This is a genomic window from Sphingomonas sp. S2M10 (assembly GCF_012650175.1).
GTDB lineage: Bacteria > Pseudomonadota > Alphaproteobacteria > Sphingomonadales > Sphingomonadaceae > Sphingomonas.
In genome coordinates, this window is the sequence record NZ_JAAILI010000032.1 from 1 (window position 1) to 47,083 (window position 47,083).

General features: G+C 67.7%; 38 protein-coding genes, 1 tRNA gene and 1 pseudogene. 12 read left to right on the plus strand and 28 right to left on the minus strand.

The genetic code is table 11. The features are described 5' to 3' along the window. Positions 1 to 125 precede the first annotated feature (125 nt). The 3 genes and pseudogenes from S2M10_RS08230 to S2M10_RS08240 form a co-directional block, all read right to left on the minus strand. Positions 126 to 905: pseudogene (locus tag S2M10_RS08230) on the minus strand (CocE/NonD family hydrolase); the annotation flags it as partial. Positions 906 to 1,026: 121 nt separating this feature from the next. After that, the gene (locus tag S2M10_RS08235; RefSeq protein ID WP_168845686.1) at positions 1,027 to 2,154 is read right to left on the minus strand and encodes a hypothetical protein; all 1,128 of its coding nucleotides are present in this window, start codon (positions 2,152 to 2,154) and stop codon (positions 1,027 to 1,029) included. 378 nt (positions 2,155 to 2,532) lie between these two features. After that, entirely contained in the window at positions 2,533 to 4,812 is a 2,280-nt protein-coding gene (locus tag S2M10_RS08240) for a TonB-dependent receptor (protein WP_247650703.1), read from the minus strand. Positions 4,813 to 5,188: 376 nt separating this feature from the next. Here S2M10_RS08240 and rpoB point away from each other — a divergent pair, with 376 nt between their 5' ends. Together rpoB and rpoC are read left to right on the plus strand one after the other, a co-directional pair. After that, positions 5,189 to 9,361 (plus strand): DNA-directed RNA polymerase subunit beta, encoded by a 4,173-nt coding sequence (rpoB, locus tag S2M10_RS08245; protein WP_168845687.1) that lies wholly within the window; start codon positions 5,189 to 5,191, stop codon positions 9,359 to 9,361. A gap of 162 nt (positions 9,362 to 9,523) precedes the next feature. Beyond that, positions 9,524 to 13,807, plus strand: a complete 4,284-nt coding sequence (gene rpoC, locus S2M10_RS08250; protein ID WP_168845688.1) for a DNA-directed RNA polymerase subunit beta' — start codon at positions 9,524 to 9,526, stop codon at positions 13,805 to 13,807. Positions 13,808 to 13,945: 138 nt separating this feature from the next. Here the strand turns inward: rpoC and S2M10_RS08255 are convergent, their stop codons facing one another. After that, a complete protein-coding gene (locus S2M10_RS08255; protein WP_247650704.1) occupies positions 13,946 to 15,016 on the minus strand; it encodes a carbohydrate porin in 1,071 nt (356 codons plus the stop codon). A 214-nt stretch (positions 15,017 to 15,230) separates the two neighbouring features. Here S2M10_RS08255 and S2M10_RS08260 point away from each other — a divergent pair, with 214 nt between their 5' ends. Further along, entirely contained in the window at positions 15,231 to 17,030 is a 1,800-nt protein-coding gene (locus S2M10_RS08260; RefSeq protein ID WP_348770552.1) for a methyl-accepting chemotaxis protein, read from the plus strand. On the opposite strand, the gene S2M10_RS08265 is transcribed toward S2M10_RS08260, so the two are convergent. The 8 genes from S2M10_RS08265 to S2M10_RS08300 all read right to left on the minus strand — a co-directional run bounded on the left by S2M10_RS08265 (position 17,027) and on the right by S2M10_RS08300 (position 24,783). Further along, a complete protein-coding gene (locus S2M10_RS08265) occupies positions 17,027 to 17,641 on the minus strand; it encodes an ATP-binding cassette domain-containing protein (protein ID WP_168845689.1) in 615 nt (204 codons plus the stop codon). The two genes, S2M10_RS08260 and S2M10_RS08265, sit on opposite strands and share 4 nt — an antisense overlap. Then, positions 17,631 to 18,320: a molybdate ABC transporter permease subunit gene (gene modB, locus S2M10_RS08270; protein WP_168845690.1), complete on the minus strand. Its 690-nt coding sequence runs from the start codon at positions 18,318 to 18,320 to the stop codon at positions 17,631 to 17,633. Before modB ends, S2M10_RS08265 begins: the two co-directional genes overlap by 11 nt. Positions 18,321 to 18,330: 10 nt before the next feature. After that, a complete protein-coding gene (modA, locus tag S2M10_RS08275) occupies positions 18,331 to 19,107 on the minus strand; it encodes a molybdate ABC transporter substrate-binding protein (protein WP_168845691.1) in 777 nt (258 codons plus the stop codon). Between the two features lie 82 nt (positions 19,108 to 19,189). Continuing rightward, complete coding sequence (locus S2M10_RS08280; RefSeq protein WP_168845692.1) at positions 19,190 to 20,233, minus strand: glycosyltransferase; 1,044 nt, start codon at positions 20,231 to 20,233, stop codon at positions 19,190 to 19,192. Then, entirely contained in the window at positions 20,230 to 22,746 is a 2,517-nt protein-coding gene (locus tag S2M10_RS08285) for a DegT/DnrJ/EryC1/StrS family aminotransferase (RefSeq protein ID WP_348770554.1), read from the minus strand. The genes S2M10_RS08280 and S2M10_RS08285 overlap by 4 nt, the downstream gene beginning before the upstream one ends. A gap of 100 nt (positions 22,747 to 22,846) precedes the next feature. After that, on the minus strand, positions 22,847 to 23,599 hold the full coding sequence (locus tag S2M10_RS08290; protein WP_168845693.1) for a murein L,D-transpeptidase: 753 nt from the start codon (positions 23,597 to 23,599) through the stop codon (positions 22,847 to 22,849). 104 nt (positions 23,600 to 23,703) lie between these two features. Continuing rightward, complete coding sequence (locus S2M10_RS08295) at positions 23,704 to 24,021, minus strand: hypothetical protein (protein WP_247650705.1); 318 nt, start codon at positions 24,019 to 24,021, stop codon at positions 23,704 to 23,706. A 150-nt stretch (positions 24,022 to 24,171) separates the two neighbouring features. Beyond that, on the minus strand, positions 24,172 to 24,783 hold the full coding sequence (locus S2M10_RS08300; RefSeq protein WP_211090942.1) for a hypothetical protein: 612 nt from the start codon (positions 24,781 to 24,783) through the stop codon (positions 24,172 to 24,174). Between the two features lie 117 nt (positions 24,784 to 24,900). Between S2M10_RS08300 and S2M10_RS08305 the strand changes: the two genes are divergently transcribed. Then, complete coding sequence (locus S2M10_RS08305; protein WP_168845695.1) at positions 24,901 to 25,101, plus strand: hypothetical protein; 201 nt, start codon at positions 24,901 to 24,903, stop codon at positions 25,099 to 25,101. A gap of 52 nt (positions 25,102 to 25,153) precedes the next feature. Here the strand turns inward: S2M10_RS08305 and lepA are convergent, their stop codons facing one another. Continuing rightward, on the minus strand, positions 25,154 to 26,962 hold the full coding sequence (gene lepA, locus S2M10_RS08310) for a translation elongation factor 4 (protein ID WP_168845696.1): 1,809 nt from the start codon (positions 26,960 to 26,962) through the stop codon (positions 25,154 to 25,156). A gap of 154 nt (positions 26,963 to 27,116) precedes the next feature. Between lepA and S2M10_RS08315 the strand changes: the two genes are divergently transcribed. Beyond that, positions 27,117 to 28,079 carry a CsgG/HfaB family protein gene (locus tag S2M10_RS08315; RefSeq protein WP_168845697.1) on the plus strand — a complete coding sequence of 321 codons (963 nt, stop codon included), beginning with the start codon at positions 27,117 to 27,119 and terminating at the stop codon, positions 28,077 to 28,079. A 106-nt stretch (positions 28,080 to 28,185) separates the two neighbouring features. On the opposite strand, the gene S2M10_RS08320 is transcribed toward S2M10_RS08315, so the two are convergent. The 3 genes from S2M10_RS08320 to pnuC form a co-directional block, all read right to left on the minus strand. Continuing rightward, the gene (locus S2M10_RS08320) at positions 28,186 to 30,477 is read right to left on the minus strand and encodes a TonB-dependent receptor (protein ID WP_168845698.1); all 2,292 of its coding nucleotides are present in this window, start codon (positions 30,475 to 30,477) and stop codon (positions 28,186 to 28,188) included. A gap of 177 nt (positions 30,478 to 30,654) precedes the next feature. Beyond that, complete coding sequence (locus tag S2M10_RS08325; protein ID WP_168845699.1) at positions 30,655 to 31,179, minus strand: ATP-binding protein; 525 nt, start codon at positions 31,177 to 31,179, stop codon at positions 30,655 to 30,657. Continuing rightward, entirely contained in the window at positions 31,176 to 31,730 is a 555-nt protein-coding gene (gene pnuC, locus S2M10_RS08330; protein ID WP_168845700.1) for a nicotinamide riboside transporter PnuC, read from the minus strand. The genes S2M10_RS08325 and pnuC overlap by 4 nt, the downstream gene beginning before the upstream one ends. Before the next feature lie 187 nt (positions 31,731 to 31,917). On the opposite strand from pnuC, the gene S2M10_RS08335 reads away from it, so the two are divergent. Beyond that, positions 31,918 to 31,994, plus strand: a tRNA-Pro gene (locus S2M10_RS08335). 103 nt (positions 31,995 to 32,097) lie between these two features. On the opposite strand, the gene S2M10_RS08340 is transcribed toward S2M10_RS08335, so the two are convergent. The 4 genes from S2M10_RS08340 to S2M10_RS08355 form a co-directional block, all read right to left on the minus strand. Next, entirely contained in the window at positions 32,098 to 33,468 is a 1,371-nt protein-coding gene (locus S2M10_RS08340; protein ID WP_168845701.1) for a tetratricopeptide repeat protein, read from the minus strand. Between the two features lie 174 nt (positions 33,469 to 33,642). Continuing rightward, the gene (locus S2M10_RS08345; RefSeq protein WP_168845702.1) at positions 33,643 to 34,932 is read right to left on the minus strand and encodes an outer membrane protein transport protein; all 1,290 of its coding nucleotides are present in this window, start codon (positions 34,930 to 34,932) and stop codon (positions 33,643 to 33,645) included. Positions 34,933 to 34,980: 48 nt separating this feature from the next. Next, positions 34,981 to 35,382: a DUF2147 domain-containing protein gene (locus S2M10_RS08350; protein WP_168845703.1), complete on the minus strand. Its 402-nt coding sequence runs from the start codon at positions 35,380 to 35,382 to the stop codon at positions 34,981 to 34,983. Positions 35,383 to 35,534: 152 nt separating this feature from the next. Continuing rightward, positions 35,535 to 36,257, minus strand: a complete 723-nt coding sequence (locus S2M10_RS08355) for a S8 family serine peptidase (protein WP_168845704.1) — start codon at positions 36,255 to 36,257, stop codon at positions 35,535 to 35,537. A 131-nt stretch (positions 36,258 to 36,388) separates the two neighbouring features. Here S2M10_RS08355 and ybaK point away from each other — a divergent pair, with 131 nt between their 5' ends. Further along, positions 36,389 to 36,862, plus strand: a complete 474-nt coding sequence (ybaK, locus tag S2M10_RS08360) for a Cys-tRNA(Pro) deacylase (RefSeq protein ID WP_168845705.1) — start codon at positions 36,389 to 36,391, stop codon at positions 36,860 to 36,862. Positions 36,863 to 36,865: 3 nt separating this feature from the next. Here ybaK and S2M10_RS08365 read toward each other — a convergent pair whose 3' ends face one another. From S2M10_RS08365 to S2M10_RS08380, 4 genes are all read right to left on the minus strand, one after another. Beyond that, positions 36,866 to 37,453 (minus strand): hypothetical protein, encoded by a 588-nt coding sequence (locus S2M10_RS08365; protein ID WP_168845706.1) that lies wholly within the window; start codon positions 37,451 to 37,453, stop codon positions 36,866 to 36,868. Between the two features lie 68 nt (positions 37,454 to 37,521). Next, entirely contained in the window at positions 37,522 to 38,406 is an 885-nt protein-coding gene (locus S2M10_RS08370; protein ID WP_168845707.1) for a type II secretion system protein GspK, read from the minus strand. Beyond that, complete coding sequence (locus S2M10_RS08375; protein ID WP_168845708.1) at positions 38,403 to 38,957, minus strand: type II secretion system protein GspJ; 555 nt, start codon at positions 38,955 to 38,957, stop codon at positions 38,403 to 38,405. Before S2M10_RS08375 ends, S2M10_RS08370 begins: the two co-directional genes overlap by 4 nt. After that, on the minus strand, positions 38,954 to 39,988 hold the full coding sequence (locus tag S2M10_RS08380) for a penicillin-binding protein activator (RefSeq protein WP_168845709.1): 1,035 nt from the start codon (positions 39,986 to 39,988) through the stop codon (positions 38,954 to 38,956). Before S2M10_RS08380 ends, S2M10_RS08375 begins: the two co-directional genes overlap by 4 nt. A gap of 83 nt (positions 39,989 to 40,071) precedes the next feature. Between S2M10_RS08380 and gspN the strand changes: the two genes are divergently transcribed. Beyond that, a complete protein-coding gene (gene gspN / locus S2M10_RS08385; protein WP_168845710.1) occupies positions 40,072 to 40,704 on the plus strand; it encodes a type II secretion system protein N in 633 nt (210 codons plus the stop codon). Between the two features lie 35 nt (positions 40,705 to 40,739). Here the strand turns inward: gspN and S2M10_RS08390 are convergent, their stop codons facing one another. The 4 genes from S2M10_RS08390 to gspL all read right to left on the minus strand — a co-directional run bounded on the left by S2M10_RS08390 (position 40,740) and on the right by gspL (position 45,191). After that, positions 40,740 to 41,966 (minus strand): type II secretion system F family protein, encoded by a 1,227-nt coding sequence (locus S2M10_RS08390; protein ID WP_168845711.1) that lies wholly within the window; start codon positions 41,964 to 41,966, stop codon positions 40,740 to 40,742. Between the two features lie 149 nt (positions 41,967 to 42,115). After that, the gene (gene gspE, locus S2M10_RS08395; protein WP_168845712.1) at positions 42,116 to 43,582 is read right to left on the minus strand and encodes a type II secretion system ATPase GspE; all 1,467 of its coding nucleotides are present in this window, start codon (positions 43,580 to 43,582) and stop codon (positions 42,116 to 42,118) included. Next, positions 43,579 to 44,079: a type II secretion system protein M gene (locus S2M10_RS08400; RefSeq protein ID WP_168845713.1), complete on the minus strand. Its 501-nt coding sequence runs from the start codon at positions 44,077 to 44,079 to the stop codon at positions 43,579 to 43,581. Before S2M10_RS08400 ends, gspE begins: the two co-directional genes overlap by 4 nt. Next, positions 44,076 to 45,191: a type II secretion system protein GspL gene (gspL, locus tag S2M10_RS08405; RefSeq protein WP_168845714.1), complete on the minus strand. Its 1,116-nt coding sequence runs from the start codon at positions 45,189 to 45,191 to the stop codon at positions 44,076 to 44,078. The genes S2M10_RS08400 and gspL overlap by 4 nt, the downstream gene beginning before the upstream one ends. Positions 45,192 to 45,236: 45 nt before the next feature. Between gspL and gspG the strand changes: the two genes are divergently transcribed. From gspG to S2M10_RS08425, 4 genes are all read left to right on the plus strand, one after another. Next, positions 45,237 to 45,707, plus strand: coding sequence for a type II secretion system major pseudopilin GspG (gene gspG, locus S2M10_RS08410; RefSeq protein WP_247650706.1), 471 nt, complete (start codon positions 45,237 to 45,239; stop codon positions 45,705 to 45,707). Positions 45,708 to 45,775: 68 nt separating this feature from the next. Continuing rightward, positions 45,776 to 46,234, plus strand: a complete 459-nt coding sequence (locus tag S2M10_RS08415; RefSeq protein ID WP_348770555.1) for a prepilin-type N-terminal cleavage/methylation domain-containing protein — start codon at positions 45,776 to 45,778, stop codon at positions 46,232 to 46,234. Next, positions 46,231 to 46,581: a type II secretion system minor pseudopilin GspI gene (gene gspI / locus S2M10_RS08420; RefSeq protein WP_168845717.1), complete on the plus strand. Its 351-nt coding sequence runs from the start codon at positions 46,231 to 46,233 to the stop codon at positions 46,579 to 46,581. Before S2M10_RS08415 ends, gspI begins: the two co-directional genes overlap by 4 nt. Continuing rightward, the coding region (locus S2M10_RS08425) for a type II secretion system protein N (protein WP_282098035.1) at positions 46,578 to 47,083 on the plus strand (506 nt) is incomplete at its 3' end. The genes gspI and S2M10_RS08425, both read left to right, overlap by 4 nt.

A 47,083-nucleotide genomic window follows, 5' to 3' on the forward strand; every position in this document is an offset into this window, starting at 1 on the left:
TGAGAGCGTGATCAATCGTCGTCGATCAGGCGCCCGCGGCACACCCGCCAAGGTCAATGCGACCGCTGGTCTCGCGGCCAGCGAAGGACTAAACTCGGTCAGCATCTCGGATGGCAGTCATGAGAGCCGTACTGCTTGGCCCAGTCGCCGGCCGAGCCGACCTTGCGGAACGTGTCGTAATCATCCCAGCCGCCATTGGGCGGCGTGGGCCCGCCAGCCTTGTAGCCGGTGATGCCGGAGATCCAGCCGATATTGGGCAGGCGAAAGGCGCCATGGTGGAACCAGTCGTCGCCCATCCAGCCATCGATCATCGGGCTTTCCGGCGCGGCCACCTTGAGTGCCGGATGCGGGTTCAGCAGCGCCATCACCACCGTCCAGCCTTCGTAGGACGAGCCGAGCATGCCGACCTTGCCGTTCGATTCCGGCAGGTTCTTCACCAGCCAGTCGATCGTGTCGTAGGCGTCGGTGGTGTCGTCGATCTTGGTGGGATTGAGCGGCCCGACCGGCGGACGGGTAACGACGAAGTCGCCCTCGGAGCGATACTTGCCGCGGATGTCCTGAAACACGCGGATATAGCCCGCCTGGGTGAACACCTCGTCGCCCTGCGCGAGCACCGAGAGCATCTTGTTGCTGTCGGTACGGCGGACGCGATTATACGCGTCATAAGGCGTGCGGGTGAGCAGGATCGGCGCATTCTTCGCGCCCTTGGGGATCACGATGGTCGTGAACAGCTTGGTGCCGTCGCGCATCGGCACCATCACCTCGCGGCGGATATAGTCTTTGGATCCCTCCGGGAGGACGAACTTGGCGGGAATGTCGTTGAAGGGCTGGGCCTGCTGTGCGGTCGCGGCCGGGATCAGCGCGGTGGTCGCCAGCGCAGTGAACAGGAAGGTACGAAACTGCATAATGTCTCCCCAGAGAACCGAAGTCCGGGGTGATACTGTTACATTTGCAGTATTGGAAGAAGCTAGCGCGAAAAGGCCCGCGCTCCCATGAGGAACGCGGGCCTGTGAAAGCGGACGTGGATCAGGCGTGCGCGGGCGTGCCGAGCAATTCCGCCTCCAGATCGTCTACCAGGTGCGGACGGGTGGCCCCGATCGGCCCCACGCCTTCCGCCAAGGGCGCGGCGCGGCCGATGCGGAAAGCGGCACTGGTGCGGCCTTCACGACCATCCGGCAGGCGATAGCGCGCCTCCGCGACCACGACGGGGTTGAACGTGCGTCCCAGTTCGCCCTTGGGCATCGCGAGACGCGCGTCGACACGGGTGCCGTCCCCGGCATCGATCGTCACCGGCGGCACATCGGCGGCGGGACCATGGCGCGTCAGCAACTGCTCCATCTCGCTCGTCTCGGCATCGGCGAGCAGGAAAGTCGAGATGCGGACATCACGGGCAGCGGTATCGCCGGCATTACCGACGGTCAGCTCGATGTCGACCAGCGCCTCCTCCTCGCTCGTGCCGGCACGCACCGGGCGCAGACCCAGTTCCAGCCACGGCCGGTTTGCCACCGGAGCGGACGCGTCGACGACATGGTCGAGGACGGCCGCATCAGCCTCCGCCAGCCTCGCCTCGGCATGCGCCTGGGCAGCGGGTTCGACGCTCGGCCGCGCGGCGGCGGGGGCAGCCATCACCGGCGTCGCGGCAGCGGCGGCGCGGCCGATGTCGTGGCGCGGCGCCAGCGGCTGTGCCGCGGGCTGGTGCAAGACCGGCTCGCTGGTGACCGCGGTTTCGTGCACCAGCAGGTCGTCGTTGCTGCGACGACGGCGCAGCAGGACCATCGCCGCCGCCGCCGCGAGAAGCAAGACGAGGCCGCCTAGGATCCACGGGAGCAGCGGGGCCGAACGTGTTTCTTCGGCCGCGGTTTGTGTTGTCTGGGCAACCCGATCGGCGGGCGCCGCCGCCTGTGCAGCGGGTTCGGCCGGTTGCGATGCGGGGACTGCCGGATTTTGCTGCGCGGGCGCAGCGGCAGGCTGCGACGCGGGCGCAGGCGTGCGCGGCTGGGTGACAGCCGCGGCCGCAGCACGCGACGCGCTACGCTCGGCGCGCACCGTTCGGGCAGGTGCCGCATCAGAGGCCGAGGGCGCCTGATTGGCGCTGCCGGCCATCTGCTGCTCTACCGGCGGCACCGACTGCACGACGGGCGCAGCAGGAGCCATACGGACCTCCGGCGCGGGCGCGGCGGCCTGGGGCGCAGGCGCCTCCACCGCTGGCGGCGGTGTCACGGTCTGCTGGGGGGCGGCCTCCTGCGCGAAAGCAGGCGTGGCAAGGAACGCGGCACTGATTAACAGTGCGGCGCGGGGGCGAAGCGGGGTCTGACACTGTTTCATGACAGACACTCAACGGCCGACCGGCGAAATTCGACCGACGTGGCGCGGTCAGGCGTGACCCGCGCTCGACGAACCGAGCGGTTCACCCCATATTCAGGCACGGCTCTTGCGTCTTACACGCTGGAAATTCGGCAGCAACGCATTGAAAAGAAAGGGGCTTGCCGCGTAGTCGGCGGCAAGCCCCTTTTCATTGCTATTGCGTACCGATCAGAAGCGGCCGGTCAATTGCACCCCATAGAAGCGCGGCTCCGCCGGGATGTAGGTCGGGTTGCCGAAGCCGCCCCCGGTGTTGCCCGCGTCGAGCAGATAACGCTCGTTGGTCGCGTTGCGGACATAACCGGCGATCTCATAGCGGCCTTCGGCGAAGCTCATGCCCGCCTTCACATTAACCAGCGTTACCTTGTCCTGGGAGATCGCCTCCCGATTGGGGATCTCGAAGAAGATCTTGCTGCGATAGGTCACGCTCGGCGTGGCAAACACGCGCATCCCGTTCCCCACCGGCGCATCCACGGTGAAACCCGCAGCCCATTGCAGACGCGGCTGCAGGCGGAAGCGGTTGTTGGCGTAGATGCCGTTCGACCGCTTGTCGTCGATTCCACCGTCGATGAAGCCGGCGTTGCCGAACACCGTCAGCCAGCTGACGGGGCGCAACTGCCCTTCCGCCTCGAAGCCGAGGTTGCTGGCGCTGCCGGCGCTCTCGGTGATGCTCGAGCCGACCGGGCGGCCCGACGGATCGTTGGCGTCGGTGATCGTGCGGCTGATCTGGAAGTTGTCGTACTTCTGATAGTAGACGCCCAGCGAGCCGGAAAACATGCCCTGGGACAGCTTCACGCCGCCCTCATAGTTCCACACCGTTTCCTCGGGGATGACCGAGGTGGAGGTAGCCGCCTGGTTCACCGTCGGCGAGCGGCGGCCCTTCGAGATCGTCGCATACAGGTTGATGGCGTCGCTCACCCGATAGAGCGCGTTGAAGCGCGGCAGGAAGGCCTGGAAGCTGTCCTGGCTCCACAGCGTGCCGTTGGTCGTGGTCTGGCCCGGGATCAGCGGTGCGCCGCTGAGGCGCGACCTCGGCGCGACGGAGACATAGCCGGACTTGCGCTGCTCGATCAGTGCACGGATGCCGGCGGTCAGCTCCAGCGCATGGATCGGCGTCCAGGTCACTTCGCCGAACATCGAATATTGGTCGTTGATGCCCTTGTTGGTGAAGATCGAGCTGTAGGGAATCTGCGTGAACGCGCCCTTGGTGAGCGACGCCGTCGTCTGCGAGGCGACGACGACACCAGTCGACGAGACGCAGGGCAAACCGGTCGCGCACGCGATATAGATGCCCTCCTCGGTCGAGAACGGCACTTCCTGGCGATTATTCTCATGGAAGACGTTCCAGCCGAAGCTCGTCCGGACATGATCGCCGACATAAGCGAAGCGCGATTCATGGCTGAGCTGCGATCCATAGGCGCCCTCGGCGAATTCGAGCCACCAGGCTGCCGACCCGTCTGCATCGAAGATCTCGAGCGAGTCGAACGAGCGGTAGCCGTTGACCGTGGTGAAGCTCCAGCCATCGCCGAGGTCGTAATGCGCGGTGAGGTTCACGTCGTAGACGTCGCGGGTCAGGCCCAGCTTGTCGGCGCCGAGCACCTGCTTTGAGAAGGGCGAGCCGGAAAGGTTCGCCGCGCCGAACGGATCGGCCGGGCCCCGGGACGTCGCAAAGCGCCTCGAGATGAACGGCGTGCCGCTGTTGCGCTGGCGATCATAGGTGCCGATCAGGTCGACGGTCAGCGCCGCGGTGGGCGTGTAGCGCACCGAGGCGCGCAGGCCTAGCTGGTTCTGCGCGTACAGATCGTCCTGGGTCGGCGACAGATTCTCGACATAGCCGTCGCGCTTCTTGAACTCGCCGGCGACGCGCGCCGCGATCACGTCGTTGCCGATATTGAGGTGGCCGCCCACCAGATAGGCGTTGTAATTGCCATAGCCCGCGGTGAGTTCGCCCGACACGCCCGGCTTGGGCCGCGCCGAGACGATGCTGACCGCGCCGATCGTCGAGGCGGTGCCGAACAGCGTCGCCTGCGGGCCCTTCACCACCTCGATCCGATCGACGTCGTAGATTGCCTGATAGGCACCGCGCGAGCGCGAGATGTCGACGCCGTTATAGTAAAGCGTGACGCGCGCCGCCTGCTGCGCCGAGCCGCTGTCCGAGGTGATGCCGCGGATCACGATGCCGGGGTTGTTGGCGCTCTGCTCCTGGATGTTGAGGCCGGGCACGTAGTTGGAGAGCTCGTCGAGATCGTTGACGCCGATCCGCTTCATCTGCTCCTGCGTGACGGCGGTGATCGTGATCGGCACGTCGCGCAGCTTCTGCTCGAACTTCTGCGACGTGACGATGATGTCGCCGCCCATTACCTCGTCCTGCGCCGTTTCCTGCGCCTGCACCGCCGTCGCCGACACCGTGGCAAGCAGCGCGGCGATCAGACCCATTTTATTGTAATGCATTCTTTGCCTCCCTTGGTCGGAAGGGCGGTTGGCAACCGTTTGTTAAGGCTTCACGGCGCCAGTGCGTCAGAATTGTTGCGACTGCGTAAACCCCGCATGTCCGATGGTGCAGCGCGGAACCATTTCGCCGTCCCGCTGTACGCACCCTTTGACATCCCCTCCCCTGCGCCCTATATCCCCGCTCTGGCCCTCCGATCGGGAAATGACTCGCCGTCGCGCAGCGTGTCGTAGGAATGGATCGGAACGGCTTGTCAGACGCCCCTGAAGCTGCCGAATCCCGAGCATCGGGGGTCGCGCGGCCTTTCGGCGTCACTTTGCACGTCCTGGCTCCCGGACAGGGGCACCGAGTTTACGGCTGACGAGGCAACACACACCTATGGCTACCAAGGCAATCGAGGATGGCGCGCAGGCGCGCGCAGGCTCGGGCGGCACGCTGAAGCGCCGCATCCGCAAGGTGTTCGGCGACATCCACGAAGTGGTGCAGATGCCGAACCTGATCGAGGTTCAGCGCGAATCCTACGAACAGTTCCTGCGGTCGGACCCCTCGATCGGCTATGTCTCCGGCCTCGAGAAGACGCTCCGCAGCGTGTTCCCGATCCGCGACTTCGCCGGCACCGCCGAGCTCGACTTCGTGACCTACGAGCTCGAGGATCCGAAGTTCGACGTGGACGAGTGCCGCCAGCGCGGCATCACCTATGCGGCGCCGATGCGCGTGACGCTGCGCCTGATCGTGTTCGAGGTCGATCCCGATACGGAAGCCCGGTCGGTGCTCGATATCAAGGAGCAGGACGTGTACATGGGCGACATGCCGCTCATGACCGAGAACGGCACGTTCTTCATCAACGGCACCGAGCGCGTCATCGTCAGCCAGATGCACCGTTCGCCGGGCGTGCTGTTCGACCATGACCGCGGCAAGACCCATGCTTCGGGCAAGTATCTCTTCGCCGCGCGCGTGATCCCGTATCGCGGTTCGTGGCTGGACTTCGAGTTCGACGCCAAGGACATCGTCAACGTCCGTATCGACCGCAAGCGCAAGCTGCCGGTCACCAGCCTGCTCTACGCGCTGGGGCTGAGCTCGGAAGAGATCCTCAACTATTTCTACAACCGCGTCACCTTCCTGCGCGGTCCGAACGGCTGGCAGATCCCCTTCCAGGTGGAGAACTGGCGCGGTTCGAAGCCGATGTTCGACATCGTCGACGCCAAGTCGGGCGAGGTCGTGTTCCCGGCCGGCCAGAAGATCAGCCCCCGCGCAGCCAACAAGGCGGCCAAGGACGGTCTCGAGACGCTGCTGATCCCGACCGAGGAAATCTTCGGCCGCTACAGCGCCTATGACCTGATCAACGAGGCGACCGGCGAGATCTACATCGAAGCCGGCGACGAAGTCTCGGCCGAGAATCTCGAGAAGCTCGACAAGGCCGGCATCGACCGGATCGAGCTGCTCGACATCGATCACATCGCCACCGGCCCGTGGATCCGCAACACGCTCAAGGTCGACAAGGCCGAAGAGCGCCAGCAGGCGCTGTCAGACATCTACCGCGTCATGCGCCCCGGTGAGCCGCCGACGCTCGAGACCGCGGAATCGCTGTTCGCCGGCCTGTTCTTCGATCCGGAGCGCTACGACCTCTCGGCCGTGGGCCGCGTCAAGCTCAACATGCGCCTGGGCCTCGACACGCCCGACACGGTGACCACGCTGCGCACCGAGGACATTCTCGAGGTCGTCAAGACGCTCGTGAACCTCAAGGACGGCAAGGGCGAAGTCGACGACATCGACAATCTCGGCAACCGCCGCGTCCGTTCGGTGGGCGAGCTGCTCGAGAACCAGTACCGCGTCGGCCTGCTCCGCATGGAGCGCGCCGTGAAGGAGCGCATGTCGTCGGTCGACGTGTCGACGGTGATGCCGAACGACCTGATTAACGCCAAACCCGCGGTCGCCGCGGTGCGCGAGTTCTTCGGTTCGTCGCAGCTGTCGCAGTTTATGGACCAGACCAACCCGCTCTCCGAAGTGACGCACAAGCGTCGCGTCTCGGCGCTCGGGCCGGGCGGTCTCACCCGTGAGCGCGCAGGCTTCGAAGTCCGCGACGTTCACCCGACCCATTATGGCCGTATCTGCCCGATCGAAACGCCGGAAGGCCCGAACATCGGTCTGATCAACAGCCTCGCGACCTTCAGCCGCGTCAACAAGTACGGCTTCATCGAGACGCCGTACCGCAAGATCATCGACGGCAAGGTGACCAACGAGGTCGTCTATCTGTCGGCGATGGAAGAGCAGAAGCACACGATCGCGCAGGCATCGGCCGAGCTCGACGAAACCGGCGCGTTCGTCGACGAGCTCGTCTCTGCCCGCCAGGCCGGCGAATTCCTGATGGCGCTGCGCGATCAGGTCACGCTGATGGACGTGTCGCCGAAGCAGCTCGTCTCGGTCGCCGCCTCGCTGATCCCCTTCCTCGAGAAGGACGACGCGAACCGCGCGCTGATGGGCTCGAACATGCAGCGTCAGGCCGTGCCGCTGGTGAAGGCGGAAGCGCCCTTCGTCGGCACCGGCATGGAATCGACCGTGGCCCGGGATTCCGGCGCCGCGATCGCCGCCAAGCGTTCGGGCGTGGTCGACCAGGTCGACGCGACCCGCATCGTGGTCCGCGCAACGGGTGACGTCGATGCCAGCGAGAGCGGCGTCGACATCTACACGCTGATGAAGTTCCAGCGCTCGAACCAGTCGACCTGCATCAACCAGCGTCCGCTGGTGAAGGTGGGCGACATCGTGCAGGCCGGCGACGTGATCGCCGACGGCCCGTCGACCGAGTTCGGCGAGCTGGCGCTGGGCCGCAACGTGCTCGTCGCGTTCATGCCGTGGAACGGCTACAACTACGAGGACTCGATCCTGATCAACGAGCGCATCGTGAAGGACGACGTGTTCACGTCGATCCACATCGATGAGTTCGAAGTGATGGCGCGCGACACCAAGCTCGGGCCGGAAGACATCACCCGCGACATCCCGAACGTCGGCGAGGAAGCGCTCCGCAACCTCGACGAAGCGGGCATCGTGTATGTCGGCGCCGAAGTGGAGCCGGGCGACATCCTGGTCGGCAAGATCACCCCGAAGGGCGAAAGCCCGATGACGCCGGAAGAAAAGCTCCTCCGCGCCATCTTTGGTGAAAAGGCCAGCGACGTGCGCGACACCTCGCTGCGTCTGCCCCCGGGCGTGGCCGGCACGATCGTCGACGTGCGCGTGTTCAACCGTCACGGCATCGACAAGGACGAGCGTGCCCTGGCGATCGAGCGCGAGGAAATCGAGCGCCTGCGCAAGGACGCCGATGACGAACGCAACATCCTCAACCGCGCGACCTGGTCGCGTCTGCGCGAGATGCTGCTGGGTCAGGTCGCGACCGCTGCGCCGAAGGGCCTGAAGAAGGGCGTCACGATCGACGAGGACCTGCTCGACAGCGTCGACCGCCACGAGTGGTGGAAGTTCGCGGTGCAGGACGACGCGATGCAGGGCAACCTGGAAGCGGTGAAGGGCCAGTATGACGAGGCCGTGAAGCGCATCAAGGACAAGTTCGAGGACCGCCGCGAGAAGCTGGAGCGGGGCGACGAGCTGCCGCCGGGCGTGCTGAAGATGGTCAAGGTGTTCGTCGCGGTGAAGCGCAAGCTGCAGCCGGGCGACAAGATGGCCGGCCGCCACGGCAACAAGGGCATCATCAGCCGCATCCTGCCGCAGGAAGACATGCCGTTCCTCGAGGACGGTACCCCGGTCGACTTCGTGCTCAACCCGCTGGGCGTGCCTTCGCGCATGAACGTCGGGCAGATCTTCGAGACCCATCTGGGCTGGGCCGCGCGCGGCCTGGGCCGGAAGATCGGCGACGCGCTCGATGCCTGGCGTGCAGCCAACCCGAACCCGCAGGCCGGCGAAGCACCGGAAGCGGTGAAGGAGCTGCTCGGCACCGTCTATGGCGACACCTACAAGGCCGAGCTGGATCGCCGCTCGCCCGAGCAGCTGGTCGACCTGGCGCAGAACGTCCGCTCGGGCGTGCCGATGGCCACCCCGGTGTTCGACGGCGCGGTGGAAGCCGACGTCTCGGCGATGCTGCGGATGGCGGGCCTGGACGAATCCGGCCAGGTGACGCTGTTCGACGGCCGCACGGGCGAGGCGTTCGATCGCAAGGTGACGGTGGGGTACAAGTATGTGCTCAAGCTGCACCACCTGGTCGACGACAAGATCCACGCGCGTTCGATCGGGCCGTACAGCCTCGTCACCCAGCAGCCGCTGGGCGGTAAGGCGCAGTTCGGTGGCCAGCGCTTCGGTGAAATGGAAGTGTGGGCGCTCCAGGCGTACGGCGCGGCGTATACGCTCCAGGAAATGCTGACGGTGAAGTCGGACGACGTGGTCGGCCGCACCAAGGTCTACGAAGCGATCGTCAAGGGCGACGACACCTTCGAGGCCGGCATTCCGGAGAGCTTCAACGTGCTCGTCAAGGAAATGCGCTCGCTGGGCCTCAACGTCGAGCTGAAGAGCCAGGAAGAAGACGACGGTCTGGCCGAGGCGGCTGAATAAGAGAATGCACTCCCCCTCCCGCATGCGGGAGGGGGCCGGGGGGTGGGCTCCCGGCCTGTAGCGGAGTGATCGGTTGAAACCGGGTGCCCACCCCTTCCCAGGCCTGCGGCCTGGGCCCCTTCCCCTCCCGCGCGCGGGAGGGGAGTTGAAGGACCAGATACGATGAACGAACTTACGAACTTCGCGAACCCGCTCGCCAAGCCGGAAACCTTCGACCAGATCCAGATCGGGATCGCGTCGCCGGACCGTATCCGCAGCTGGTCGTTCGGCGAGATCAAGAAGCCCGAGACGATCAACTACCGCACGTTCAAGCCCGAGCGTGACGGCCTGTTCTGCGCGCGCATCTTCGGTCCGATCAAGGACTATGAATGCCTGTGCGGCAAGTACAAGCGCATGAAGTACAAGGGCATCGTCTGCGAAAAGTGCGGCGTGGAAGTGACCGTCTCGAAGGTCCGCCGCGAGCGCATGGGCCATATCGAACTGGCTGCCCCGGTCGCGCACATCTGGTTCCTGAAGTCGCTGCCGAGCCGCATCGGCCTGTTGCTCGACATGCAGCTCAAGCAGCTCGAGCGCGTGCTCTACTTCGAGAGCTACATCGTCACCGAGCCCGGCCTCACCCCGCTCGAAAAGTTCCAGCTCCTCACCGAGGACGAACTGCTCGACGCACAGGATGAGTATGGCGAAGATGCCTTCTCCGCCGGCATCGGCGCCGAAGCGGTCAAGATCATGCTCATGGATCTCGACCTCGAAGGCGAGCGCAAGGAACTTCTGGAAGAGCTGGCGACGACCAAGTCGGAGCTGAAGCCCAAGAAGATCATCAAGCGCCTCAAGGTGGTCGAGAGCTTCATCGAATCCGGCAACCGCCCGGAATGGATGATCCTCGACGTCGTGCCGGTGATCCCGCCCGAGCTGCGCCCGCTGGTGCCGCTCGACGGTGGCCGCTTCGCGACCTCGGATCTCAACGATCTGTACCGCCGCGTGATCAACCGTAACAACCGCCTCAAGCGCCTGATGGAGCTGCGCGCGCCGGACATCATCGTCCGCAACGAAAAGCGCATGCTGCAGGAAGCTGTCGACGCGCTGTTCGACAATGGCCGCCGCGGCCGCACCATCACCGGTGCGAACAAGCGTCCGCTCAAGTCGCTGTCCGACATGCTCAAGGGCAAGCAGGGCCGCTTCCGTCAGAACCTGCTCGGCAAGCGCGTCGACTATTCGGGCCGTTCGGTCATTGTGACCGGTCCGGAGCTCAAGCTGCACCAGTGCGGCCTGCCGAAGAAGATGGCGCTCGAGCTGTTCAAGCCGTTCATCTACGCCCGTCTCGATGCCAAGGGTCTGTCCATGACCCTGAAGCAGGCGAAGAAGTGGGTCGAGAAGGAGCGCAAGGAAGTCTGGGACATCCTGGACGAAGTGATCCGCGAGCACCCGGTGCTGCTGAACCGCGCGCCGACGCTGCACCGTCTGGGCATCCAGGCGTTCGAGCCGGTGCTGATCGAAGGCAAGGCGATCCAGCTCCACCCGCTGGTCTGCTCGGCGTTCAACGCCGACTTCGACGGTGACCAGATGGCCGTCCACGTTCCGCTGAGCCTCGAGGCCCAGCTGGAAGCGCGCGTCCTGATGATGTCGACCAACAACATCCTGTCCCCGGCCAACGGCAAGCCGATCATCGTGCCGTCGCAGGACATGGTGCTGGGTCTCTATTACATCACCATGGAGAAGGAAGGCGAGCCGGGCGAAGGCATGCTGCTGGCCGACATGGCGGAGGTCCACCAGGCCCTCAACGCCGGCGCGGTCACGCTGCACTCCAAGATCACCAGCCGCGTTCCGCAGACGGACGAGGACGGCAAGTCGTACCTCAAGCGCTACCAGACCACCCCGGGCCGCATGCTGCTCGGCGAGTGCCTGCCGAAGAGCCACAAGGTGCCGTTCGACGTCGTCAATCGCCTGCTCACCAAGAAGGACGTGGGCGACGTGATCGACGAGGTCTATCGTCACACCGGCCAGAAGGAGACCGTGCTGTTCGCCGACGCGATCATGAGCCTCGGCTTCCGCAACGCGTTCAAGGCGGGCATCTCGTTCGGCAAGGACGACATGATCATCCCGGAAGCCAAGGAAGCACTGGTCGAAGAGACCAAGGCCTTGGTGAAGGATTTCGAGCAGCAGTATCAGGACGGCCTGATCACGCAGCAGGAGAAGTACAACAAGGTGATCGACGCCTGGAGCCGTTGCGGTGACCAGGTGGCCGCGGCGATGATGGACGAGATCAAGGCGGTCAAGAAGGACCCCGAGACCGGCCGCCAGAAGCCCGACAACGCCATCTACATCATGGCGCACTCCGGTGCCCGTGGTTCGGCGGCGCAGATCAAGCAGCTGGCCGGCATGCGCGGCCTGATGGCCAAGCCGTCGGGCGAGATCATCGAAACGCCGATCATCTCGAACTTCAAGGAAGGTCTGACCGTCCTTGAATACTTCAACTCGACCCACGGCGCCCGTAAGGGCCTCGCGGACACCGCGTTGAAGACGGCGAACTCGGGTTACCTCACCCGTCGTCTGGTCGACGTGTCGCAGGACTGCGTCGTCCTCGAGGACGATTGCGGCACCGAGCGCGCGCTGGAGATGAAGGCGATCGTGCAGGGTGGTTCGGTGATCGCCTCGCTCGGCGAGCGCATCCTGGGCCGCACCACGGCCGAGGACATCGTCGATCCGAAGACCAGTCAGGTGGTGATCCCGATCGGCACCCTGCTGGACGAGCCGATGATCGCGCAGATCGAGGCACTCAGCACCCCGGCGGTGAAGATCCGTTCGCCGCTGGTCTGCGAAGCCAAGCTCGGCGTGTGCGCCAAGTGCTACGGGCGTGACCTTGCCCGCGGTACCCCGGTGAACATCGGCGAAGCGGTGGGCGTCATCGCGGCGCAGTCGATCGGCGAGCCGGGTACGCAGCTGACCATGCGTACCTTCCACATCGGCGGTGCGGCACAGCTCAACGAGCAGTCGAACCTCGAAGCCCCCGTGGACGGCAAGGCCGAGTTCCGCGACCTGCGCCTGATCGAGGATCAGCGCGGCCGTCGCGTGGTGCTCAGCCGCTCGGGCGAGATCGCGATCATGGACATGGATGGCCGCGAGCTGGCCGTGCACAAGATCCCGTACGGCGCCTATGTGATGTTCGACGACGGCCATCTGGTCAGCGCCGGCGATCGCATGGCCGAGTGGGATCCGTTCACCATGCCGGTGATCACGGAAACCGGCGGTACCGTGAAGTACCAGGACATCATCGAAGGCAAGACCATGACGGAACAGGTCGACGAAGCGACGGGCATCGCCCAGCGCGTCGTCACCGAGTTCCGCGGTGCGGGCAAGAAGGAGGACCTGCGTCCTCGCATGACCCTCACCGGCGAGAATGCCGCCGAAGCCGCCCGCTACATGCTGGCGCCGGGCGCGGTGATCTCGGTCGAGGATGGTGCCACGGTGCAGGGCGGTGACGTTCTCGCCCGTGTGGCGCGCGAGTCCGCCAAGACCCGCGACATCACCGGCGGTCTGCCGCGCGTCGCCGAGCTGTTCGAAGCGCGCAAGCCCAAGGAAAATGCCATCATCGCGAAGGTCTCTGGCCGCGTGGTGTTCGGCAAGGACTACAAGGCCAAGCGCAAGATCGGCATCCAGCCGGAGGACGGCGGCGAGGTCGTGGAGTATCTGGTCCCGAAGTCGAAGGTGATCGACGTTCAGGAAGGCGATTACGTCAAGCGTGGCGACAACCTGATCGGCGGTTCGCCGGATCCGCACGACATCCTGGAAGTGCTCGGCATCGAGCCGCTGGCCGAATATCTGGTCAGCGAAATTCAGGAAGTCTATCGACTGCAGGGCGTGAAGATCAACGACAAGCACATCGAGGTGATCGTTCGCCAGATGCTGCAGAAGGTCGAGATCACCGATGGCGGCGACACCACGCTGCTGGCGGGCGAACAGGTCGATCGCGACGAGATGGACGAGCATAACGAGAAGCTCCAGCCGGGCCAGCAGCCCGCGTTCGGCAAGCCGATCCTGCTCGGCATCACCAAGGCGTCGCTGCAGACCCGCAGCTTCATCTCGGCCGCGTCGTTCCAGGAGACCACCCGCGTGCTCACCGAAGCCGCGGTGCAGGGCAAGAAGGACACGCTGCTTGGCCTGAAGGAAAACGTGATCGTCGGCCGCCTGATCCCCGCCGGTACCGGTGCGGGCATGGGTCGCCTGCGGGTCGCTGCCACCTCGCGCGATGCGGCGCTGCGCGTCGCCCAGCGCAAGATGCAGGATGCCTCGCTCATCGCGCCGGCAAGCGCGGCGGAAGAGCATGCGGCCGAACTGGCCCGCAGCGCGCGCGACGCAGCCGGCACCGGGGACGATCCCCTGGCATCGGTCGCCCCCTCGGGCCACGGCACGGACGCGGATGCCGGCGAGTATCTGAACGAGGCGGAGTGATCCGCCCCGTTCGGGGGCTCCCAGCCTGACCGAGCGTGACACGAAAAGAGCCGCCGTCCGGGATACCGGCCGGCGGCTTTTTTCCGCGACCGTCAATGCTTGACGAGTAGCTCGGCCCGGAACGCCGCCTGCGCGGGGTCAGAATGCAATCGTCAACCGGAGCGTGCCGACCACCACGCCCCGCGCTTTTTCGACACCGCCGCGGTCGGTGACGAACTGCACGTCGGGCTGCACGGTCAGCCATTTCGTGAGCTGGTCCGAATAGGTCAGCTCGAACGTCGTCTCGGCACGGGACGGGCGGGCCCCCGCTTCCAGCACCATCGTCCGATAGCCCCGCGTCGTCACCCCCCGGCTCATGCCGAACGAGACCTGGGAATCGGGTCGCCCCGACACTGCCCGCTCCACCAGGAAGCCCGCCTGCCAGCCGCCCTGGAACGGCGTGGTCGAGCCGCCGGACATGCCGATGCGCCCGAACGCGGTCAGCGATCGCTTGTCCTCCCCGCCCAGCATCTGCCATTCGGCAAGCGCATATCCGCCTTCGTCGATCCGGCGAAGCGGCACTCCCTCGGCATCCACGGCGGTATAGTCGGGGTGCCGCTTGCTGTAGCGCCAATAGCCGGCAGCAAGCTTGAGGCCCGGGCGCTCCACCCCCGCCTCGCCGATCGCCAGAATGCCGTCGCGAAAGCTGAAATCGAGACCGGCCGGTTCACCGAGGCAGCCGGCGGCGGCATTGAGGATCGCCGCACGCGCAAAGCCCATCTCGCCGAACCGATGCTCCACCCGCACGGACAGCGCGGTGGAGGGGAAGATGGAGGGCCCGTTCGGGCCGGTGGCCGCCAGTTCCGATCCCGGGCCGAACGAGGGCGAGATCAGCAGCCCCGCCGCGTCGTTGACGTAGAATTCGCTGTTGAGGTCGTAGATGCCGGCACGCACCGTGGTCCGGGCATCGAGGCGTTGCTCCACCCAGGCTTCGAACAGGCGAACATGATGGCTGGCGACTTCGATGTTGTTGATGCCCTGAAGCGTGCCCGCCGCATTGTTGGGCCGTCCGCCCATCGTGCTGAGGACATGTACATGTGCGCGCGCGCCGCGCCACCCCGCGAGACGATCGAGATCGGCGTCGGCGGTGAGGTCGGTATCATCGAGCACATAGGTGCGATTGCGATCGCCGCCACGCGCGACGCTGGCGACGTCAATCGTTTCGACCAAGTGAATATCGACGACACTCTGGGAATATACGTAGCTTGGCGCCATACATCCCAGAATAAGGGCCAGCAAAAATCGCTTCATTACCGATCATCCCGTCGTCCCTCGATAATAGTTTTAGGATGACTCAACCCAAATCTGCAGAGTCTCATCTATAATTTTCGGGGGGAGAGAATGAGTCCCATCATGTATGGGTCGCGAGCGTGGAGCCAAGTTCGTGCAGTCTATCGCGCATTCAACCCGAAAGCTCACCACCGCCATCATCATGCTTTTCCTGTTGTGCGGCGGCACCGGCATCATCTCGTCCTGGCTGCTCAGCGCCGCGCTGGAGCGGCAGGCCCGCGCGTCCGCGCTGCTCCGCAACCACATGGAAGCGGACATGATGCATGATGCGATCCGCAGCGACGTGCTCGCCGCGCTCGCGTCGAGCGAACCCGGGATCGGCATCAAGCTTGGGGATGCACGCAAGGATCTGGAGGAGCACCTCGCGATCCTGCGCAAGCGCATCGCCGAAGATGCCGCGTTCAAGGGCGACAGCGCCATCGAAGCCGCCGCGGCAAAGGTAGGCGGCCCGATGAACACCTATGCCGACGCGGCCCAGAAGATCGCCGACGCGGTGGCAGCCGATCCAGCTGCGGCCAAGCAGCAACTGCCGGCCTTCTTCGAACAGTTTTCGGTGCTGGAGGAATCGATGGCCGCCGCATCCGATGCAATCGAGCACTATTCGGATTCCACGGCGCGAACCGGCGCGGTGATGGGCTCGATTACGATCGCCCTCCTGATCGCGGCGCTCACCGCCGCGATCGGCGGTGCGCTGTATGCGGCGCGGATGGCCTATCGTACGCTCATCCACCCGCTGATCGCGCTCGCCGACACGGTCCATCGGCTGACGACCGATGCCGGTACGACGCTGCCCGAGACCGATCGCCAGGATGAGCTGGGCACCCTTGCGCGCGCTATCGCCGCGTTCAGCGGGCAGGTGCAGACTGCCAATGCCGAGAAGCAGGCGATGACCGAACTGATCGTCGATACCGTGGGATCGGGCCTCCGCAACCTCGCCAGCGGAGACCTCACCGCGCATATCGAGGCGGACCTGTCCGGGCCGTTCGCGCGCCTGAAGCATGATTTCAACACCGCGGCCGACAGTCTGCGCGGCCTGATCGGCACCGTGCACAGCGGCGCTGGATCGCTGCGCCGGGCATCGACCGAGATCACCGCGGCTGCCGAGGATCTCGCACGCCGCACGGAGGCCAATGCTGCCAGCCTCGAGACGACCACCGCCGAGGTCAACCAGATCGACGAACGGCTCAAGACCTCCGTCCGCGCCGCGAGCGAAACAGTGGGACGTGCCGACCAGACGATCGAGGCGGTCAGCTCCGGTCGGTCGCGCGTCAGCAACGCGGTCACTGCGATGAGCCGCGTGTCGGACAGCGCCAAGGGCATCGATGCCGTGATCGAGGGGCTGGACAAGATCGCCTTCCAGACCCGCGTTCTCGCCATGAACGCCGCCGTCGAAGCCGGCCGGGCCGGCGAGGCGGGGCGCGGTTTCGCCGTCGTCGCCGACCTCGTCTCCGCCTTGGCGATGCGCGCGGAAGAGGAAGCGGGGCGCGCGCGCGATCAGCTGACCGTTACGCAGGTGGAGATCGGCACGGCGGTGGCGGCGGTCGAGGATGTCGACGGCGCGTTCACCTCTATCTCCGAAAATGCCCAGTCGGTGCACAAGCTGCTCGGCCAGGTGGCGGCCGACAACCGGGTACAGTCGGATTCCATCTCACGGCTCAGCGAGACGATCCGGGTGATGGACAGCTCCACCCAGCAGAATGCCGCGATGGTCGAGCAGACCTCGGCCGCGGCGCGCAATCTGATGGCGGAGATCAACCAGCTGGCCGACCAGGCCGGGCGTTTCCGCATCGACCAGGGCGGGACTGCTACCGCTGCGGCCGCGCCGACGCCGCGCAAATCCTATGCGCTGCCGATGCCGGAACAAGCGACCATGGACGAAGGGGAATGGGTCTAGTCGCCGAAGGGCACGATCCGATCGCCCAGCCGCTCCGCCTCGGCACGGTCGTGGGTGACGAGCAGGATCGGCAGGCCGATGCCGTCACGCAGCCGCTCGAGCAGCGCCAAAATCTCCTCGCGCCGGGCGCGATCGAGCGAGGCGAGCGGCTCGTCGAGCAGCAGAAAGGCCGGGTCCGCGAGCAAGGCGCGGCCGATCGCCACCCGCTTCGCCTCGCCGCCGGAAAGCGTGCGGGGCCAGCGATCCAGCAGGGGGGCGATGCCGAGCAGGCCGATCACCCCCTCCGCGTCCACCGCCGCGCCCTTGCGCCGGCCATAGCGCAGATTGGCGCGCACCCGCAGGTGCGGGAATAGCCGCGGCTCCTGGAACACATAGCCGGCCCGCCGCGCCTCCGGCTTGAGGTCGATGCCCGCATCGGCATCGAACAGCGTCCGCCCGCCCACCCGGATATGCCCGATATCGGGCCGCAACAGCCCGGCGACCATGTTGAGCACGCTCGACTTGCCCGCGCCCGAGGGGCCGGACAGCACGGTCACGCCCGCGCCAGGTTCGATGCAGCAGGCGATGGTCGTGTCGCCCAGCCGGCGGCGCACGTCGATGTCAAAGGACATGGGTGCCCCTGCCCGTCCGCCGCGCGACCAGTTCCGACGCCAGCAGCGCGGCGAAGGCGATCGCGATCGACACCCCCGCCAGCCGCAGCACGGTCCCCTCGCCTCCCGGCACCTGCAGCGCCGAATAGATGGCGAGCGGCAGCGTCTGGGTTTCGCCGGGCACGTTCGAGACGAACGAAATCGTGGCACCGAACTCCCCCAGCGCACGGGCGAAGCCGAGGACCAGACCGGCAAGCACGCCGGGCAAGGCGAGCGGCAGCGTGATGGTAACGAAGGTGCGCACCGGGCCGGCGCCCAGACTGCGCGCCGCCTGCTCCAGCCGCTGATCCACGGCTTCGAGGGAAAGCCGGATCGCGCGGACCATCAGCGGCAGCGCCATCACGCCGGCGGCGATCGCGGCGCCGGTCCAGCGGAACAGGACGGTGGTGCCGAATGTACGCTCAAGCAGGCCGCCGATCGGCCCGGCGGGCGCGAAGGCCAGAAGCAGCATCCAGCCGGTCACCACCGGCGGCACCACCAGCGGCAGGTGGACCAACGCGTCGAGCAGCAGCTTGCCGGGAAAGCGCGCGCGGGCGAGCAGCCAGGCCAGCGCGAACGCCACCGGCAGCACGGCCAGCACCGCCACTCCGCCCACCTTCAGCGAGAGCAGGACGATGCCCCATTCTTCGGCGCTCAGCACCAGGGCGTGCTCACAGCGGAGTGAAGCCGTAGCGGGCGAAGATCGCCTTGCCGCGCGCGCTGATCAGAAAGCGGCGAAACGGCTCCGCGTCGGGGCTGACGGCGGTCTTCAGCCGCGCCACCGGGTAGCGGATCGGCGGATGGCTAGCGGCCGGGAACATGCCGGCGATCCGCACCCGGGTGGAGGCGCGCGCGTCGGTCGCATAGACGATGCCGAACGGTGCCGCGCCGCGCTCGACCAGTGCCAGCGCGGCGCGGACATTCTCGGCGCGCACTACCTTGGGGGCCAGCCGGTCCCAGGCGCCAATCTTCTGGAGCGCGGCCTTGCCGTAGAGGCCGGCGGGCACCGCGTTCGGATCGGCCATCGCCAGCCGCCCCTGCCCGATCGCGGCGAGCAGCGGCCCGGCGCGATCCAGCGGCACGGTGCGCCGGTCGTTTGCCCTGGCTGCCAGCACCAGGCGGTTGCCGAGAAATGCGGTGCGCGTACCGGGTGCGAGTGCCCCCGCTTTCTGCACCGCATCCATCCACGGCTCGTCGGCGGAGACGAACAGATCGGCCGGCGCGCCCGACCGGATCTGGCGCGCCAAGGCGGAGGAGGCGGCGAAGGAAAGGACCGGCCGTTCATGCCCCAGCCCCGCCCAGGCGTCGGCGGCGGCGTTCATCGATTCCTGCAGACTGGCGGCGGCGAGCACCAGCGGCGGGCGGGCGGCGGCATGGACGGGCAGGGCAAATGCGGAGACAATTGCAGCAAGCAGCCACCGGCGGGTCGGGATCGGCGAAACGGGCATGGGCGCAGAACCTTCGGCGAAGCGATGCGATCCGGTTCGCGGCTCCCCAGCCGCCTGTCAAGCCGAGCCTTCGACCGGGTCGCTAGCGGCGCAACGCCCGGACCGCGCCGATCATCCCGCTCGCCAACAAGTCGGCCGGGTGCGCATCCGCCAGTGCCGCCGCGTCAGGCCTTGCGGCGATAGCATCGCGCAGCTTCAGCCGCCCCGAGCGTATCCCGGCACGGCACAGCCGCCACCACAGCCGCGAAATCTCACGATCCACTGCTGCCCGCGTCTCGGCATCGCAAGCGCCTTCCCCAAACCGTGCGCGCAGCACCGCAATGCCTTCGAACAGGCGGCGCAGCAGCGCGCGGTCGCCGATCGGTGCCCGGCCCATCACATAGCGCACCAACAGCCCGGCGATATCCGGTGCCCGATCCCCCAAGAGGGCGCGGTGCAGATTGCGCAGCAGGGTTTCGGCATGGGCGGTCATCGTGCCGCTGAACACCTGCGAGGCACCGCCGGCGTGCTGGCGATAGCGGGTGAGGACCGTATCAATCTGGTCGATACGCCCGAACGCACGCAGCCGGTGATACAGATCGAAATCCTCGACATAGCGGCATTCCGGCCGTTCGAACGGATCGAGCCGGCGCGCCGCGTCGGCGCGGAACAGCACCGACGACCAGACCAGCGGGTTCTGCACCAGCATCAGCCAGTCGATCAGCCCGGGGATCAGCGGGCGCGGCCATTGCCCTGGTACCACCCGGCCGTCCAGCAGGCACTCGGTGGCGGTGCTCACCAGCACGGTTCCGGGATTTGCGTCGAGCCAGGCGACCTGCCGGGCAAAGCGATCGGGCAGGCAGAGATCGTCCTGGTCCAGCCCGGCGACGTAGCGACCACGCGCGGCGGCGAAGGCGCGGTTGCGCGCCACCACCGGCCCGCCGTTTACCGCGCTTTCAATCACCCGGACGCGCGGGTCGCCCACGCCCCGCAGCACCGCCACGCTATCGTCGCGCGAGCCGTCGTCCACCGCCACCAGTTCCCAATCCGCGAAGGTCTGCGCCTGCAGGCTGGCCAGCGTCTCCGGCAGCAATGCGGCGCCGTTATACGTCGCCATGATCACCGAGACGGTGGGCGCCGCGCTCATGCCGCCACACGCGCGCGATCGGCCAGGATCTGGTCGACGATCATCCGCCCGATATCGTTCTGCCACAGCCACAGGCCGTTCGCCTTGCCGCTGAAGCTGGCCTCACCGCCCAGCGGTCCGTCGGGCACATGGCCGGAGGCGAGCCCGAGCCCATAGACGCCGGGCAGCGGCCGGCCTGCCGCGTCCAGCACCCGGCATTGCTGGTCGACCAGCCGGGGGCGGCCGGGATGGTCCGCCATCAGCGGGATGCGCGCGCCCTCCACATCGTAGAGCGGCAGCGCCCGGGGCCGGTAGCCGAGCGCGCCGATCACGACGTCGGCCTCGGTCAGCTCGGCCCGCATCGCCGCCTCGTTCGCATGGCTCAGCCGGCACAGCATCATGCGCGGGTCGGGTGCGCGGCCGCCGACGCCGAGCATCCGCAGCACCAGTTCGCGTGCCTCCAGCCGGAAGCCGGCGAGGCGATAGACGAAGCCGCTCAACGGGCAGATGTCGTCGACGCCGAAATCGGTGAAGCCATCGGCCCGTGCCTCCTCGGCCGAGCGGTAGAAGGGGCGTAGCGGCCGGCGATGATAGAGCCGCACGGCTGCAGCCCCAAGGGGCAGCGCCGGGCTGGCCTTGAGCAGCAGCACCGCCGCCGCCATGGCACTCGTCGATCCGCCGATGATGGCGATACGCGGCGCCTTGACCGACGCCAGCCGCGCGCGGAGCCGATCCAGCCCGCCAAGTCGCAGGAAGTCGTCGCCCTGCATCAGCCGCTCGCCGGCCAGGTCCCCGATCGGTGCGCCTGCGACGATCTCGGCCGCAACATGTGCCCGCTCCTGATAGCCGCCGGTCGCGATCACCAGATTGGCGGCGCGCATCACCCGCTCGTCGCCGGTCAGCAGATTGCGCACCCGCGCCGCCCAGTCGCCGTGCGGCGTGCGGCGGGCATCGACGACTTCGGACCGCGTCGCCACCACGCCGCCATGCTGCGCCACGACGGCGCCGAGCCGCGCGCCGGTCGCCTCCAGCAGCGGCGTCGAGCGCGCCAGCGGAACGCCCAGCCGTCCGGCATAGAGCGCCACTTCGCGCCCGGCATGATGCTCCGTCAGCGCGGCGATCTCGCCGTGGACATTGTCCCTCACCGCGGTGAGGAAGGTCTCGGCGGTGCTGTCGGAGGTAATAGCGTAGCTGCCGATCTGGCCGCGGCCCAGCACCGCATCGCGCTCTACGATCGCGAGCCCGCTCCGGGCCAGCGCTACCAGCTGGTCGCCCTTGGTCGCCGCCGTCAGCAGCGCGGTGCCGGCCGGCCCGCCGCCAACGATCAGCGCCGAGTGGACCGTGCGGCCGCGGCGCTCCTGCCGCAGCCCGTCCAGCCCCGCCGTGCGGCAGGCGTCGATCAGCGCGGTGCAGACCGTGTCGACGTCCGCCTCGGTCATGCCGTCGGTGACCGGCAGCGACAGAATCCGCCCGCTGATCTCGTCGGCCACCGGCAGCGCGCGATCGATCACGCAGCTGCTGCGGAACCAGGGCTGCTCGCCCAGATGCGGACTGAAATACTGGCCCGCGCCGATCCCCTGCGCAGCCAGGGTCGCGATGATCGCCGCGCGGTGGCCGGCAAAGGGCCGTGGCAGCAGCAGCGACTGGAACTGCAATGCCGGCCGCGCGCCACGCAGCGCCTGAAATTCGAAGCCGTGCGCCTCGGCGAAGCCGCCCAGCCGCGCTCGATAGGCGCAGTCCAGCGCCGCGCGGTGCGCGGCGACGCCCTCCAGCTGCTCCAGCCGGGCCATTGCGAGCGCGCCGAGCACTTCGGGCAGCTTGGCGTTAAGCCCCGGCCCCTCGGCGGAGCGCCCGCCGTCGAAGCCGAAATTGCTCATCCGCCGCAGTGCGTCGATCCGTTCGGCGTCCCCGCTATGGATCAGCCCTCCCTCCGCCGTCGCGAAGACCTTGGTGGCGTGCATCGAATAGACGATCGGGAAGGGCTCGCCCGCACCGAATGCCCGCCCCGCAGCGTCGATCGTTCCCAGCGAAGCAGCGGCATCCACCACCACGCCGATGCCCCGCGCATGATAGTCGCGGTAGCGCGCCAGATCGATCGCAGCGCCGAACGTGGCATAGGGCACCACCACCGCGATGGCATCGCCATGCCGGTCGAATGCCGCTGCCTCCGCGTCCGCACGCATCGTCCATTCTTCGGGGTCGATGTCGCACAGCACCGGCGTCAGGCCCGCCCATTGCACCGCCTGCGCCGTCGCTGCGAAGGTGAAGGCGGGAACCAGCGCCAGCGCACCGCTGCCCGCCCGCGGGCCCGCCGCATGCCGGATGGCGAGCATCAGTCCCAGAGTCGCGTTGTTGACCGCGAGGCATGCACCCTGCCCGCCGAACAGCCGCGCCGTCGCCGCGGATTCGAAGCCGCGCACGACGGGCCCGCCGTTCGAATAGGTGCCTCGCGCCTCGATGGCACGGAGCGCGTCGGTCATCATGCTCAGCCGCGGCGGCTGCGGCGCGATCAGCGGCAGGCGCTGCATGGTCATCTCTCCCACAGCTCCTTGCGGCAAGGAGCGAAGGCGGCGGACCATGGCAGAGCCGGCTTAGAAAACCGTAAAACGCACCGAAGCTCCGGTGCCCGACGAGTTACGCGCCCCGCCGGTCGGCGGTCTGTACGTGGAGCGCGGGGAACACATCCTCGATCGGCTTGCCGTCGGGGAGCACGTACACATAGCCGCCCTTGCCCTTGTACATCGGGCTGAGCGTCTTGGCGTAGAAGGTCGACGGCACGTTGATGCAGCCGAAGGTGATGCGGTTGTCGTCGGGCGTCGGCGAAGCGAGCCGCTCGCGCCGCTTTTCCTTGCGTGCCGCGGCACCGGCGGGCACCGGGTGCAGCGCCACCGACGTATAATAATCCACCCACAGCACGCGCTCCTTGCCGACCGCCAGGCCGAACCTGGCAAGGAAGCGACCGGCGGGGGTGGTCTTTTCGGCCGGGCCGATCTCGGAGAGCTGCTTGGCGCCGATCCCCGGCGTCGCATCGTCGCCGGGCGCGATTCCGATCAGCACCGGCACGGCGGCGAGTTGCTTGCCCCGCGCGTCGTAAAGGAACAGCGCGGCATTGGGCTTGTCCACGATCAGATAGGGCAGCCCGTGATTGTCCCCGGCCGCGGATACCCAGTCGTGCACGCGCAGCGTCTCCGCCGAGGGCCGGAGCTCGGGTGCCGCAGGCCTGGCGGCGGCTGCCTTGGGCTTGCCCTTGGCGGACGCGCGCTTGCCCTTTCCAGGCGCGACCTGCTTCGTCGCCGCGGCCTTGGGCTTGGCATCCTGCGACGGGTTGGCGGCGGCCGGGGAAACGATCAGCGCCAGCCCGGCCAGCGCGAATAAGCCTTGGATCATCGATGTCATCGCTCAGCAAGAAAGGCGCTCAAAGAAAAGGGTGGCCGCCCCGAAGCGCGGCCACCCGAAACCCGCGGCCCGAAGGCCGGTGCGGCAGGCGCCGCTTAGTTGCGGGCGCGCTTGCGCGGACGCGCGTTCTGCTGCTGCACCTGCTGCGAAAGCTGCTGGGTCTGCTGGTCCAGCGTGTCGACGCGGCCGTTCAGCTGATCGAGGCGCTGGCCGTTCTGCTGGGCCTGGCCGGCGGCGGCCTGGGCCTGCGACAGCGCCTGCTTGGCGGTGCCGTCGGTTTCCTGCAGGCGCGTTTCCAGCGCATCCACGCGCTGGCTGACCGGCGCGATCTGCTCGCGGACGAACGACTTGGTCGCGCAACCGCTCAGCGCAACGCCGCCAATCATCAGCGCCGCGAGGGGAGCAAACTTCATACCAGTACGCATATACACACCTTTCACTCGTTAACTAAACTAAGGCCCCGCCACCAAGCCGGAGCAACGGACCCGCAACAATCCCGATTCCGTTCGGCTGTGCCTGTTGTCCGCCGGACCGAGCCGGCGCTGGGGCAAGGCGATCCTGCATCAGCGCTTCTGCCGCCCCTTGGGACGCTCGGCGAAGGGATCACGGGGAATCCCGTCGTCACCGGCCGCAGCCTTGGCGGGGCCGTGCTGCGCATCGACACAACGCCGGAGTTCGACCACCGCCGCCCCGCTGCCGTCGAGCGGGAGCCGCGCGACCGGGGTGGTGCCGCGATCGATATGCAACGCCTTGGAGCCGGCGAAGGAGGTCGGAAACTTGGGATCGAATGCTGCGACAAAGCCCTGCTTGCCGTCCGCAACGATGCCGATCGCCTGGTGATTGGGATAGCCGCCCTGACTGAGGCGGAAGGTAAGTTTCAGCCGGTCCTGCGGCCGGATCGACCAATTCTCGTTGAGCACGGAGAAATGGTTGCTGCCGTCGCGGTCCAGCCCCAGCAGCAGCGTGGTGCCGCCGGGCTGATCGAACGCGCGGCTGATAAAGCAGCCCGACCCGTCCTTGCTGGCGGCGATCGTCCAGTCGCCCAGCTGCCGGGTAGCATAGGCCTGCCCGAAGGCCGGCGCGGCGAAGACCAGCGCCGCCGCTACTCCCGGCGCTGCCCAGCGGCGGGTTCGCGCTGGCAGGGATCGGGGGGCATGCGACACGGTGTTACTCACGCGGGAAACCATCTGATAAGGACGGCCGCATAACGTTCGTTTTCCGGAATGGTTCACATCGTCGCGCGGCCGCAACCCGGCGCGTGCTCCACAACGGGGTTCGAGCTAGAAGCAACCATGGTCGAGCCCCTTCTTACCCAGCCGCCCCGCGCCGCCCCCAGCGGCGCCCACGCAACCCTGCGCGTCGGTGACGCGATAGCGCTGGAGGCAAGGATCACGACCGGCGGCTTGCTCGCGGTGGCGGGGATCGTCTCGGCCGCACTGCTGGGGTCGGCAGTGATCGTGCGGGCCGCGCGGCGTGGCCGCGCCGTGAAGTAGGGTCTGATCGGGGAAGAAGCTCCGCGGAACGAGAGCAGCTCCCCTTCCCTGCTTATTCTTCTCCCATCCGAAGTGCGGCGATGAAGGCTTCCTGCGGGATCTGCACGCTGCCATATTCGCGCATCCGCTTCTTGCCTTCCTTCTGCTTGTCCAGCAGCTTGCGCTTGCGCGACGCGTCGCCGCCATAGCATTTCGCGGTCACGTCCTTGCGCATCGCGGCGATCGTCTCGCGCGCGATCACCTTGCCGCCGATCGCCGCCTGGATCGGGATCTTGAACAAATGCCGCGGGATCAGGTCCTTGAGCCGCTCGCACATGCCGCGGCCGCGGCTCTCGGCGGTGGAGCGGTGGACGATCATGCTCAGCGCGTCGACCGGCTCGTTGTTGACCAGGATGCCCATCTTGACGAGGTCGCCGGCGCGGTAGCCGATCTGCTCATAGTCGAAGCTGGCATAGCCGCGGCTGATCGACTTCAGGCGATCGTAGAAGTCGAACACCACTTCGTTGAGCGGCAGCTCATAGGTCAGCTGGGCACGGCCGCCGACATAGGTGAGGTTCTTCTGGATGCCGCGGCGATCCTGGCAGAGCTTGAGGATGGGCCCCAGATATTCGTCGGGCATGTAGATCACCGCCTGGATCCACGGCTCCTGGATCTCCTCGATCCGGTTGGGATCGGGCATGTCGGCGGGGTTGTGGAGCTCGATCTCCTTGCCCTCGGCCTCGCCGGCGGACTTGGTGAGCTGCATCTTGTAGACCACGCTCGGCGCGGTGGTGATGAGGTCGAGATCATACTCGCGCATCAGCCGTTCCTGGATGATCTCCAGGTGCAGCAGGCCGAGGAAGCCGCAGCGGAAGCCGAAGCCGAGCGCGGCCGAGGTTTCCATCTCGAAGCTGAACGATGCGTCGTTGAGGCGCAGCTTGGAGATGCTCTCGCGCAGCTTCTCGAAGTCCGCCGCGTCGACCGGGAACAGGCCGCAGAACACGACCGGCTGGACTTCCTTGAAGCCCGGCAGCGGCTCGGCGGCGGGCTTCTTGGCGTCGGTCAGCGTGTCGCCGACGCGGGCCTGGGCGACTTCCTTGATCTGCGCGGTGATGAAGCCGATCTCGCCGGGGCCGAGGTCGGGCAGCTGCTCGATCTTGGGGCGGAAGGCACCTACGCGGTCGACCAGGTGGGTCGTGCCGGTCTGCATGAACTTGACCTGCTGGCCCTTTCGGATCGAGCCGTCGATCACGCGGACGAGGATGACGACGCCGAGATAGGGATCATACCAGCTGTCGACCAGCATCGCCTTGAGCGGGGCGGCGGGGTCGCCCTTGGGGGAAGGGATGCGCTCGACGATCGCGTCGAGGATCTCGTCGATGCCGATGCCGCTCTTGGCGCTGGCGAGGACGGCGTTGGAGGCGTCGAGGCCGATCACGTCCTCGATCTCGGCGCGGACCTTTTCGGGCTCGGCCGAGGGCAGGTCGATCTTGTTGATCACGGGAATGATCTCGTGGTCATGCTCGATCGACTGGTAGACATTGGCGAGCGTCTGGGCTTCGACGCCTTGCGCCGCGTCGACGACGAGCAGCGCGCCCTCGCAGGCGGCGAGGCTGCGGCTCACTTCATAGGCGAAGTCGACGTGACCGGGCGTGTCCATCAGATTGAGGACATGGCCCTTCCATTCCAGGCGCACGGTCTGCGCCTTGATGGTGATCCCCCGCTCCTTCTCGATGTCCATGTTGTCAAGGACTTGCTCGGACATCTCGCGGTCGGCCAGGCCGCCGGTGCGCTGGATCAATCGATCGGCGAGCGTGGACTTGCCGTGATCGATATGCGCGATGATCGAAAAATTGCGGATCTTGGTGATGTCGGTTGCCATGATTCCGCGCGCGTTAGCAGCTTGGAGAGAAAAGCCAAAGTACCCGATTGCACGGTGTCGCTAGGCCGTGGCGATCCATTCTGTTACGGACACGGCCGGGGGGCGGTCTTTTCCCAAGTCGGACCGCCTGGTTGTACAGGGAGGTTTTAGGACGATGATGAAGCAGTTGCTCGGCGCGGCCGGGGCGATGGCATTGTGCGTGGGCGCCGTTCCCGCATTTGCCCAGAGCAAGCCGACCAAGACGCAGCGCACGCAGGAGCAGGCCGTGCAGGACGTGCCGCGCTGCGCACGCAAGCTTGGTACGCTCTCGATCGTCGACGGCGACGATCCCCGTGGCTGGACGCAATATTCGCTGGCGCCGCCGCAGAAGCTGCTGAAGGTGCTGGTGCAGCGTTCGGGCTGCTTCAACCTCGTCGATCGCGGCTCCGGCCTGCAGGCGGCGGAGCGCGAGCGCAACATCGGCGGCAATCTCGGGCTGCAGCGCGGCTCGAATGTCGGTCAGGGCCAGATCAAGGCGGCGGATTACGTCCTCGTCGCCGAGGTTCAGGCGTCGAACCGCAACGCGAGCGGCAGCGGCGTCGCCGGTGCGGCGGGCGGCATCATCGGTGGGCCGATCGGCGGGCTGCTGGGCGGCATCAAGTCGCGCAAGATGGAAGCGAACACGGTGCTGTCGCTCACCAACGTCCGTACCACCGAGACGATCGCGACGCAGGAAGGCTATGCCTCGAAGAACAGCGTCAGCTGGGGCGCGGGCGGCGGCGTCGGCTTCATCGGCGGCGGCCTGGGTGCCGTGGGCGGCGGCTATGACAACACCGATATCGGCCGGATCGTGACGCTGGCCTTCATCGACGCCTATTCGAAGATGGTCAACGAGCTCGGCCTGGTACGCCCGGGCGACGAAGGCACCGCGCAGGCGGCGCCGACCAAGACCTTCACCGCCCAGGCGCCGGTGGCGATGCGCACCACCCCCGCCGCCGCCGGCAAGGTGATCCGCACGCTGCCGGTGGGCGCCATCGTCTACCCGACCGGCAACAAGAACGGTCTGTGGTGGGAAGTCGCCGACGAGAACGACAATGTCGGTTGGGTGCTGAACACCAAGCTCGCCCCGTCGAACTGACCAGGCGCAGATCGAGAAAAAGGGCCGTCGCGGAGATCCCGCGGCGGCCCTTTTCTCTTGCCGGCCCCGGCCCCGACCCTGCGGCAGGGCGGCGCGGCCGGTCAGCTTACTTGAACTTGCCGCTCAGCGAGAGGCCGAACACCCGCGGCTCATTGAGCACGGCGGCGCGGTAATTCTCGATCACGCCCTTCAGATTCTTTTCGCCGGTGATGTTGCGGATGAACCCGGCGATTTCCCAGGCGTCGTTCTCGGCGGTGTAGCCGATCTTCAGGCCGCCTTCGAAGTTGCCGTTCGCGGTGAACTCCTTGGTCTCGTACAGCACGAAGTTGGTATAGCCCTGCACATTCCAGTCGGTCTGCAGGAACAGCTTGCCGCCGACGTCCATCGGGATGTCGTAGCGCGCATTGAGGTTGAGGTTATACTCGGGCGCGTTGGGCAGCGGATTGCCGTCGATCTTGGCGAGGAACGCCGGCGCTCCGAACAGCGTGATCTGCCGATAGGGGTCGAGCACCGTACAGGTAAGCCGGCCACCGAAGGCGCAGGTCTGCACCTCGACATTGTTGTCGTCGATCTCGCTGTGCAGCAGGCTCAGCCCGGCCTGGATCGACAGGTTGCGCACCGGCTTCCAGTCGAGATCTGCTTCCAGGCCATAGGCCTTGGCCTTGTTGGCGTTGAGCAGCACGCCATTGCCGTTGGCGTCGTTGCCGTTCAGCTGGATATCGTCGAGCGTATAGTAGAAGCCCGACAGATTGAAGCGCAGCGTACGGCCCAGCTGGGTCTTCATGCCGGCTTCCCAGGAGAGGATCTTCTCCGACTCCGCGGTGGTGAAATCCGAGTTGAAAACCGCCGAACGGCCTTGGATGGTCGGTCCGCGGAAGCCCTTGGCGACGCGCGCATAGACGCTGACGTCCGGGCTGACCTCGTAGCGCGCGCTCAGGTCCCAGCTCGGCTGCGTATCGGACAGGCGCACATGACGGCGGCCGGTGTAGGTCGTCGCGCCCGCGATCGTGTTCGCCGTCCTCAGCAGGTCGGTGGTCTTGGTATCCTCGGTGACGCGGCCGCCGGCGGTAATCGTCAGCTTCGGCGTGATCTCGTAGCTGGCCTGGCCGAACACCGCCCAGCTGGTGTTCACGTTGTGCAGCTGCACCCAGTTGTTCGGATTGTTCGCGGTGCCGGTGAGGAAATAGGCGCGCTGGTAGAATTCGGTGATGTCGCGCGCGTCGAAATACATCGCGCCGACCTGCCACTTGAGCGGGCCGGCGCCATTGCTGGCGACCCGGAATTCCTCGGTCCACTGGTCGAGACCGCGCACGCGGCCCATCGACTCGCCGAAGCCGGCATTGCCGAAATCGGCCGCCGCACCGCCATCGGTATCGCCGCGGCTATAGCCGGACAGCGTCTCGTAGCCGGTGATCGAGGTAAGCGTTACCGGGCCCAGATCCCAGTTGATGTGCACGGAGCCGCCCGCGGTCTTGTAGTTCTGCGGATTGTCGGCGCCCTCGTCCCAGCGCGCGCGGGTGAACTGCACGCCGTTGATCTGGTTGGAACCCAGGTTCAGCGCGCCGCGGCGGAACACGGTCGCGGTGCCGTCATACCAGCGGGCATGGCCGGAGGCGAGGATCGACAGGCTCTCGTTGGGCGTCGCGAGCAGCTGGAGGCGCACGTCACGCTCGTTGAAGCCGCCCGCGGCATCCTTGCGGCCCACGCGGGTACCGTCGGCGCTCGGCCCAGTATAGCTGTTGTCGATATAGTCGTCGCGGTGCTGGTACAGCCCCGAGATGCGGAAGGCGAGCTTGTCCTGGAGGATCGGACCGCCGACGCCGGCATCCACGTTGACGCTGTTATAGCTGCCATAGCTCGCGGTGGCCCGGCCTTCGAACTGCTGCGAGGGGCGGATCGAGTCGAACTTGACGATGCCGGCGGTGGTGTTGCGGCCGAACAGCGAGCCCTGGGGGCCGCGCAGCACTTCGATCTGGTTTACGTCGAACACCGGGTTCGACTTGAGCACGACATGCTCGAGAACGATGTCGTCCTGAATGATCGAGACGGGCTGCGAGGCGCCGAGATAGAAATCGGCGTTGCCCAGGCCGCGGATGTAGAAGCGCGGGAAGATGCGGCCGGTCGAGGATTCGACGTACAGGCCCGGCACCTTGCCCGAAAGCGCGAGCAGCGTGTCATCGCCACCGGCGGTATAGTCGCGTGCCTGCGCGGCAGGAAGCACGGCGACCGAGATCGGCACGTCCTGCTGGTTTTCGGGACGGCGCTCAGCGGTGACGACGATTTCGCTAAGGCCGTCATTACCCTGCGTGTCCTGTGCAAAGGCAAGATCGGCGGTGAACAGCGCGCCTAAGGCGGCGCCGATCAGCAGGCTGCGCTGGTCGCGCGCGAGTTTCAGCATTGGTTTTCCCCGAATGAATATCTTGATCTTGTGTAGGGACAGCGCACGGAGACGAAGGCCGGCATTTCGCCGACGTTTCTGTTCACTTGTTCTGGAGCATCCCCGCTGCCGTCGCGGGCGGCGCTAGGCTTGGATTGTGAACTTCCTGTGACGGAAAACCCGGCGGCTGCCGGTTCCTCAAACCTGTTGCTTGAAAGCCTCGATGGCGGTGAGCGCGGCGGCAGCGCGCGCATCCCCTTGCCCGCGGACCATCGTCCAGCGCACGCCGCGTCGCTCCAGCTCGGCGCGCGACAGGTCGAAGAAGCGCCGACGCGCCTCGGCGGTGCCGAACAGCCGCGTTCCATCGGCCACCCAGGGCAGATCGATGTCGAACAGCAGATAGACGTCCGCCATGCCCTGCCAGGCATCGAACCAGGGGTCGCGCGTGCCGAACAGCATGTCGGCCCATACTGCGGTCATCAGCGGATCGGTGTCGAGGATCAGCGGCAACGGCGCCGTCTCCAGCATCATCCTCGTACCGGCATCGTGCGTCTTGGCGATCTCCACCAGATCCCGCATCGTGAAGTCGGTGCCCCGCGCTTCGGCATATTCGCGGCCATATTCGTCGAGCACGGTCCCGCCCAGCGCTTCGGCGAGCCGTGCAGCGACGGTGGTCTTGCCCGTGCTTTCCGGGCCGTGAAGGCAGATGGTGCGGGGAATCATGCGCGGGCCCGGGTCCAGTCGATCGCTCCCCACACCGAAAGCGCGAGGAAAAGGCAATAGAGCGCTGCGGTGAGCCAGAGCCCCTTCACCAGAAACAGCGGAATGGCCAGCAGATCCACCGCGATCCATAGCGGCCAGCATTCCCACGCCCGGCGCGACTGCAATATCTGGGCGACGATGCTGAGCACGGCGATGGTACCGTCCCACCAGGGGAAGGCCGCATCGGTCATCCGGTGCATCAGCGCGCCCCAGCCGAGCGCAGCGAGCGCCGCACCGATTCCCCAGCCGACCCGCGCGCGGGCGGGCAGCATCACCACCGGCACCTCGCCCGCATCGGCCCTGGCGCGGCGCCAGTTCCACCAGCCATAGCCGTTGACGACGAAATAGAAGCCCTGGAGCAGCGCATCGCTGTACAGCCGCTCGCGCAGGAAGATCACCGCATAGAGCGAGACCATCGCCAGCGCGAAGGGATAGTTCCACAGGCTCCGGCGGACGACCAGCGTAACATTGGCGAGCCCGAGCAGGGTGGCGACGGCTTCGATCGGCGACATGGGGTGCGAGGCTTATCGGGCGGCCGGTTGGCGGTCGAGGGCAGTGATGGGCGCGGCACGGAAAAAATGCAGGCCTCTGTCTTTTTGCTGCAACGAACCGCTTGACGGCTGCGCCAACCCGCCCTTATAGGCGCGCCTCCAAGCTCAAGCCGGTCTGCTCCCGAAAGCATTGTAGACCGGACTCCGTCGGGGAGTAGCTCAGCCTGGTAGAGCACTGTCTTCGGGAGGCAGGGGCCGGAGGTTCGAATCCTCTCTCCCCGACCATTACTTGCATTTGGGATAAAGCGGGTGACCTTCGGGTCGCCCGCTGCCCCTTTCCTCTCCACGATCCGATAAGGTCGGCGGGCGTTGCCGCCCGCACGCAACCTCAGCCGGCGCTGCGCGGCAGGGGCCACAGGATCAGCGTGATCCGGTCGTGCCCGGCCGCTATGTTCAGCACCTCTCCCGCCACGACGTCGATCGGCTCGGGAAAACTGTGCAGCACCTGCAGCCACCCGCCATCGTGATAGTCATCGGGATGGTTGTCGAACGTCACGCCGTCCCAGAGATCGATATGCATCCACTGGACGATGCCGATCGCGCGGCCGCTCGCGGTCACCGGGATGGAAAGCCGCGCCAGCGTCGCATCCTGCTTCTTCCGCGCCAGGTTCAGCCGCACCAGTTCGACGTCGTCGGACAGCCGCTGCCACCCCGTCATCGTCCCGTGGATCGGCAGGCGCTGCGGTGCAAAGGCGCCGAACGCCGAAAGGTCGAAACCCGACACGTCGCCGACAAAGCTATAGCCTGCGAGGGTCTCGCTGGCGACGAGGCAGCCGATCGCGCTGGCTGCGCGCGGAATGACGATCGCATCGGGCGCCAGCAGGCGGCGATGCGCGTCCTCGAACGTATCGAGCACCTTTTCGGTGAGCAGGTCGCTCGACAGGATTTCCGAGACCAGGATGTCCGCCGGATCGTCAAGTTCCTTGCCGATCGCGAGTTCGGTGGAGGCCTTTGCGTGGACGGTGATCCGGTCGGCATAGCCGTTCTCCGCAACGATCCCCTGCGCCATCTCGGCGATCATCGGCTCCATCTCGCAGGCAACTACCCTGCGCGCGCCGGCCCGCGCCGCCATCAGCGAGAGCAGCCCGCTGCCCGCGCCGATATCGAGCACCCGCGCATCCGGCCCGGCCACCGCGACCGCCGCCTTGATCGCCGCCTCGAACGCATCGTTGCGGGGCACGTCGTTCATCATCGGAATATGCCAGAAGGGCACCACGCCCGAGCCGAGCCGCCGAACCTGATGCCGCAGGTGCAGATTGTCCGGCTGGAGTGCCAGTGCGCGGCGGAAGGTGCGGAGCGCGTCCAGCGTGCGGTGCGCGTCGGCCAGCACCACGCCGAGATTGCCGAGCGCGGTGGGATTGTCCGGATCGAGCGCGCAGACGCGTTCCAGCGCGGCGATCGCCTCATCGGTGCGGTTCAGCCAGTGGAGCGTCAGACCCTTTTCGTGGAGCGCGACGGCATGATCCGGCTCGATCGCGAGCAGCTGATCCCAGGCGCGCAGCGCATCCTCCGGGCGCGACAGCCGGCCGAGCAACCCCGCGAGCAACGGCAGGATTTCTGTGGGGCGATAGTCCTGCGCCAACGCCGCGCGGTAGCGCAGCTCCGCAGCCGCGAGATCACCCTGCTCGTGCAGCGCCATCGCCTCGGCAAGGGCGGCACGCGCCTCGGTCAGACGGTCAGCAGACTCGAGGTCGGTCACGGGAACATCCTTAAAAATGGGTGTCGATGCGGGTCGCTCCGGATAGGTGGTCGTGCGGTCTGGCGATAGCCCCGCGTTTGCCACTTTGAAGCCCCTCCCTCTTGACGGAGGGGCTTAGAAGACGAGACGCCGCCGGCCTTCGGGCCGACGGCGTCGCTGTTTCTACCTTGCTCCTCAGAACTGAACGCGACCGCCCACCGAGAACACGAACGCCCGCGCGTTGCGAAGCTGGCCCTGCGTCAGGATCGTCGACCCCGCCGCGATCGTCGCCCGATCAATTGGCGCGTTGGCGAAATCGACGTAATTGGCCGCCGCGTCGAGCACGATGTTCTGCGTCACCGCATAGGAGCCGCCGGCACCGAAATTCCAGCGATTGGCATCGGGCACGCGGGCGTCTCGCTCGCCATTCTGGGTCGGCGTGGTCGCGTGTTGCACGCCGGCGCGCAGCGTAAGTGCCTGCGAGACCATATAGTCGACGCCGCCTGCATAGCTCCAGCTCTCGCGATAGTTTTCAGGCAGCGCGGTGTTGAGCGGCGCGCCCAGGCGGATCGCGTCGAACTTGTCCCAGTTATAATGCACGACCTGGCCGTTGAGCGTCAGCCGGTCGGTCGCCTTCCAACGAATGCCGGCGATCTGCTGTGCGGGCGTGTAGAAATCCGCCTGGACGTCGGACAGCGAGAGATTGTTCGGCGCCAGTGGACCGACCAGCCCGCTCACCGTCAGATCGCCCTTCAGCTTGTGGCGGATGGCGGACTTGTAGCTGAACCCGGCGGTCACCCGGTCGCTGTGCATCTGGAATCCTGCGCTCCAGCCCACATCCCAGCCATCGCCCTTCAGTTCCTGCCGGCCGTCGGGCAGGCTGGCCAGCACGTTGGGCAGCGCGTTGCTGAGGCTGGCGTCAGTATACTCGACATTCACGCCGGCGCCGACGCGCAACCAGTCGGTCACCGCAACCGCGATCGAGGGCTGGATGTCGATGGTCCGCAGCCGCGTCTTGTCGGCGCTGTACCGCGCCCAGCTGGTCGAAGAATAATCGGTGGTGAAGCTGTAGGGCGAGGTCACCGCCAGGCCCAGCGCGACACGGTGGCCGAGCGGCACCGCGATCGCACCCGAGGGCAGCACGCCGTTGTTGATCGGATTGCGGCTGGTCGTCTCGCCGCCGATCGCGGTGGCGGGCTGGCCGCCGGGGCGGCGGATCAGCGTGCCGGTATCGACCACCTGGCCGCGCGGCAGGATCGCCGCGGCGTTGAGGTTGACTTCGATCCGCTCGGCATCGGCGATCGCCGCCGGGTTCCACCAGAGCGAGGCAGCGCCGGTATCGGCGACTTCGCCCGAAAAGGCACGCCCGGCGCCGCGGGCGGACTGTTCCTGGAGGTAGAAGGCCTGGGCATGGGCAGCACCCGCAAAGCCGGCGCTGGCCGCCAGCATGGTGCCGGCGGCGAGGAGGAGCTTCGTTTTTTTCATGTTGATTCTCACGCTACTGGGGTTCGGAACGGTCGCGGCAGCGACCGGTCAGCGAACCCGGGTCCAGGTCTGGGTACGGCAGAAGGGCTTGAACACGCAGCCACGCAGCTTCAGCTGGTCGGCGCCGGCCAGGGTAATGTCGGCGCTGTAGGTCTTGCCGTCCTCGGCATTGTAGATCTTGCCGCCGCTCCAGTTGCCGCCGTCGGCGGTGAAGCCGCTCAGAATCTGCATCCCCTTCAAGGGACGATTGCGCAGCTGGGCGTTCGAATTCCTGGTATCGCGCAGATCGGGATTGGTGCGCAGCGCGTCGGACGTCAGGATCCGCCCGCAGATCGATGGACCGCAACGCTGGATCTCGACGATCGCATTGCGCGTTTGGGTCTTCCAGCGGCCTTCCACACCCTCTCCGGCTTGCGGTGCCGATACGAGCATCGCGACAAGCAAACTCATCCACATACTTGTTTTTCCATTGTCCTGTGTTCCCGCTGCGGATTAACCACAACGAGGACAGACAAGGCGCATATTTACGCCCCAGCCTCTCCTGGGCCGGAACCATACCCATTCCTCAAAGTTCCGCAATGGCGGGTGTGTTTCCGAAAATTTCAGACGGTACGGCGCCGCTGCGCGATGCGGCGCGCGGTTTCGATCGGGGCGGCAAAGGAGGTGCCGGTGCCGGTCACCGCCCGCCCGTCGGCCAGGCTTGTCGGCACGTCGACGCCGCGCTGCCATACATAGAGATAGCCCTGCATCTCGGGTTCGGGACGGTTGGTGCCGGTCCAGGGCTTGCCCGCCGCATCGAGCGCGCCGACCAGCACCGCATTGGGAAAGCCCTGCCGCGCCATCGCCAGATTGCCGGGGTGCGACAGCCCGTTGTTGCCGGCGGCGAGCACCACCACGATTCCCGCGACGGCGGCGTCGCGCACTGCGGCGGTGATCGCGGGATCGTCGGCCAGCGCCAGCGAGATGTTGATCGCGTCCACCTTGAGGTCGATCGCCTTGCGGATCGCGGCGACGATCGGCGCCGCACGCGGCTGGCAGGGCGGGTTCGCGCCCGGCCGGCACCCCGCCGGATCGTCGATCCGCAAGGAAATGATGGCGACCGCCCCCGCCGCCGCGCGGCTGAGGATGGTGGCAACCATCGTGCCGTGGTCGTAGCGCGGCCGGAACGCCGGGCGATCGGTGCCGGCAAGGTCATATTCCGCGATCAGCTTGCCGTGCAGTTCGGGCGTTTCCGCCACGCCGCTGTCGATGACGGCGACACGCGGTGCCGCCGCCGGCGAGCTTGCCGCCACCGCTGCGAACAGCGCCATTCCCAGCAGGGGCATGTCCCACTCCGGCTTTTATCCAACCTCGCCGGAGGCTAGGCGCCAACCGTTAACAAGGGCTTCATCATCCCCTAGGGCTTGCACCTAGGTCGGGCCCATGGCACCGCGACGGGCTGCTGGGGAGCACGAACATGTCGAAGGCGACGCGCGCCACTCGGATGCTGGAAGCGGCGGGAATCGCCTTCACCGTGCACGGCTACGACTATGATCCCGATGCCGATGCGATCGGCCTGCAGGCAGCCGAAGCGCTGGACGAGCCGCCCGCGCGCGTGCTGAAAACGCTGATGGCGAAGGTCGATGGCAAGCCGGTGCTCGCCATCCTGCCATCAGACCGGCAGGTGGCGATGAAGAAGCTGGCCGCGACGCTGGGCGGCAAATCGGCGGAGATGATGAAGCCCGCCGATGCCGAGCGAATGTCCGGCTACAAGGTCGGCGGAATCAGTCCCTTCGGCCAGATGAAGACGCTGCCCGCCGTGATCGAGGAAGCTGCGCTTGCGGAGCCCTATGTCTATATCAATGGCGGCCAGCGCGGGCTGCAGGTGCGGCTCGACCCGCAAGACGCGGCGCGCGTGCTGGCTGCCAAGGTGACCGCGATCGTCGCATGACCGTCAGAGCGGCTGGGCGTGGCGTGCGGCGTCGCGCAGCAGCGCGATCACATGCTCCAGCAGCGCCGGCCGCCCCTTGGGGCCCTGCACCACCGTGGCATAGACATAGGCATGGACCTTGGCGCGCAGCCGAGCCTCGGCGCGCAGCCGCATCCAGTCGCCGGGCACGCCGCCGCGCCCGAGGCCGCCGGCGATCGGCAGCCCGGTGGCAGCCCCCCGGAACAGCCCGGTGAGCGCTGCCCCGCCGGCCGCCGCCCAGTCGCCCAGTTCCTCCATCATGTCGCGCATCAGATTGGCGTCGACGGGCAGCGGCTGCCACTGGAGATGGTGCCACGCGATCGGCTGGAGCGCCGTGGCAGCCTCCTCGATCACGCGCCGTGCCAGCGGATCGGCCACCTGGCGCACCACCGGCGCGATGCGGGCGCCGACGAAGCGGGTCTGCTCGATCAACCCGTCGCGCCAGTCGGCCTGGGAAAGATCGGCGTCGAAACTCTCGACCAGATCGGCGGCCGCCTGCTGGAGCACCGCGCGCGCCATCGCGACATGGGCGTCGCGCCAGCGGCGGATCTCGCCGCGACCGAACAGACGCATCAGGACCAAGGCAGCGGCTCCGGAATCATCGGCGAACCAGACCAGAAACGGCGGGCAAGCTCAACCGTTCACCGCGTGCCGAAGGCGGGCACGCCCGGCGGCACCGCGGCATTGCGCCAGCGCTCGACCGGCACCGTCTCGACCTTGCCGTCTGGGGTCCGCCGCCGCTGGATCAGCGTCGCCTCCTGCTGCGACGTGCCGCCGATTGTCGCGCGGGTACGCACCCAGAAGGTGGTCGAGCGGAACGAGCAGCCCCAGGGCAGCGTGACGTGCTGGTCGTCCAGATCCTTGAGCGTCAGATAGCCCTGTCGCGCCCGCACCTGCACCAGCCGACCGGCGACCAGCGGATCCTTGAACAGCATCTGCATCAGTTCCGGCTCGGCCGCGTTGAGGTTGATCGAGGTGATGCCGGGCAGCGCCGTCACCACCCGCTCCAGCCGATCCGCCACCTTGGGCTCGAGCCCGGCGAGCCGCAGCGGGCGCAGATCGGTGACCGGCCCCTGCAAGCGCACATATTGGATCGCCGCCACCACCTGCTCGGGCGGCATGTCGATCGCGTTGGCGATTTCCTGGAGCAGCACCACCGCTCCCGCCTCGCCGCTACGCACCGAATTTATGTTGAACCGCCCCTCGGCATCGCCGATCGCGAGATCGAAGGTGCCGCCCTGGATCGGCGCGCCCGTGGCCGCGATCTTTGCCCAGGCCTCGCCGCGATGATCCACATCGCCCGCCGTCTCGCCATCGCGTCGCAGCGCGACCAGCGCGGAAAGCTCGCCGCCGCGGACAATCGCCTGCGCCCGCGCCGCCTCGCGCATCCGCAGGCCCCGATCCAGCGCCAGTTCCTCGCGGTCGATCATCAGCAGCACCAGGCCGCTGGCGATCGCAACGAACATCAGCACGTTGACGAGGATCATGCCGCGCTCGTCGTCGCATGGCCCGCGGCGGTCGCTCATTGGGGCGGCGCTTCCTGCGCACGAGCGGGCAAGGTCACGACCCGGCGCAACGTCACCGGCGCGCCGCCGGGGCCCGCCGTCTGCACGTCCAGCGCGATCGCGCGCGGCCAGCGCTTCCTGCCCTCGTCGCTGTCCTCCGCCGGCCAGCGATCGACCCAGGCGCCGTCCCAGAAGCGCCAGCGGGCGGTGACGACCCCCGGCAGGAGCACCTGCGGCGCCGGCGCGGCGCGCAGCAACGTGCCGCCGGCGGTCGCATAGCGGATCTGCGTCGCCAGTCCGCCCGTCCCCGGCGCGCTCCGCACGAAGGACAGCCGGTCGCCGCGCCCTTCGATGGATCCGCTGGCCACCTGGTCCAGATCGCTGGTCAGCACGAACATCGTACGCTGGAGCGCGGCCAGCCGATCCAGGCGCGCCTCGGTGCGGCCGTTGACCCGCAGGATGCCGTCGACCAGCGCCAGCCCGGCCACCGCGATCAGCGCGAACAGCCCCAGCGAGATCATCAGTTCGATCAGCGTGAAGCCGGACTCGCCGGCTTCGGTGCGATGGGTCACGAGCCGGAACTCACCGCGACGCTGGCATAGCCGTCGCGCGAGGCGACCACGATCGCGAAGTCGCGCGCCACCGACCCATCGGTGCGGAATCGCACCGGCCCGGTAACGCCGTGAAAGCCCTTGGCATCGACCAGCCCGTCCATGTTCAGCGCATTGGCCTCGCGCAGCTTGTTGGCGACACCGGCAGCGTCATAGGCCAGCGCGGTGATCGTACCCGGATCGCCGCCGTTCCGGGCTGCAAAGGCCTGGGCAAAGGACGCGAAGGCGCCCGGATCCGGGCAGGCGAGCCAGGCGCCGTCCAGCGCATCGAGCGCCTCGGGCCGGCTGTCGAGCCCCTGCAGCGTGCCGAGCAGCTGCACGCCGCTGCCCTTCAACGCCCGCGCCGCCGCGAGCACGCCCTCGCCGCTGCCCGGCAGCAGCACCGCATCAGGCGCGTCTCCGGCCTGGGGCAGCGGCTGGCCGGGCGTCACCTGCAGCACGCGAAGGCGCAGGCCGATCTCGCTCTCCATCCGCCCCGCGGCCAGGCTGGCGGCTGCGCACCAGGGCGAACCGTCGTCGATCATCACCACCGATCGCACGCCGCGGGTGCGGGCATAGCGCAGCACCGCGCTGGTCACCTGCGCGGCGGTGATGCCGAAGATCCACACCCCCGGCTGGCGCAGCACCGAATCGTTGCTGAACGCGATCACCGGCACACGGGCGGCCACCGTGCTGCCCACCGCCGGCACCTCGGCGGCGGTAAGCGGCCCGAGAATCAGCGCCGGGTGCTGGCGGAGCGCCTCGGCAGCGGCGCGCGCCGCGCCCTCCGGCGTCCCGCCCGTATCGAAGGCGAGCACGAAATTCGCGTTTTCCGCGAGCAACGCGGCCTGTCGCATGCTACGGCCCAGCCCCGCTCGCGGTCCGTCGAGCGGGAGCAACAGGGCGATGGGGCGCTTGTCCTTCTTTTCGCCCGCCCATGCGTTGGAGGAAAGCGATGCCGCGGATAGGACGAGGCCCGAGGGCAACAGCCGCAGCAGGGACCGACGGTCCATTGCAAACTCCGGATTCAGCAAGTGAGGCACGGCGGCGTCTTATCGTCTTCGCCGGGCTGGGCATAGGGGCCTATGCACTTGCGATGCTGGCCATCGCGCCGGCGAGCCTGCTCGTCCGAAACGTGCCCTGGCGCAGCGGCGTGGCCGGGACGATCTGGAACGGCGAAGTCGGCGTGGCGGGCGGGAGCAAGCTGGAATGGCATCTGGCGCCGCTGCGTTCGCTGACCAGCCTCGGCCTCGCCGCGGACTGGAAGGCGACCGGACCGGATACCGATCTCGGCGGCCGCGCGCTGGTGCATCTCGGCGGGCGGACGGTGCTCGATCATGTGAGCGGCGCGGCGGATGCCAGCCTGCTCCAGGCGATTCAGCCCGATCTTCCGTTCACCTGCCAGCTGGTGATGCAGGTGGAGATGGCGCGGATCGCGGTGCGCGGCGGCGCGCAGATGCTGGACGGCAAGGTGACGACCGATCCCGGCAGCTGCCGCCCCAAGACCGGCGGGGGTTCGACCGCAGTGCCGGCACTGCTGCTGACCGCCGAGCATATCGGCCCGCGCACGACGATCCGTCTGACGCCGGCGACGCAGCGGCGGCAGCTACTGCTCGACGCGATCCTGGGCGAGGACGGAACGCTGGACCTGGGCGTCAGCAAGGACGGCGCGGCTGCGCTGCCGTTCGTTGGCCTGCCCGGCGGGGCACGAATTCAGGGAAAGATGTGAACTAAAAGCCCGCTCCCGCCCGCGGGAGAGGGCTTTTACACCCCCACCAGGTTGTTGAGGTTGATGATCGGCAGCAGGATCGCCAACACCATCAGCAGCACCAGCCCACCCATGACCAGCAGCACCAGCGGCTCGACCAGCGCGACCAATGTCGAGACCAGCGCATCCAGCTCACGCTCCAGCTCACCCGAGGCGCGGCCGAGCGCGGGGGCGAGCTTGCCAGAGCTTTCGCCCGACGCCACGATCGCGACCAGCATCGAGGGGAAGATGTCCGCTTCGTGCATCGCCGCGCGCAGACTGATGCCTTCCCGCACGCGCATCGCCACGCCTAGCGCCTTTTCGCGGACGAAATGGTTGGGCGTCACCGCGGCGGCGGCATGCAGCGCCTCCACCAGCGGCACCGCGCTGCCCACCAGCGTGGCGAGGCTCCCGGCGAAACGTGCGGCGTTCATCTGGCGGCTGAAGCGGCGGAACGGACGGCGCTCGGCGAAGAAGCGGTGCACGCGCAGACGGTTGGCCGGCACCCGCAGCCAGCGCCCGAAGGCGACGATGCCGATGCCGATCGCGATCAGCAGGTACAGCCCGAAGCCCTGCAGGAACGCGCTGATCGCGATCAGCGCGCGGGTGAGCAGGGGCAAATCGGCGCCGCGCGAGACGAACACCTTCACGATGTCGGGCACGACATAGACCATCAGCAGCACCATCATGCCAAACGATACCAGCGCCAGCAGCGCCGGATAGAGCAGTGCGAGCTGCAGCTTCTGGCCATTGGCCTGACGATTCTCGACGAACTCGGCGAGGTGATTGAGCACATCGGGCAGACGCCCCGAGGCCTCGCCCGCCGATACCGAGGCGCGGTAGAATTCGGGGAATGCCTTGGGATGCTGGGCCAGCGCGGCGGCGAAGCTGCGGCCGTCGAGGATCGCGCCGCGCACGTCGAGCAGCAGCGAGCTGACCGCGGGCTGCTCGGACTGGGTGGCGACGAGGCGGAGCGCCTCCTCGATCGCAATGTCCGAGCCGACCAGCGTGGAAATCTGCCGCGTGACGGTGGCGAGCGCGCGGGCGCTTACCCCGCTGCGGCCGAAGCGCGGCAGGGTGATCGATCCGATCGAGCGGCCGCGCTCGGCAGCAGGCTCGACGGAGAGCGGCAGCAGCGCCTGCTCGCGCAGCAGCGCGCGGGCGGCGGTGGGGCTCGAGGCCTCGATCACGCCGCGCTTGGCGGCGCCGCTGCGATCGGCCGCGCGATAAGCGAAGGCGGGCATCTAAAATCCTCCCCGGCACGGGGAAGGGGACCGCGCGGCGCAGCCGCGGGGTGGAGGGGGGCCTCCACGCGCGAGTCCGGTGGGGATGCCCCCCTCCACCATGCTACGCATGGTCCCCCTCCCCGTGCCGGGGAGGATCTGGGGGCCGCTCACGCCTCGTCCCTCACGACGCGGGCGACTTCCTCAACCGTGGTCACGCCGGCCTGCAGCTTGGCCACGCCATCGTCGAGCAAGCTCGGATTCTCGCGCCGCGCATGGCGATCGATCTCGGCCTCGCTGGCGCCGTCGTGGATCAGCTTCTGGAACGCGTCGTCCACCGCGACCACCTCGTACAGGCCGGCGCGCCCGCGATAGCCCTCGTCATGGCACTGGTCGCAGCCGACCGCACGCCACACCGGCGCCCCCACCGGCAGCGCGCCGCCGAGCAGCAGCGAGTCCGCCTCGCTTGCGACATCCTCTCGGCGACACGTCGGACATAGCCGTCGCACCAGCCGCTGTGCGCACAATCCGACCACCATCGGCGCGAGCAGATAGCGCTCCACGCCCATATCGATCAGCCGCGTCACCGATCCGACGGCGCTGTTGGTATGCAGCGTCGACAGCACGAAATGGCCGGTCATCGCCGAGCGCACCGCCACCTGTGCCGTTTCCTGGTCGCGGATCTCGCCGACCATGATCACGTCGGGATCCTGGCGGAGGATCGCCCGAAGGCCGCGCGCGAAGGTCATGTCCGTGCGCGGGTTGACCTGGGTCTGCGCGACGCCCGGCAGCTCGTATTCGATCGGGTCCTCGACCGTCATCACGTTGCGCTTGCGGTCGTTGAGCCGGGTGAGCGCGGTGTAGAGCGTGGTCGTCTTGCCCGAACCCGTCGGTCCGGTGACGAGCAGGATGCCGTGCGGGCGTTCGAGCAGCCGGCCGAACACCGCCTGGTCGCGCTCGCTCATGCCCAGGCCGGACAGGTCCAGTTTCAGCGAGCCCTTCTCGAGCAGACGCAGCACCACCCGCTCGCCATGCTGGGTCGGGATGGTCGAGACGCGCGCGTCGACATCGTGCCCGCCGATACGCAGCGTCACGCGGCCGTCCTGCGGTACGCGCCGCTCGGCGATGTCGAGCTTGGCCATCACCTTGATGCGGCTGACGAGCAGCGGCGCCAGCGCGCGCGGCGGCTCGATCATGTCGCGCAGCACGCCGTCGATGCGGAAGCGGACGACGAGGCGCTTTTCCTGCGTCTCGACATGCACGTCCGACGCGCCTTCCTTGACCGCCTCCAGCAGCAGCGCGTTGATCAGGCGGATCACCGGCGCGTCGTCGCGCGTGTCGAGCAGGTCGTCGACGCTGGCGGCGCTGTCCGCCAAGGCGGCCAGATCCATGTCGCCCAGGTCGATATCGGCGGCGGCGCCACCCGCCCCGCCATAAGCCTGGCCCAGCGCGGTATCGAAGGCGGCGCCTTCCAGCCGCACGAACTGGGCACCAGGCGCCAGCCGCTGGACCTCCAACAGTCCGTCGAGCGGGGCGTCGGCGCGGTGGACGCACTCGATCCCCTGCGGCGTCTCCCGCAGCAGCACGCCGTGGCGGCGGGCGAAGCTGTAGGGCAAGCTAGGCGCGTCGAGGATCATTGGCCGAGTTCCACGGTACCGGAGACATGGCCCGGCGCGGCCAGTCGCTGCAAGGTGACACGCCGGACACGCAAGTCACTGGTCGTCGTCACGTCGGCGAGCCAGTGGACGAGCGAGTCGTAGCTCGCATCCGCCACGCTCGCCCGCACGCCGCCCGCGATCGGGGCGGTGGTCAGCGCCACGCCGAAGGCGCCGGCGGACTGGTTGGCGATCGTCTCGGGCGCGCCGGTGCGACGCTGCGGCTTCACCGAACTGAGCGAACCCGCCGCGCGGATGCGGGCGTTGAGCGTCTCGTAGGTGCGGATATCGGCCAGCGCCGCGGCGCGCGCGCCCTGAATCGGCTTTACCACGCCGAAGACCAGCACCACTGCCGCGAGGAACACGGCCATCGCGGCGAGCATCGTCCGCTCGCGCGGGCTGCGCGCCTGCCACCAAGTGCCGGTGCGGGAAAGGCCGGCGTCGAGCGTCGGCAGCTGGGTGCGGAGGAAATTGCTCATGCTGCGCGCGCCGTAATGCGGATGGAGCCGTCTGGCGAGGCCGTCGCCTGCCCCTGGACGCGGCCGGCCTTCAATGCCTCGGCGATCCGCGCGGCGAGATCGGGAGCGCCGGGGGCGCAGTCCAGCGTCAGCACGCTGCTCTCGTAACGCACCGCCCGCACCGAGATGCTGCCGGAAAGCGGGGTAAGCGCCGACGACACGCGCGCCAGCAGCGGCACGAAGCGATCGGGCGCCTGCCCGCCGCCGGTCGGCAGCAGATCGGTGACCGTGGCCTTGAGGTCGCCGGTGAGGTCCGTCCCCGGCGCTGCCAACGCGACCAGCGCGCGGGTATCCGCGGCGCGGCGATCGGCGATAGCCCGCAGCATCAGCGCATCGGCACCGGCGATCACGATGTGCGCCGCCGCGCCGATCGCCAGAATCCAGCCGAGCCGCCGCCAGCCGCTCGACAGGCCTTCCCGTTTCGCGGCGAACATGCCCTGGCGAAGATCGAGCTCGGCCGTCGCGACATCGATTCGCGCCGCGGGGTCTCGCAGATCCGGCGTCGCCCCATGCCCCTGGAGAGCGCCCTCGAGCGGTTCGCCCAGATTGTGGATGCGCGGCCGACCCGCGGTTTCCCACGCTGCGCCGAGCAGCGCGGCAGGCATGGCGAAGCCGGTTCCGTCCGCCGCCAGCACCAGCGCGCGGCCGTCGCGGACCTCGACCGCCCATCCTTCCGCCGGCCGGGGCAGCAGCAGCACGTCCGGCACCATCGGTGCGCCGGCCAGACCCTGCGCCTCCGCAAGCGCGACCCACGCGCCCATGACGTCCGCCCGCACGATCCCGACGAGATAGCGATTCGGCGATTCGGCCGGATCGAGCCGCGCACCGAGTGCCAGGTGGAGCGAGTCGATCGGCTCCGCCACCTGGTCCTCGATCGCGAAAGGCAGCGCCGCCAGCCGGCGGGCGCGATTCGGCAACGGCAGGTCGACCGCGAGCAACCGCACCCGTTCGGTGGGAACGAGGATGGTTGCGGGTCCCTCGGCGGAGACTATGATCAGGCGGTCGCCCGCCAGCGTCCACACACCTCCGGCGTGCGGCGGCGGCAGGTCCGGCGTTCGGGCACCGTGTGTCACAGAAGCTTCATGGGTAGGACGCATGAGGCAGGGATGCGCATAAGTTTGAAACCATTTTGTGACATCGCATCGCAGCGCGCCCCGCGCAAGCTCCGCCAGGTCGGCGAGCATGAAGCCGGGCTGACGCTGATCGAGATGCTCATCGTTCTCGTGATCATCGCCGTGGTCGCGGGCCTCATCACCGCCAACGTGATCAACCGGCCCGACGAGGCGCGGGTGACCACCACCAAGGGCAATATCTCCAGCATCGAAGGCGCGCTGAAGATGTATCGCCTCGACAATGGCGATTACCCCACGACCGATCAGGGCCTGAAGGCGCTGGTGGAAAAGCCGACGATTCCGCCGGTGCCGTCGAACTGGGCACAGGGCGGCTATCTCTCCGCCGCGCCGCTCGATGCCTGGGGCAAGCCGTACGAATACAAGTCCGAAGGCGGCGGCTTCACGATTCGCTCGTTTGGCAAGGACGGCAAGCCGGGCGGCGAAGGCGTCGACGCAGATATCCAAGGCAAGGGCTGATGCCGCTCGGGGGGGCGGTTCCGCACCTGACGTCCCTCCCCTCCCGCCCTCGGGAGGGGCGCCGCCCGATCGCGCCTGCCCAAACCGGCATGACGCTGATCGAGATGCTGATCGTGCTGGTCATCATCGGCGTCGCCGCCGGGGCGGTAACCCTGGGAATCGGCGCGGCCACGCGCAAGCCGAGCGTGGAGAGCGAAGCCCGCCGCCTTGCCTCGCGGCTGCAGGCCGCCGCGGACGACGCGATGCTCGGCGATCGCCTGGTCGCCTTCACTGCCGAGCCGCATGGCTATGGCTTCGCCACGATCAGCGCGGGCGGCGGGATGGCCGCGCGCACCGATGGCGCGCTGGCGCCGCACACGCTGCCCGCCGGGATCACCCTGACGCTCGACTCGCGCCCCCCGGTCGTGCTGGGGGTCGACGGATCCGGCAGGCCGATGGCGGCAACGGTGGACAATGGCAGCCAGCGCTGGATCGTCCGCTATGACGGTCTGACCGCAACGGCCCTCCCTGCCCCGGCCGCGCGATGACCGACGAGCGCGGCTTCTCGCTGATCGAGGCGCTGGTGGCGCTGGCAGTGCTGGCCATCGCCACGGTGGGGCTGATGCGCACCGTGCAGAGCCATATCGATTCGACGCGCGGAGTGGAACGGCGCGCCGCCGCGATGTGGGTGGCGGAAAATCGTCTCGCCGAGTTGGAGGCCGGCATTGCCGGCGAGGCGCAGGTGGAGATGCTCGGCGAACGCTGGCGCATCGCGGTGGACAAGCGGAGCACCGACGATCCCGAAATCACCCGCATCCGGATCAACGTGTTTCCCGCTGCCGAGAAGACGCCGCTTGCATCGCTCGACGGCTTCGTGGACGGACGAAACGGATGACCCGCCTTGCCCTCACTCCGCGCCAGACGCGCACCGCGCTCGACCTGTTGACCGGCGCGATGGTCGTCTCGGTCGCCTTTGCCTTGGCAGGGCTCACCTGGCGGATCGCTGGCCATGCCGGCACCGGCGCGATCACCGTGCCCTCGGGCCGCTCGGGTCCCGCAGTCGCGCCCGACATGGCTCCCGCCATCGCGCTGGCGCCGTTCGGCACGCCGGTGATCGTCGATGCGCCGCAACCGAGCACGCTCCCGCTGGAGTTGAAGGGAATCGTCGCGGCGGTGCCCGCCGAGCTTTCCACCGCCTTCATCGCGGTGAGCGGTGCGCCTGCCACCGCGTTCCGCGTCGGTCAGGCGGTGAACGGCGCCACCATCGCCGCCATCCAGCGCGATCGCGTGCTGTTCGACAATGGCGGCCGCCGCGAGTTCCTCGCCTTTCCCGATCCCACCCTGTCACCCGAGCAGCGCCAAGCCGCGGCCGCGGCCCCGCCGGCCGGCGCGCCCCC

What these genes read in the sequence shown, in the direction of transcription:
- S2M10_RS08325 (WP_168845699.1), bottom strand. Translation starts at nt 31,179, where the DNA reads ATGATTCCCCGCACCATCTGCCTTCACGGCCCGGAAAGCACGGGCAAG.
- ybaK (WP_168845705.1), top strand. Translation starts at nt 36,389, where the DNA reads ATGTCGAAGGCGACGCGCGCCACTCGGATGCTGGAAGCGGCGGGAATC.
- S2M10_RS08320 (WP_168845698.1), bottom strand. Translation starts at nt 30,477, where the DNA reads ATGCTGAAACTCGCGCGCGACCAGCGCAGCCTGCTGATCGGCGCCGCC.
- rpoC (WP_168845688.1), top strand. Translation starts at nt 9,524, where the DNA reads ATGAACGAACTTACGAACTTCGCGAACCCGCTCGCCAAGCCGGAAACC.
- S2M10_RS08285 (WP_348770554.1), bottom strand. Translation starts at nt 22,746, where the DNA reads ATGACCATGCAGCGCCTGCCGCTGATCGCGCCGCAGCCGCCGCGGCTG.
- S2M10_RS08265 (WP_168845689.1), bottom strand. Translation starts at nt 17,641, where the DNA reads ATGTCCTTTGACATCGACGTGCGCCGCCGGCTGGGCGACACGACCATC.
- modA (WP_168845691.1), bottom strand. Translation starts at nt 19,107, where the DNA reads ATGCCCGTTTCGCCGATCCCGACCCGCCGGTGGCTGCTTGCTGCAATT.
- S2M10_RS08315 (WP_168845697.1), top strand. Translation starts at nt 27,117, where the DNA reads ATGATGAAGCAGTTGCTCGGCGCGGCCGGGGCGATGGCATTGTGCGTG.
- S2M10_RS08350 (WP_168845703.1), bottom strand. Translation starts at nt 35,382, where the DNA reads ATGAGTTTGCTTGTCGCGATGCTCGTATCGGCACCGCAAGCCGGAGAG.
- pnuC (WP_168845700.1), bottom strand. Translation starts at nt 31,730, where the DNA reads ATGTCGCCGATCGAAGCCGTCGCCACCCTGCTCGGGCTCGCCAATGTT.
- S2M10_RS08380 (WP_168845709.1), bottom strand. Translation starts at nt 39,988, where the DNA reads ATGGACCGTCGGTCCCTGCTGCGGCTGTTGCCCTCGGGCCTCGTCCTA.
- S2M10_RS08345 (WP_168845702.1), bottom strand. Translation starts at nt 34,932, where the DNA reads ATGAAAAAAACGAAGCTCCTCCTCGCCGCCGGCACCATGCTGGCGGCC.
- S2M10_RS08290 (WP_168845693.1), bottom strand. Translation starts at nt 23,599, where the DNA reads ATGATCCAAGGCTTATTCGCGCTGGCCGGGCTGGCGCTGATCGTTTCC.
- S2M10_RS08390 (WP_168845711.1), bottom strand. Translation starts at nt 41,966, where the DNA reads ATGCCCGCCTTCGCTTATCGCGCGGCCGATCGCAGCGGCGCCGCCAAG.
- gspN (WP_168845710.1), top strand. Translation starts at nt 40,072, where the DNA reads ATGCTGGCCATCGCGCCGGCGAGCCTGCTCGTCCGAAACGTGCCCTGG.
- S2M10_RS08400 (WP_168845713.1), bottom strand. Translation starts at nt 44,079, where the DNA reads ATGAGCAATTTCCTCCGCACCCAGCTGCCGACGCTCGACGCCGGCCTT.
- S2M10_RS08235 (WP_168845686.1), bottom strand. Translation starts at nt 2,154, where the DNA reads ATGGCTCCTGCTGCGCCCGTCGTGCAGTCGGTGCCGCCGGTAGAGCAG.
- rpoB (WP_168845687.1), top strand. Translation starts at nt 5,189, where the DNA reads ATGGCTACCAAGGCAATCGAGGATGGCGCGCAGGCGCGCGCAGGCTCG.
- S2M10_RS08280 (WP_168845692.1), bottom strand. Translation starts at nt 20,233, where the DNA reads ATGAGCGCGGCGCCCACCGTCTCGGTGATCATGGCGACGTATAACGGC.
- S2M10_RS08240 (WP_247650703.1), bottom strand. Translation starts at nt 4,812, where the DNA reads ATGCATTACAATAAAATGGGTCTGATCGCCGCGCTGCTTGCCACGGTG.
- S2M10_RS08305 (WP_168845695.1), top strand. Translation starts at nt 24,901, where the DNA reads ATGGTCGAGCCCCTTCTTACCCAGCCGCCCCGCGCCGCCCCCAGCGGC.
- S2M10_RS08355 (WP_168845704.1), bottom strand. Translation starts at nt 36,257, where the DNA reads ATGCCCCTGCTGGGAATGGCGCTGTTCGCAGCGGTGGCGGCAAGCTCG.
- gspI (WP_168845717.1), top strand. Translation starts at nt 46,231, where the DNA reads ATGACCGACGAGCGCGGCTTCTCGCTGATCGAGGCGCTGGTGGCGCTG.
- S2M10_RS08370 (WP_168845707.1), bottom strand. Translation starts at nt 38,406, where the DNA reads ATGAGCGACCGCCGCGGGCCATGCGACGACGAGCGCGGCATGATCCTC.
- S2M10_RS08365 (WP_168845706.1), bottom strand. Translation starts at nt 37,453, where the DNA reads ATGCGTCTGTTCGGTCGCGGCGAGATCCGCCGCTGGCGCGACGCCCAT.
- S2M10_RS08295 (WP_247650705.1), bottom strand. Translation starts at nt 24,021, where the DNA reads ATGAAGTTTGCTCCCCTCGCGGCGCTGATGATTGGCGGCGTTGCGCTG.
- gspE (WP_168845712.1), bottom strand. Translation starts at nt 43,582, where the DNA reads ATGATCCTCGACGCGCCTAGCTTGCCCTACAGCTTCGCCCGCCGCCAC.
- lepA (WP_168845696.1), bottom strand. Translation starts at nt 26,962, where the DNA reads ATGGCAACCGACATCACCAAGATCCGCAATTTTTCGATCATCGCGCAT.